Raw genomic sequence first — 49,289 nt, 5'->3', positions numbered from 1 at the left:
GTGTTCGGTGTTCGGTGTTCGGTGTTCGGTGTTCGGTGTTCGGTGTTCGGTGTTCGGTGTTCGGTGTTCGGTGTTCGGTGTTCGGTGTTCGGTGTTCGGTGTTGCAAGCCTTTTATTGTATCCGGCTCCGTGCGAGAGGACGACCAACTTCCCCTGGAAAACGGAGAGTTCACCGCCGAAGCTGGCTGACAGGGCGAGGTCGACGGGTGTCTGCTTGGCCTGCTCCCACGGAAGTACCGGAACCCCGAGGGAGCTCAGCAGCTCGGCGACTCCTGCGCTGAAGGGGGACGATCCCGTACAGGCGGCCAGCAGCTGGATCCTGAGGTCGTCGCGGAACAGCGGAACGACGTCCAGGAGACGGGTCGCGGAGGTCACGTTGTGGACGACGAGGAGAACCCGGCGGCAGCCACCGCGGGTGGTCCACCTCGAAGCGTCCTCGCCCACCGGAACCCGGATCCAGTCGGTCACCAGCCCTGCCAACCCGCCGCTCCTTCGATGCTCGCCGCCTCCCCTCGCGAGGTCCGTCCATTGTTCCACGGCGTGGATGTCGAGGTTCGGCCTCGGTCGGGACCGGTCGGTTCGGCCGGACCCGACGCGCGGTCAGGGTCTTCGCCCGGCGGCGGGTTGGGGAGTGGGGGTGATTACAGGTGTTCGAGGCGGATGGCCGCGGCCGGGCAGACCGCGGCGGCGTCCTGGACGGCCTGGTGGAGGTCGGCGGGGGGTGCGGCGTCGAGGAGGATGACGATGCCGTCCTCCTCGCGCTGGTCGAAGACCTCGGGGGCGGCCAGTACACAGTGGCCGGCGCCGCAGCACTTTTCCTGGTCGATGTGGATGAGCATGGCTTTCCTTTCGGAGGATCGGTTCGGACGCGGGGGGCCGCTACCAGGCGAGGGGGAGCTCGTGGACGCCGTAGATGAGCATGTCGCCCCGGAAGCGGATCTCCTCGAACGGTACGGCCAGGCGCAGTTCGGGCAGTCGCTGCAGGATGGAGTTCAGCGCGATCTGCAGTTCCAGCCGGGCCAGGGGCTGTCCGAGGCACTGGTGGACGCCGAAGCCGAAGGCCAGGTGGAGGCGCGCGTCGCGGGAGAGGTCGAGCTCGTCGCCGTCGGGGAACTTCTGCTCGTCCCGGTTCGCGGTGCTGATCATGCAGATCACGCCCTCGCCCGCTCGGATCCGGACGCCGCCGACGGTGACGTCCTCGGTGGCGACCCGGGTCAGGCCGGAGTGCGCGATGGTGAGGTAGCGCAGCAGTTCCTCGACGGCGCCGGCGACCGACTCCGGGTGCTCGCGCAGGTGGGCGAGCTGGGTGGGGTTCTGCAGCAGGGCCAGGATGGAGAGCGCGGTCATGTTCGCCGTGGTCTCGTGTCCGGCGACCAGCAGCAGCCGGCCCATGGCGCCGATCTCCTCGGTGCTCAGTTCGCCGCGGGCGACCAGGCGGCTGAGGATGCCGTCGTCGGGCTCGGTGCGCTTGGAGTCGGTGAGCTTGACCAGGTAGTCGACCAGGTTCTTCTGGGCGATCTGCACCTCTTCGGCCGAGGAGTCGCGGCGCAGCAGGACCCGGCTGCACTCCTGGAAGAAGTCGTGGTCCTGGTAGGGGACGCCGAGCAGCAGGCAGATGACCAGGGACGGCAGCGGCAGCGCGAACTCGTGGACCAGGTCGCCGGAGTTGCGGCCGGCGGTCAGCTCGTCGAGCAGTTCGTCGGCGATGCGCTGGACCTCGGGGCGCAGTGCCTCGACCTTCTTGATCATGAATTCGCTGGTGAGCATCCGGCGCAGGTGGGCGTGCTCCGGGTCGTCCATCCGGATGAAGGTCCGCTGGCCGGTGCTCAGCTGCCGGGCTCCGGCGCTGATGAACGGGAAGCCGGGCCGGGCGGCGTCCGAGCTGAAGCGGGCGTCGCTGAGCACGGCCTTGATGTCGTCGTGGCGGGTGACCAGCCAGCTGGGGGCGCCGTCCCAGAGGGTGATCCGGCTGATCGGTTCGTCCTGCTGGGCCTGCTGGTAGGCCGGCGGCGGGTCGAACGGGCAGCCGCCACGGGCGGCGGGGTGGGTGAACCGGGGGTTGTGAGCGGCGGTGGCCATCATGGGCTCCCTTCGCGGAGCGGATTTGCCGGTGGCGCCGAGCGGATGGGCCTGCGGTGCCGTGGGGTAGCGCCCGGGACCGTTGCATGCCCTAAGCAACTAACTCACCGTCACGCTAACTCGCGGTCAGTGGTGGCGAAAGGGCCCATCCGGTGGCGAACGAATCTGTCTGGAAACCGGTCAGTGGTCGAGAGGGGAGCCACTCCCCGAACGGGGTCGCTACAGTTCCCCCATGCCGGACGCAACAGACAATCCGACCGCCACCTCCGAACTGGAGGAGGTGCTGGCCTCGCTGGCCTACCTGCTGACCCGCTCGCAGGAGCACGAGCGCCAGACGGCGCGGGCCGGCATCACGGCGGCGCGCTCGGACGTCTACCTGCTGCGCGCGCTCGCCGAGGCCGAGGAGGTCAGCCGCGTGGGCGACCTGGCCGCCCGGCTGATGGTCAAGCCCTCCCACGTCACCCGGCAGATCGACCGGCTGCAGACCCAGCAACTGGTGGAACGCACTCCGGACGCGCTGGACCGCCGGGCCCGCCAGGTGGCGCTCACGGCCGAGGGGCGGGCGATGCTCAACCGTCTGAAACAGGCCAACATCGCCGGTCTGGCCAATGCGCTGGACGGCATTCCGGCGCCGGACGTCGCCGCCACGGTCAGCGTGCTGCGCCACTTGGTGGACCGGTATGTGCGGCAGGTCCGGATCAAGATGCTGTCCGAGGACGCCACGCCGGCGGACCGGGCGCCCGGGAGCGTCGGCATCGCCGACCCGGGCCCGAACCGCTGCCCCTGACGCGGGGCCCGGCAAGGAGGGGGCGCCGGAGCGGGCGCCCCCTCCGAGGTCAGGACCGTACGGCGATCGAAACCGTACGGTGATCAGGACCGTGCGGAGATCAGGGCGGCCAGTCCGTCCAGCCCGCGGTCGACGGTGTCCGGGTCGACCTGGCTGACGGAGAGCCGCAGTTGCCGCTCCCCGCCCGCGTCCGGGTAGAAGTGCGACATCGGGGTCCAGATCACCCCGTACTCCGAGGCCGAGAGTTCGAGCAGCGCGTCGTCCACCACGAACGGCACGGTGACCACCAAGAAGAACCCGCCGCGCGGCTCGTTCCAGCTCACCCCGCTGCCGGGCGGGAAGCGCCGGGCCAGGCCTGCCAGGACGAGCGCGAGGTTGCGCCGGTAGAGCGCGGCGACCTCGGTGTTGGCGGCCCGCAGGCTGTAGCCGTGTTCGAGCAGCGCCCCGCCGATCACGGCCTGGGCGATCGGTGAGGTGTTCACCGTGGTCATGCTCTTGATCATGCCGAGCAGGTCGGCCAGCAGGTCGGTGCCGCCCGCGCCGTCCGCCACCGGCTGGTCCGCCACCACGTACCCGACCCGGGCGCCCGGGAGGGCCGTCTTGGCGAAGGAGCCGAGGTGGACGACCCGCCGTTCGGTGTCCAGGGCCTTGAGCGAGGGCAGCCGCTCCTCGCCGGCGAAGACGCAGTACGGGTTGTCCTCCAGCAGGAGGAAGTCCTCCTCGGCGGCCAGGGCGAGCAGTTCCCGCCGCAGCTCCAACGGCAGGCTGGCCCCGCTCGGGTTGGCGACGTCCGGTACCAGGTAGAGGGCGCGCGGGCGCAGCCCCTCGGCCCGGGCGGCGGCCAGTTGGCGGCGCAGGTCGGCGAGGTCCACGCCGTCCGGGCCGTCGGCCACCGGCCGCACCGCCAGGTCGGCGAGCAGCGCCGCGCCGGTCAGCCCCACGTACGTGGGCGAGACGGCGAGCACCACGTCCTCGGGGCCGCGGCGCAGCGCCCGCAGCACCAGGAACATCGCCTCCTGGCAGCCCACCGTCACCACGATCGACTCGGCGGGCACCTCGATGCCCTCGTCCACCGCGAGGTGGGTGGCGATCAGCTCGTGGATGATCCCCTTGGTCCGCCCGTACTGGAGCACCTGTCGCCGGGCCGCCTCCTCGGAGAGCCCGCGCTCGGCGCGCAGGTGGGCGACGTAGCGGTCCAGGTGGCGGTGGACGGCGTCGAGTTCGAAGAACTGCTCCGCCGGGCGGCCCGCGGCGAAGGAGACCGCCTCCGGGTAGCGGATGGAGATCTCGTTGAGCAGGTTCATCGAGGTCATCGCCGGGTCGGCGAGGGAGGGGTGCAGGTCGGCCCGCAGCAGGCCGCGGGGTGGGGCGGTGGTGGTCACGGTGCACTCCAGGTGGGGCAGGGCATGGGGGTGGTGCGCAGCGCGGCGGCCGCGCTCAGGTCGGCGCAGCCCGCGAGGCCGAGCGCGTGCCGCAGCTCCGCGGCCAGCAGGTCGAGCACGTGGGCGCAGCCGGCCTCGCCCCGGGCCGCCAGGCCCCAGATCATCGGGCGTCCGAGCAACACCCCGGACGCCCCGAGGGCGAGGGCGGTGAGCACGTCCGATCCGCCGCGCACCCCGCTGTCCAGCAGCACCTGGCAGGCGCGGCCGGCCAGCGCCTCGGCGACGGCGGGCAGCGCGGTGATCGAGGGGACGGCCCGGTCGAGCTGGCGGCCGCCGTGGTTGGACACCACCACGGCTTCGGCGCCGAGTTCGGCGGCCCGCACCGCGTCCGCCGGGTCGAGCACCCCCTTGACCATCAGCGGCAGGCTGGTGTGCTCGCGCAGCCAGGCGAGATCCGCCCAGGTGACGGCGGGGGAGAGCAGCTCGGCGGTGTGCGCGGCCACGGCCGAGACGGCGGTGGTCGCCTGGTGGGCCCGCCCGGCGGCGCCGTCTTCGAGCAGGACCGCGCGGACGTCCGCGGGCAGCGCGAAGGCGTTCTTGGCGTCGCGCAGGCGGCGGCCCATGAATGGCACGTCGGCGGTGACGACCAGGCATTCGCTGCCTGCCGCCTCGGCCGCCGCGACCAGGTCGAGCAGCCGCCCCCGGTCGCGTAGCCAGTACAGCTGGAACCAGAGCGTGGCTCCCGTCGCGGCCAGCTCCTCGAAGCCGACGCTGCTGAGCGTGCCGACGGTGAACGGCACCCCCGCCGCGGCCGCCGCCCGGGCCGAGGCCAGCTCGCCCTCGGGGTGGAACAGCCGGTGGTACGCGACGGGCGCCACCGCCACCGGCAGGGTCGCGCGGCTGCGCACCAGGGTGGTGGCGGTGTCGCAGGCGGAGACGTCGGCCAGCACTCGGGGCACCAGGGCCAGCTGGTCGAAGGCCGCCCGGTTGCCGGCGAGGGTCCTCTCGCGCTCCGCGCCGCCCTCCAGCCAGTCCCAGACCTCGGGCGCGAGGACGGCCCGGGCGGGCTCCGCGTACTCGGCGACGGAGAGCGGCTGGGGGGAGGGTGACGGGGAGGAGGGCGACGGGGCGGGGGAGGGCTGGTGCCCGGTCAGGGCCGGCGCGCTCATCCGGCCACTTCGCTGGCGCTGCGCTGGAGTTCGACGGCCTCGTAGAGGGCGCGGACGTTGTTGCTGCCGAAGGTGCGGGCCCGGATGCGCTCGATCACCTCGAAGAAGAAGGTGCCGCGCGGGTGCTGGGAGCGGGTGAAGATCTGGAACAGCTGGCCGTCGTGGTCCTGGTCGACCAGCAGGTGCAGGGCGCGCAGCTGGTCGAGCGAGTGCCGCAGTGGCGTCAGACGGGCGGGCAGCGCGTCGAAGTACGCGCCCGGGGTGCGCAGGAACGGCACGCCGCGCTCCGCCATCGCGGAGACGGAGTGCACGGCGTCGGCGGAGGAGAAGGCCACGTGCTGCACCCCGGCGCCGCCGTGGTCGGCGAGGAAGGAGGCGATCTGGCCGCCCGCGTCCGGGCTGAGCGGCTCGATCAGGGTGAGCGTGACGCTGTGGTCGGCGCTCTGCACGACCGCCGAGTCCATGCCGAGCGCGCCGACCTCGATCCGCTCCTCGAAGATCATCCGGAAGCCGAAGACCTCGCAGTACCGGCGGACGGTCTCGCGCAGCTCGCCGGAGGGGACGCAGACCGCGAAGTGGTCGACGGAGCGCAGCCCCGTCGTGCCGGTGTCGGTGACCGGGGCGGCGTCCGGCAGGCCGGGGATCCGGTCGGCGGGGGCCTCGGGGCCGCGCTCGATCAGGGTGTGCACCACGTCGCCGAAGGCGCCGACCACCGCCGTGACGCAGCCGTGCGCGGCCTGCGGCGGGCGCAGGCCGTCGGCGCCCCGGCCGGTCAGCGTCCGGTAGGCGTCGGCGGCGTCCGGCACCCGCAGGGCCAGTGCGCCCACGCCGTCGCCGTGCCGGGCCAGGTAGTCGGTGGCCGGGTGGCCGCCGGCCAGCGGCTGGGTGAGCAGCAGCCGGATGGTGCCCTGCCCGACCAGCGCCGAGAGGCAGCGCTCGGCGGCCTCGCCGCGCTCGGTGGGCGGGACGAGCAGCTCGAAGCCGTACTCGCTGGTCAGCCGGGCGGTCTCGGCGGTGAGGTCGGACAGGTAGAACTCGACGTGGTCCAGTTCGACGGGGAGCGGGGCGGCGGTGGGCGAGGAGCGGTCGGTCATCTGAGGAGCTTTCTGGTGAGGAGGAGAGGAGGTGTCGAGGGTGATCGGGCGATCAGGTGCGCTGGAGGCCCGGGGCGCTCCCGGGCTCGGTGGGGCTCTCGGCGCCGGCCGGAGGCTCGGTGGGGCTCTCGGGCTCTTCGGGGGCCGCGGGCTCGGCGGAGGTCTCGGCGGAGGTCTCGGTGCCGGCGGGGGCCTCGGGCCCGGTCGGGGCCTCGGGCTTGCCGAGCAGGTGGGCGGCCGCGAGCAGGGCGCCGAGCACCATCACGGCCAGCACGACCCGGAAGTCCAGGGCGGCCACCAGTCCGGAGCCGACGCCGACCGCGAGGGCCTGCGGGGCGGTGAGTGAGAGGTTGACGGCCGCCTGGGCGCGGCCCATCAGCTGGGGCGGCGTGGCCGCCTGGGCGGCCGTGGCGAGGCCGACCATGGCGGCCGGGATGCCCGCCCCGGCGATCACCAGGCCGGCCGCCACCACGGGGAGGGACGGCGCGAGCAGCAGGACCGTGCCGAGGCCGAACACCACCGACCCCGCCATGACCGTCCGGCGCGGTCCGAGCCGGCCGATCAGCAGACCGCCGACCACCGAGCCGCCCAGCGCCCCGACCGCCTCGGTCGTCTCCAGCACGCCGAGGAACTGCGGCGGGCGGTGCAGCCCGTGCTGGGTCAGCGCGAACAGCACCGGCTGGAGCAGGCTCAGCACGAAGCCCGTGACGGCGGTGGCCGCCACCAGCGGGCGCAGCCCGGTCGCACCGCGCAGGTGGGCGAAGCCCGCCAGCACCTCGGTGCGCCACCGGAGGCCCGAGGGCTCCGGCCTGGGCTCGTCCGCCCGCAGGCCGAGGAAGGCCAGGGCCGCCAGCAGCAGCACGCCGAGGTCGGCCAGCGCCACGGCGTGCCCGCCCAGCCAGCTGTAGAGGCCCGAGCCGAGCAGCGGCGCGACCAGCGTGGTGCCGGCCCGGGCGCTCTGGGTGAACCCGGCTGCCGCGCCGAAGTCCTGACGATCCGTCAGGATCGTCCGCAGCAGGGCGCTCTGCGCCGGGGCCAGCACGGCCCCGGCGAGACCGCAGAGCGAGGCCGTGCAGTAGATGATCCAGACCCGGTCCGGACCGTCGACGAGCAGCAGGGGCGTCAACCCCACTGCCACCACCAGGTTGACGCCGACCAGCAGCGGTCTGCGCCGGACCCGGTCGGCGAGCAGGCCGCCCAGCGGCAGGAGCAGCAGCGGCGCGGCGAAGCAGAACAGCACCAGCCCGGCAGCGGAGTTGCTGCCGGTCAGCACCTTGGCCCAGATGCCGAGGGCGATGGAGAGGGCGCTGTCGCCGAGGACGGACAGGGTCTGCCCGGCGAGGTAGCGCCGGAACTCCGGGCGGGCCAACAGCGGGTGCATCGCGGTTCCTTCGCTGCGCCGACGGCGCTTCGGGTGCTGGGCGTGCCGGGCGTGCTGGGTTGCTGAGGGTGCTGGGCTGCTCGGCGCGTGGGGCGCGGACGGTGCGCCCTCACGCGCCGTGCGCGGGGACGTGCGGGGACGTGCTGGGACGTGCGGAGACGGCCGGGATGCGCGGGCGCGGGGTGCGGTCAGGGAGCGGCGGGCGCGGTGGCGGTGAAGCCCTCGATCACCGCGTCGTTGGCGTCCTTCTCACCGACGGCGATCCGGATGCCCTGGCCGGGGTAGTAGCGGACGGCCACCCCTCGGCGCTCCAGCTCCGCCCGCAGGGGGAGCTGGTCGCCCGGCGCGACGACCCAGAGGAAGTTGGTCAGGCTGGGCGCCACCGTCCAGCCCAGCCGCAGCAGTTCGGCCCGCAGGCGCTCCCGCTCGGCGGCGATCTCGGCGATCCGCCGGTCCACCTCGTCCTGGGCCGAGACGGCGGCCAGCAGGCCCGCCTCCTGGAGCCGGTTCACCGCGTACGGGACCTGGTGGTCCCGCACCCGCTGGGCCACGGACTCCTCCGCGAGCGCGTAGCCGATCCGCAGGGCGGCGATGCCGTGCGACTTGGAGAGGGTGCGCAGCACCACCAGGTTCGGCCACTCGGCGATCCGGTCCGGCACCGCCGGGGCCGCCCAGTCCCGGGCGAAGTCGACGTACGCCTCGTCCAGCAGGATCAGCGCCGTGGCCGGGACCAGGCGGAAGAAGTCCGTCAGCTCCGCCCAGGAGTAGACCGTGCCGGTCGGGTTGTGCGGGTTGCACAGCACGACGATCCGGGTGCGTTCGTCCAGCCGATCGGCCATCGCGGCCAGGTCGTGCCGGGCGTCGGGGTCGAGCGGGACGGCCCGGGCCTCGGCCCGGGCGATCTCGCAGAACAGCGGGTACGCGTCGAAGCAGGGCGCCGAGTGCACCACGTTGTCGCCGGGCCCGACGACGGCGTGGAAGAGGTCCAGCGCCACGCCCGCCGAGCCGTGGCCGACCACGACCTGAGGGGCCGGGACGCGCTGCCAGTCGGCGATGATCCCCTCGATCCGCTGCGGGCGGAAGTCCGGGTACCGGTGCAGGTCGCCGGCGGCCGCGGCCAGGGCGGCCACGACGGACGGCAGCGGCGGGCCCGGGTGCTCGTTCTGCGCCAGCAGGTGTCTGGCGGCGGCGGCCATCAGTCGGCCTGGAGGACGTAGAGCCAGGAGTGCGGGGTGGCCAGCGCCTCGACGCGGTCGATCCGCAGTCCGGCGTCGGTGAACAGTTCCTCGTACGTCTCCTTGGTGTGCAGCGGCACGCCCATCATCGCGTGCGCCAGCTCGAAGCCGACCGAGAAGACCGGCAGGGCGCTCTGGGACTCGCCCGGGCCGCGCAGCATGGTGTCGCCGAGCACGAAGGTGCGGGCCTTCGGGAAGGCCTCCCGCATCCGGGTGAAGATCGAGGAGCGGGTGGCCGGGTCGGCCAGCAGGTCGTGCAGCAGGAAGAAGCTCATCACGGTGTCGACCTCGGCCACCTCGGCGGCCTCGGCGTCGTTGTCGATCTGGGTGCCGAGCAGGCCCAGGACGTCGGCCCGGACGGCGGTGACGCGGTCCTGCATCCCGGCCGTGACGATGTCGCGGCGGGCGATGTCGGTGGCCGGGCGGCTGATGTCGATGCCCAGGCCCCGGGTGCCCTCGCGCTGCCCGACCACCCGGCGCACCCGGGCGGAGGTGCCGCTGCCCAGGTCGGCGATGGTGCGGAAGTCGATGCCGGAGAGCACGTCGGTCAGCTGCGCGGCGAACAGCGACTGGTCGCACTGGGCGGAGCCGAGGGCGACCATCGCCTCGTCGCGCAGGACGTCCTCGCTGTAGCGGTGCGTCCCCGCGCTCAGGTGCCCGGCGCGGCCGAACACGTCGTGGTACCCGCCGACGGCCCAGGTGAAGTAGCCGCGCGCGGCGGCGACTTCGAGGCCCACCTCGGTGGGCACGTAGGTGCCGCCGTCGGCCTTGACGTAGCCGCAGTCGGCGGCGGCGCGCAGGACGGCCTCGGTCCGGGCGGTGTCACCGCCCTGGGCGGTGGCCTCGACGGCCGAGAGCGGCTCGCCGCGCCCGAGCTTCTCCAGCACGCCGATCCGGTCCAGCGCGAAGATCACGTTGGCGGCGATGAAGCCGTTGTAGGCGTCGGTCGACGTGATCGGCGACGGGGTGACGCCGCGCCAGGTGTCGGGGATGGCGGCAGTGGTCATGGTGGTGTCCGTTTCTCGGTGGGCGGGCCGGGTGCGGCCCGCGCGGTGGGTGCAGGTCGGTGGCCTGCGGTCGGAAGGGATGCGAAAGCCGGCGGGTCAGGAGGCCGGTCGGCGGCCGGTCGGTCAGGCGGTCAGGTGGCCGGTCGGTCGGTCAGGCGGGCGGCGAGCACCGGGCCGATGACGGCGAGCGCCTCGGGGCCCGTCATGGCGCCGTGGGTGCTCGGCACCTCGTGGACGTCGATCCGGCCGCCCACGTGGGGGCGCCAGCCGTCCGGGTCGGGGGCGTCGGCCGGGCGGTCCTTGGCGGCGGTGAAGACCACCGCGTCGCCGTCGTAGCCGGGCAGCGGGAGCGCGTGCGCCAGCTCGGCGTTGGCCTGGAAGACCGCGACCACCCGGGCCACCGCGGCGCCGCTGAGGCCCGCGAGCGGGCCCTCGCCGTGCCGGACCAGCTCGGCGTAGCCGTCCTCGTCCTCGGGCCAGGCGCCGATCTCCCCGGCCGGGTGGCCGAGCGAGTCGAGGATCACTGCCAGTTGCTCCGGGTCGTCCCGCCACTGCTCGGGCCCGGCCTCGCCGGCGCCCGGATAGGCGTCCAGCAGGGCCAGCAGCCGGACCTCCTCGCCCTGGTCGCGCAGCAGTGCGGCGATCGCGTGGGCGACGGCCCCGCCGAAGGACCAGCCGAGCAGGGCGTACGGGCCCTCGGGGCGGACGGCGCGGATCTGCGCGAGGTAGTCGCGCGCCAACTCCGCGACGGAGGAGGGGCGGTGGCCCGGATCGGCCAGGCCCGGGGCCTGGAGGCCGTAGATCGGCTGCTCGGCGTCGAGGTGGCGCAGCAGCCCCGTGTACACCCAGCTGATGCCCGCGGCCGGGTGGACGCAGAACAGCGGCGGGCGCGAGCCCCGGGTGCGGATCGGCAGCAGGACGGGGAAGCTCTCGGCGCCCGGCCCCCGGGCGAGCCGCTCGGCGAGCCCGGCGACGGTCGGCGCCTCGAACACGGTGCGGACCCCGATCCCCTCGCCCGCGCCGACCAGCTCCCGCAGCCCCGCGACCAGCCGGGCGGCCAGCAGCGAGTGCCCGCCCAGCTCGAAGAAGTTGTCGTCCACACCGACCCGTTCGAGCCCGAGCACGTCGGCGAACAGCCCGCAGAGCACCTCCTCCTGCGGCGTGCCGGGCGCCCGCCCGGCGCCGGGCCAGGCGGCGTCGGGGGCGGGGAGGGCGCGGCGGTCGACCTTGCCGTTGGCGGTGAGGGGGAGGGCGTCCAGGGCCACGACGGCGGAGGGCACCATGTAGTCGGGCAGGGTCGCGCCGACGTGGGCCCGCAGGAGGGCCTGGTCGACCGTCTGCCCGGGCCGGGCCACGGCGTAGCCGACCAGGCGCCGGTCGCCGGGGCGGTCCTCGCGGACCAGGACGAAGGCCTGGGCGAGGGAGGGGTGGCGGACGAGGGCGGCCTCGATCTCGCCGGGTTCGATGCGGAACCCGCGGACCTTGACCTGGTGGTCGGTGCGGCCGAGGTACTCCAGGGAGCCGTCGGCCCGGCGGCGGGCGAGGTCACCGGTGCGGTACATCCGGCTGCCGGGGGCGCCGTACGGGTTGGCGACGAAGCGCTCGGCGGTCAGGCCGGGCCGGTTGAGGTAGCCCCTGGCCAGGCCGGCGCCCGCGAGGTAGAGCTCGCCGACGACCCCGGCGGGGACGGGCTGCAGGGCGGCGTCCAGGACGTGCAGCCGGGTGTTCAGGATGGGCCGGCCCAGCGGCGGTGCGATCCGGCCGGACAGCGGGGTGGTCATGCTGGCGCAGACGGTGGACTCCGTCGGCCCGTAGGCGTTGACCATCCGCAGGCGGGCGGACCAGTGCTCGACGAGGTCGGGCGGGCAGGCCTCCCCGGCGACGGCCAGGGTCTCGACGTGCGCGAGCGCGTCGGGGGGCAGGACGGCCAGGGCGGTCGGCGGCAGGGTGACGTGGGTGACGCCCTGCTCGGCGATCAGTTCGACCAGGGCGGGGCCGGGCAGCAGCTGGTCGGCGTCGGCGAGGACGGCGCGGGCGCCGGTGAGCAGGGCCAGGCTGAGCTCGGCGACGGCGGAGTCGAAGGAGGGGGAGGCGAACAGCAGGTAGCGGCTGTCCGGGGTCACGGCCAGGCTCCGGCGCTGGCTCTCGACCAGGGCGGCGAGGCCGGTGTGGGGGACGACGACGCCCTTGGGGCGGCCGGTGGAGCCGGAGGTGTAGATGACGTACGCGGCGGCGTCGGGGGTGGTGGCGGTGCCGGTTTCGGCGTCGGGTTCGGTGCCGGTTTCGGTGCCGGTTTCGGCGTCGGTGAGGTCGTGTGCCGGGTGGCCGGAGGTGTCGAGCTCCTCGACCAGCAGGCGCGGGACGGCGCTGTCGGCCGGCAGGCCGGCGGCCACCGTGCCGGTGGTGAGGACCAGGACGGGGGCGGCGTCGGCGAGCATGTAGGCGATGCGGTCGGCCGGGTAGCGCGGGTCGAGCGGGAGGAAGGCCGCGCCGGCCTTGAGGACGGCGAGCTGGGCGACGATGAGCTCGATCGAGCGCTCCAGGGCGATCGCGACGAACCGCTCGGGGCCCGCGCCGTGTGCGGTGAGCAGCCGGGCGAGGCGGTTGGCGCGTCCGTTCAGCTCGGCGTAGGTGAGCTGCTCGGCGCCGAAGGCGAGCGCGACGGCGTCGGGGCGGGCGGCGGCCTGGGCCTGGAAGAGCGCCGGGAAGGTGGCGGGGGCGACGGAGTGGTCGGTGTCGTTCCAGGCCGTGATCAGCTGCCGGCGCTCCTCCGGCGCCAGGATCTCCACCTGGCCCACCCGCTGGTCAGGGTCGGCCAGCACCGCGCGCAGGGCGCGCTCGAACCGCGCGGCCGTCGCCGCCGCCGTGGCCCGGTCGAACAGGTCGACGGCGTACTCGACCGTCAGCTCCAGTCCGGCGGGGGCGCCGTCGCGGTCGAAGGCCTCGCTGAAGGCGAAGGTCAGGTCGAACTTGGCGAGGTCCGAATCCAGCGCCTCGACCCGGCCCGGCAGGCCGCCGAGGCGGATCGTTCCGGCGTCGCCGCCGGAGGTCAGCATCACCTGGCAGAGCGGGTGCCGGGCCGTCGAGCGCGCCGGGTTGAGCAGCTCGACCAGGCGCTCGAAGGGCACGTCCTGGTGCCCGAAGGCGTCCAGGGTGCCGATCCGGACGCGCTCCAGCAGCTCCCGGAAGCTCGGGTCGCCGGACGTGTCGGTGCGCAGCACCAGGGTGTTGACGAAGAAGCCGACCAGGTCGTCGAGCGCTTCGTCGGTGCGCCCGGCGACGACGGTGCCGATCGGCAGGTCGGTGCCCGCGCCCAGGCGGCCCAGCGTGGTGGCGAGTGCCGCCTGCATCACCATGAACACGCTGGCTCGGCTCTGCTGCGCCAACTCGACCAGGGCGCCGTGGAGTTCGCCGTCCAGGTGCAGTTCCACCGCCGCACCCCGACGGGTCGGCGCGGTCGGGCGGGGGCGGTCGTAGGGGAGCGCCAGTTCCTCGGGGAGGCCGGACAGCACCTGCTGCCAGTGGGCGAGTTGTTCGGTGAGCAGGGTGGTGGGTTGTTGCGGGGTGCCGAGGAGTTCGTGTTGCCAGAGGGCGTAGTCGGCGTACTGCACCGGCAGCGGCTCCCACTGCGGTGCGGTGCCGGCGAGGCGGGCTTCGTAGGCGGTGGCGAGGTCCCGTAGGAGCGGGGCGACGGACCAGCCGTCGGTGGCGATGTGGTGCATGAGGACGAGCAGGACGTGTTCGTCGTGCGGGAGGGAGAACAGCGTGGCGCGGACGGGCAGGTCGTGGGCGAGGTCGAAGACCTCCCCGCCGGCCTCGGCCAGGGCGTCCTGGAGCGCTTCCTCGGTGGCCACCGACACGGTGTGCAGCGGGAGTTCGGGACGCTCGACGATCAGCTGGTGCGGCTGGCCGTCGGTGGTCGGGTAGACGGTGCGTAGCACCTCGTGGCGGTCGAGGACGTCCGTCAGCGCCGCCTGGAGGGCGGGGGCGTCGACCCGGCCGGTCAGGCGCACCGCGCACGGGGTGTTGTAGAGCGCGTTGGGGCCCTCGAACTGGTCGATGAACCACAGGCGTTGCTGTGCCGGGGAGAGCGGGATGCGCTCGGGCCGGTCGATGGGCCGCAGGGCCGGACGGGCCGTGCCGGAGGCGGGCAGGACGGCGGCCAGGGCGGCGACGGTCGGGGCGTCGAACAGGGCACGGATGGGAAGTTCGGTGCTGAGGGCGGTGCGGATGCGGCTGACCAGTTTGGTGGCGAGGAGGGAGTGGCCGCCGAGGTCGAAGAAGCGGTCGTCGATGGTGACGGTGGTGAGTCCGAGGACGTCGGCGAAGAGTGTGCAGAGGGTTTGTTCGGTGGTGTTGCGGGGGGCGCGGCCTTCGGTGGTGCTGGTGTAGTCGGGGGCGGGGAGGGCGCGGCGGTCGATTTTGCCGTTGGCGGTGACGGGGAGGGTGTGGAGGATGACGACGGCGGCGGGGAGCATGTAGCTGGGGAGGGTGTCGGTGACGGCGGCGCGCAGTTCGCCGGGGGTGACGTTGCCGGTGACGTTGCCGGTGGAGGCGGTGGTGGTGAGGGTGGTGTAGACGACGAGGCGTTTGTCGCCGGGTTGGTCTTCGCGGACGTGGGCGAGGGCTTGGCCGACGGCGGGGTGGGCGGTGAACGCGGTTTCGACTTCGCCGAGTTCGATGCGGAAGCCGCGGATCTTGACCTGGTCGTCGGCGCGGCCGAGGAATTCCAGGACGCCGTCGGTGGTCCAGCGGGCGAGGTCGCCGGTGCGGTACATCCGTTCACCGGGCGGGCCGTAGGGGCAGGCGACGAAGCGTTCGGCGGTGAGGGAGGGGCGGCCGGTGTAGCCGCGGGCGAGTCCGGCGCCGGCGATGTAGAGCTCGCCTGCCACGCCGGCGGGTACGGGCTGTAGTGCGGTGTCGAGGACGTACGTCCGGGTGTTGGCCAGCGGGCGGCCGATCGGCACCACGTTCGGGACCGCCGAGGCGGGGGTCATGGTGAAGGTGGTCTTGATGGCCGTCGTCTCGGTGGGCGCGTAGACCGCGACGACGGAGGTGTCCGGGCACGCCTGGAAGAGCCGGCGGACGGCCTCGGGCGGGACGACGTCGCCGCCGGTCCACACCTGCCGGACGGCCCGGAAGGCCTCCGGCGTCTCCTCGGCCATCAGCCGCAGCAGGCCCGAGGGCGCCTGGACCAGGGTCACCCGGTGGGTGGTGATGGTCTCGGCGAGGCGCCGGATGTCCAGCTCGCCGGGCTCGGCCAGCACGATCGCCCCGCCGGTGACGAGCGGCGCCCAGATCTCGGTGGTGGAGGCGTCGAAGGCGGTGGGCGAGTGCAGCAGGACACGCTGGTGGTGGCCCGCGCGGAAGTGCTGGTTGCCCAGCAGGTCCACCACGTTGCGGTGGGTGACGGCGACGCCCTTGGGCAGGCCGGTCGAGCCCGAGGTGTACATCACGTAGACCAGCTGGCCGGGGTGCACGGGCACGGCCGGGTCGCCCGCCTCGGGGGCCGTGGCGAGCAGGGCGTCGGTGACCTCGACGGTGGCGAAGCCGCCGGTGGCGAGGACCGGATGCCCGTGGTGGGCCGGGTCGGTGAGCAGCAGGCCGGTGCGGGTGTCGGTGAGGATGTGCTGGAGCCGGTCCAGCGGGTAGCGGTCGTCCAGCGGGACGTACGTGCCGCCCGCCTTGGCGATCGCGAGGACGGCCGTGAGCAGCCCGGCGGAGCGCTCCATCAGCACCGCCACCGGCTGTTCGGTGGTCAGGCCGCGCGCCAGCAGCAGGGCGGCGAGGCGGTTGGCGCGGCCGTTCAGTTCGGCGTAGCTGAGCTGTTCGGCGTCGGTGATCAGGGCGGGGGCGTCGGGGGTGGCGGCGGCCTGGGCCTCGAACAGCCGGGGCAGGCTGGTGTCGGGCACCGGTGCGGTCGGTCCGTTCCAGCCGGTGAGCAGGTGCTCGCGTTCGGCGGGGTCGAGGATCTCGATGCTGCCGATCGGGGTGTCCGGGTCGGCCGCGACGGCGCGCAGGACGCGCAGCAGCCGCTCGGCGAGGGCGGTGGCGGTGGCGTGGTCGAAGAGGTCGGCCGCGTAGTCGACGGCGCCGCGGACACCGAGGCAGTCGCCGTCCTCCGTGAGGTGCTCGACGAAGTTGAAGTTCAGGTCGAACTGGGCCTGGGCCTCGCCGGCCTCGACCGGCCGGGCCGAGGCCGGGCCGAAGGCGAGGTCGCCGGCCCGCTCGGTGTTCAGGGTGACGAGCGACTGGAAGAGGGGGTGGCCGGCGGTGCGGGTGGGGTTGAGGTGTTCGACCAGGCGCTCGAAGGGGATGTCCTGGTGGTCGTAGGCGTCGAGGTCGGTGCGGCGGACGCGGTCCAGCAACTCGCGGAAGCTCGGGTCGCCGGACGTGTCGGTGCGCAGCAGCAGGGTGTTGACGAAGAAGCCGACCAGGTCGTCGAGGGCTTCGTCGGTGCGTCCGGCGACGACGGTGCCGATCGGCAGGTCGGTGCCCGTACCGAGGCGGGTGTAGAGGGTGGCGACGGCGGCTTGCAGGGCCATGAAGAGGCTGGCGTTCTGCGTGCCGGCCAACTCGGCCAGGGCGGTGTGCAGTTCGACGTCGAGTTCCAACTCGGCGGCGCCGCCCCGGCGGGTGGGCGCGGCCGGGCGCGGCCGGTCGTACGGGAGTGCCAGCTCCTCCGGGAGGCCGGACAACGCCTGCTGCCAGTAGGCGAGTTGAAGGGAGACGACGCTCTCGGGGTCGTCCTCCTCGCCGAGCAGCTCGCGCTGCCAGAGGGTGTAGTCGGCGTACTGCACCGGCAGCGGCTCCCACTGCGGCTCGGTGCCGGCGAGCCGGGCCTCGTACGCGGTGGCGAGGTCGCGGAAGAGCGGGGCGACGGACCAGCCGTCGCTGGCGATGTGGTGCGTCAGCAGCAGCAGGACGTGCTCGCCCGGCGAGGGGAGGGCGTACAGCCAGGCGCGGACGGGGAGGTCGGCGGCGAGGTCGAAGACCTGCCCGGCGTCCTCGCGCAGCCGCTCGGACAGTTCGGCCTCGTCGGCCACCGGCACCCGGTGCAGCGGCGGGCGCCCCTGGTCGAGGATGTGCTGGTGGGGCTGGCCGTCGGTGGTCGGGAAGACGGTGCGCAGCACCTCGTGCCGGGCCACCACGTCCCACAGCGCGCCTTCGAGGGCGGCGGCGTCGAGCTCGCCGGTCAGCCGGAGGGCGAACGGCGTGTTGTAGAGGGCGCTCGGGCCCTCGAACTGCTCGATGAACCAGAGCCGCTGCTGGGCGAACGACAACGGGATCAAGGTCTGCCTCCGACTGGCGACTTACGGCTGCTGTGGCTGCTGGGGCTGGTAGGGCTGGTGGGGTTCGGCGGTCGCGGGACGCGGCGGGCCGCGCCGCCGGCCGGGCCGGCGGCGGGCGCGCATCCTGTGGTGGACGGGGCCGCGAGGTGGGCGGCAGGTCAGGCCGGGCCGCCCGGGCGGCGCATCGGCCGCAGGGCCGGGCGGGCCTTCTTCGGCGCGGCTGTCTGCTCGCGCCCGGGCAGGACGGCGGCCAGGGCGGCGACCGTGGGAGCGTCGAACAGGGTGCGGATCGGCAGCTCCGTCCCGAGGGCGGTGCGGATGCGGCTGACCAGCCTGGTGGCGAGCAGCGAATGGCCGCCGAGGTCGAAGAAGCGGTCGTCGATGGTGACGGTGGTGAGTCCGAGGACGTCGGCGAAGAGTGTGCAGAGGGTTTGTTCGGTGGTGTTGCGGGGGGCGCGGCCTTCGGTGGTGCCGGTGTAGTCGGGGGCGGGGAGGGCGCGGCGGTCGATTTTGCCGTTGGCGGTGACGGGGAGGGTGTCGAGGATGACGACGGCGGCGGGGAGCATGTAGCTGGGGAGGGTGTCGGTGACGGCGGCGCGCAGTTCGCCGGGGGTGACGTTGCCGGTGACGTTGCCGGTGGAGGCGGTGGTGGTGAGGGTGGTGTAGACGACGAGGCGTTTGTCGCCGGGTTGGTCTTCGCGGACGTGGGCGAGGGCTTGGCCGACGGCGGGGTGGGCGGTGAACGCGGTTTCGACTTCGCCGAGTTCGATGCGGAAGCCGCGGATCTTGACCTGGTCGTCGGCGCGGCCGAGGAATTCCAGGACGCCGTCGGTGGTCCAGCGGGCGAGGTCGCCGGTGCGGTACATCCGCTCACCGGGCGGGCCGTAGGGGCAGGCGACGAAGCGTTCGGCGGTGAGGGAGGGGCGGCCGGTGTAGCCGCGGGCGAGTCCGGCGCCGGCGATGTAGAGCTCGCCTGCCACGCCGGCGGGTACGGGCTGCAAGGCGGTGTCGAGGACGTACGTCCGGGTGTTGGCCAGCGGGCGGCCGATCGGCACCACGTTCGGGACCGCCGAGGCTGTCGGCATCGGGAACTGGGTCGCGCACAGTGTTGTCTCGGTCGGCCCGTACAGTGCCCGCACCGCGATGCCCGGGACGGCCTCCAGCACCCGGCGGACGGCCGGGGCGGAGACGACGTCCCCACCGGTCAGCACCTCGCGCACACCGGTGAAGATGCCCGGGTCCTCCTCCGCGATGACGCGGAACAGCCCGGCGGTGACGTGCACGTGGGTGAGCCCGTGGGCCCGGACCAGCTCGCGGATGGCGGAGGCGTCCAGGTCGCCCTGCGGTGCGACGACCACCTGGCCGCCGGAGAGCAGCGGCGCCCACAGTTCGTAGGTCGAGGCGTCGAAGGCGTGCGGCGCGTGGAAGAGCACCCGCAGTCCGTCGGGGTGGTGCCAGCACGGGTCCGTCGCGAGCTGCACCACGTCCCGGTGGGTGATGGCGATGCCCTTGGGCACCCCGGTGGATCCGGAGGTGAACATCACGTACGCGAGCTGCTCCGGGTGGAGCCCGGCGGGCTGGGTGCGCCGCCTGCGCGGGCCGTCGAACCAGCCCTCGGTGAGCGGCAGGACGGGGCAGGGGGCGTCGGCGGCCAGCGGGTGGCCCTGGTGCGCGGGATCGACCAGGACGAGCGCCGCCCGCGTCTCGGCGGTGATCTGCCGCAGCCGCTCGGCCGGGTGCCGGTCGTCCAGCGGGACGTAGGTGCCGCCGGCCTTGGCCACCGCCAGGATCGCCGTCACCAGGTCGGCGGAGCGGTCCATCAGGAGGACCACCGGGCTGTCGGCGCCGACGCCCGACTCGGCGAGGTGGGCGGCCAAGTGTTCCGCCCGGGAGTCGAGTTCGGCGTAGCTGAGCTGTTCGGTGCCGGTGATCAGGGCGGGGGCGTCGGGGGTGGCGGCGGCCTGGGCCTCGAACAGCTGCGGCAGGGTGGCCTCGGGCACCGGTGTCGTCGGTCCGTTCCAGCCGGTGAGCAGGTGCTCGCGTTCGGCGGGGTCGAGGATCTCGATGCTGCCGAGCGGGATGTCGGGGTCGGCCGCGGCGGCACGCAGGACGCGCAGCAGCCGCTCGGCGAGGGCGGTGGTGGTGGCGTGGTCGAAGAGGTCGGCCGCGTACTCGACCGCCACCGACAGGCCCGCCTGGGAGCCCTGTTCGGTGAAGCGGAAGGACAGGTCGAACTTGGCCACGTCCAGCTCGAAGGGGTGGTCCGCGCAGGCCAGGTCGCCGAAGGCGGCGGGCACCGCCGGGCCGCTCTCCAGGGCGACGAGCGACTGGAAGAGGGGATGGCGGGTGGTGCGCGGGGGGTTGAGGTGTTCGACCAGGCGCTCGAAGGGGATGTCCTGGTGGTCGTAGGCGTCGAGGTCGGTGCGGCGGACGCGGTCCAGCAACTCGCGGAAGGTGGGGTCGCCGGACGTGTCGGTGCGCAGCAGCAGGGTGTTGACGAAGAAGCCGACCAGGTCGTCGAGGGCTTCGTCGGTGCGTCCGGCGACGGGGGTGCCGAGCGGGAGGTCGGTGCCCGCGCCGAGGCGGGTGTAGAGGGTGGCGACGGCGGCTTGCAGGGCCATGAAGAGGCTGGCGTTCTGCGTGCCTGCCAACTCGGCCAGGGCGGTGTGCAGTTCGGCGTCGACCTCGAACTCGGCGGAGCCGCCCCGGTGGCTGGGAGCGGTCGGGCGCGGCCGGTCGTAGGGGAGCGCCAGTTCCTCGGGGAGGCCGGACAGCACCTGCTGCCAGTGGGCGAGTTGTTCGGTGAGCAGGGTGGTGGGTTGTTGCGGGGTGCCGAGGAGTTCGTGTTGCCAGAGGGCGTAGTCGGCGTACTGCACCGGCAGCGGCTCCCACTGCGGCTCGGTGCCGGCGAGGCGGGCTTCGTAGGCGGTGGCGAGGTCGTGCAGGAGCGGGGCGACGGACCAGCCGTCGGTGGCGATGTGGTGCATGAGGACGAGCAGGACGTGTTCGTCGTGCGGGAGGGAGAACAGCGTGGCGCGGACGGGCAGGTCGTGGGCGAGGTCGAAGACCTCCCCGCCGGCCTCGGCCAGGGCGGCCCGGAGCGCCTCCTCGGTGGCCACGGGTATGGTCCGAAGGATCGACTCGGGGGCCTCGGCGACCAGTTGGTGCGGTTGGCCGTCGGTGGTCGGGAAGACGGTGCGCAGCACTTCGTGCCGGGCCACCACGTCCCGCAGCGCGCCTTCCAGCGCGGGGCGGTCGAGGGTGCCGGTCAGCCGGAGGGCGACGGGGGTGTTGTAGAGCGCGCTCGGGCCCTCGAACTGCTCGATGAACCACAGGCGTTGCTGCGCGGAGGACAGCGGGACGCGCTCCGGTCGGGTGGCGGGCCGCAGGGACGGGCGGGCCGCGCCGGAGGCGGGCAGGGCGGCGGCCAGGGCGGCCACCGTCGGGTGGTCGAAGAGCGCGCGGATCGGCAGCTCCGTGCCGAGGGCGGTGCGGACGCGGCTGACCAGCTTGGTGGCGAGCAGCGAGTGGCCGCCCAGGTCGAAGAAGCTGTCGTCGATGCCGACCGAGGCCAGTCCGAGGACCTCGGCGAAGAGCGTGCAGAGCGCCTGCTCGGTGCCGGTGCGCGGGGCCCGGCCGGCGGCGGCGCCGCTGTAGTCGGGGGCGGGCAGGGCGCGGCGGTCGACCTTGCCGTTGGGGGTGACGGGCAGCGCGTCGAGGGCGACGATCGCGGCGGGCACCATGTAGCCGGGCAGGCGGTCGGTGGCGAAGGCGCGCAGTTCGTCGGGCCGGACGGGGCCCGTGACGTAGGCGACCAGGCGCTTGTCGCCCGGCTGGTCCTGGCGGACCATGGCGACGGCCTGGCCGACGGCCGGGTGGGCGGTGAACGCGGCCTCCACCTCGCCGAGTTCGATCCGGAAGCCGCGCAGCTTGACCTGGTCGTCGGCGCGGCCGACGAACTCCAGTTCGCCCGTGGTGGTCCAGCGCACCACGTCGCCGGTGCGGTACATCCGGCCGCCGGGCTCGCCGAAGGGGCAGGCCACGAAGCGCTCGGCGGTCAGGCCGGCGCGGCCGACGTAGCCCCGGGCCAGCCCGGCGCCCGCGACGTACAGCTCACCGGCGACGCCGACGGGGACCGGGCGCAGTCCGGCGTCCAGCGCGTACACCCGGGTGTTGGGCAGTGGCCGCCCGATCGGTACGGCGGCCGGCACCTCGGCGGCGGCGGCCATCGGGTGGCGGGTCGCGAAGGTGGTCGTCTCCGTCGGCCCGTAGCCGTTCACCACCCGCAGGCCGGGGCAGTGCTCCAGCACCCGCCGGATGGCGGCCGGCGAGACGATGTCCCCGCCCGTCCACACCTCGCGCAGCCCGGCGAAGGTCTCCGGGGCCTCGGCGGCCAGCACGTTGAAGAGCCCGACCGTCATCCAGGCGGCGCCGACCCGCCCCCGGCCGATCGCGGTCGCCAGCTCGGCGACGCCGAGCCGCCCGGCCGGGGCGACCACCACGCGGCCGCCCGAGAGCAGCGGCACCCAGAGCTCGTAGGTGGAGGCGTCGAAGGCGACGGGGGAGTGCAGCAGGACGCGCTCGTGGCCGCCGCCCGCGAACGCCCCGCCGAGCGCGAGGTCGACCACGGACCGGTGGGTGACGCCGATGCCCTTGGGCACGCCGGTCGAGCCGGAGGTGTGCATCACGTACGCCAACTGGTCGGCTCTCAAGGGGAGTCCGAGGTTCCCGGCGGTCTCGTAACCCTCGGGGTCGAGTACGTCCGAGGGGTCGAGCACGTCCAGCCCGGCCAGCGCGGGGTGCGCCCGGTGGGCGGTGTCGGCCAGAGCCAGCCGGGCCCCGGAGTCCGCGAGGACGGCCCGCAGGCGCTCGGCCGGCTGCGCGCCGTCCAGCGGCACGAAGGCGCCGCCGGCCTTGAGCACGGCCAGGATCGCCACCACCAGGGCGGCCGAGCGCTCCATCAGCAGTGCGACGGGGGTCTCCGGGCGGACCCCGGCCTCGACCAGCCGCACCGCCAACCCGTTGGCCCGTGCGTTGAGTTCGGCGTAGGTCAGCTCGACGTCGCCGGCCGTGAGCGCGACCGCGTCGGGCGCCGCGGCGGCCCGCGCCTCGAACAGCTCGGGCAGCGCGGCCTCCGGCAGCGGCGCGGTGGCGCCGGTCCCGCCGGTCAGCAGCCGTTCGCGCTCTTCCTCGGTCAACACCGGGACGGTGCCGACGAGTTCGGCCGGGTCGGCGACGATCCGGTCGAGCAGGGCGAGGAAGCGGTCCAGCAGGGTGCGCGCCTCGGCGGGGGTGAAGGCGTCGGGCCGGTGGTCCAGGCGCAGTTGGAGGCCGTCGCCCGGGGTGAGGGCCAGCAGCAGCGGGTAGTGCGCGCTGTCGACGTCCTCGACCAGGGTGACGTGGGTGGCGCCGCTCGGGTCGGCCTCGTCCAGGGCGGACGGGTCCGGGTAGTTGCCGTACACCGTGACGGTGTCGAACAGGCTTCCCATTCCGGCGAGTTGCTGGATCTCGGTGAGGCTGAGGTGCTGGTGGTCCAGCAGCGCGGACTGCTCGTGCTGGAGGCGCAGCAGCAGCTGCCCCCAGCTCTCGGCCGGGTCGAGGGTGACGCGCACCGGCACGGTGTTGATGAGCAGGCCCACCATCCGCTCCACGCCCGGCAGGTCGTGCGGCCGGCCGGAGACGGTGGTGCCGAAGAGCACGTCCTCGCGCCCGGTGAGCCGGGCCAGCAGCACGCCCCAGGCGGCCTGGACGAGGGTGTTGAGGGTGACGCCGTAGCGGCGGGCGGTGCGGGCCAGCGCCTCGGTGGCCGCCGGGGTGAGGCCGGTGTGCAGGCGCAGCGGCAGCTGCGGGGCGGCGGCGGAGCGGCCGGGGGCCAGCAGGGTGGGCTCGTCGGCGCCCGCCAGGGCCTGGGCCCAGGCGGCGCGGGCGGCGGCGCCGTCGCGCCGGGTGAGCCAGCGCAGGTACTCGCGGTAGGGGGCGGCCGGGGGCATCGGCTGCTGGAAGTACAGGCCCCACAGCTCCTCGGCGAACAGCGGGGTGGACCAGCCGTCGAGCAGGATGTGGTGCGCGGCGGCGATCAGCTGGTGGCGCCCGGGGGCGAGGGTGAGCAGGGTGTAGCGCAGCAGCGGCGGCCGGGCGAGGTCGAAGCGGCGGCCGTACTCGGCGGCGGCGATCCGCGCGGCCTCGGCCTGCGGGTCGGCGTGCGCCGTCAGGTCGAGGACGGTGAAGGGCAGTTCGATGCCGTCCGGCACGGCCTGCACGGGCGGGCCGTCGGGGCGCTGGTGGAAGCCCGCCTTGAGGTTCGGGTGGCGCAGCAGCAGCGCCTCGGCGGCGGCGCGCAGCCGGTCGGCGTCCACCGGGCCGGTGAGGTCGAAGGTGCAGACGGAGGTGTAGACGTCGGCGCCGTCGGCGTCGTACGCCGCGTGGAAGGCCATGCCCTGCTGGAGCGGCGAGGTGGGCCAGACGTCCACCAGGCGGGCGGGGGCGTGGTGTTCGGCGAGCCGGTCCACCTCGGACTGGCCGAGCGTGACGAGCGGGAAGTCGGAGGGGGTGTGTCCGCCCGCGTCCGGCCGGTCGGCGTGCTCGGCGAGCGCGCGCAGCGCGGTGAACCACGCCTCGGCGAGCGCGGCCACGCGCTCCTCGGCGAGCAGCCCGGTGGCGTAGGACCACTGGGCGACCAGCAGCGGGCCCTGCGGGGTGTCGACGGTGGTGGCGTCCAGGCCGAGCACCCGGCCGAGCGCGAGGCCGGTCGCGGCACCCTCGCTCATCGCCTCGGTGCCGGCGAGCACGTCCTCGGCGGTGACGCCCTCCGGCGCGAAGCGGCCCAGGTAGTTGAACTCGACCTGCGGGTCGGCGTACCCCTCCAGCACGGCGGCGGTGGCCGGGTTGAGGTGGCGCAGCAGGCCGTAGCCGATGCCGTTGTCCGGGACGGCGCGCAGCTGCTCCTTGACCCGGCCGAGGGCCCGGCCGAGCCCGGGGCCGGCCGCGGTGACCTCGGACCAGGGCAGCGCCCCGGGGGCGAGCCGGACGGGGTAGAGGGAGGTGAACCAGCCGGCGGTGCGGTGCAGGTCGACACCGTCGACGATCTCCTCGCGGCCGTGGCCCTCCGCGGTCACCAGTACGGCGCCGTCCGGACCGGTGGTCGCCTCGCCGCGCCAGTGGCCGAGGGCGAGCGCCAGCGCGGTGAGCAGCACGTCGTTGACCTGCGCGTGGTAGGCGGCCGTGACCCGGGTCAGCAGCGCCTGGGTGGTCTCGGCGGGCAGCACGAGCCGCAGGACGCCCTCGGTGGCGTAGGTGTCCCGGGCCGGGTCGAGCGGGCGCGCGCCGAGCAGCGGGTCCGGGGTGGCCAGGGCGGCCTCCCAGAGCGGGAGTTCGGCGGCCCGGCGGTCGGTCCCGGCCTCGGCGGTGAGCCGCTGGGCCCAGCGGCGGAAGGAGGTGGGCACCGGCGCCAGCGCCACGGCCCGGCCCTCGCGGACGGCGGCGAGCGCGGCGAGCAGGTCCTCCTCGACGATGCGCCAGGTGACGCCGTCCACCGCCAGGTGGTGGATCACGAGCAGGAGCTGCGGGGGCAGGCCCGGCCCGGCCTCGAACCGGACGGCCTGGAGCATCCGGCCGTCCTCGGGCGAGAGGCGCTCGCGGGCGGCCTCGGTCTCGGCGCGCAGCGCCTCCTCGGTGGCCGGGCCCGCGACGTGCCGCAGCGCGGCCTCGGCGGGGACGGCGCCGGGGGCGGGGACGTGCAGCGTCCAGGGGCGCTCGGCGAGCGGGGAGGTGCGGGCGCGGAAGACGTCGTGGTGGTCGAGCAGCGCCTGGAGGGCCGTGGCCACGTGCTCGGGCCCGCTCCCGGCGGGGAGGGTGAGCAGGGTGGACTGGTAGAAGCTCTCGACGGCGCCGTGCTGCGCGGCCAGCCAGTGCACGATGGGCGTCGGCGGCACCTCGCCGAGGCCGGCCCCGGCGGGTTCGGCGACGACCGGCCCCTCCAGCGGTCGGGCGATCCGGGCCAGTGCCTCGACGGTCGGCGAGAGGAACACCTCGCGGGGGGTGAGCTGCAGCCCGGCGTGCCGGGCCCGGGAGACGAGCCGGATGGCCACGATGGAGTCCCCGCCGAGCTCGAAGAAGGAGTCCGTGACGCCCACCGCGGGCAGGCCCAGCACCTCGGCGAAGAGGCGGGCGAGGGCGTGCTCCAGCTCCCCGGCGGGGGCCCGGCCGCCCTCCTCGGCGGCGGCGAAGACCGGCGCGGGCAGGGCGCGCTTGTCCACCTTGCCGTTGGGCGTGAGCGGCAGCCGGTCGAGCACCACGACGGTGGGCACCATGTGGTCGGGCAGCCGCTCGGCGCAGTACGCGCGCAGCTCGGCCGGGTCGGCGGCGCCGACGGTGTAGCCGACCAGGCGGCGCTCGCCCGGGCGGTCCTCGCGGACCAGCACCACGGCCTGGCGCACCTCGGGGTGGGCGGAGAGGGCCTGCTCGACCTCGCCGAGCTCCACCCGGAAGCCGCGGATCTTCACCTGGTCGTCGGCCCGGCCGACGAAGTCCAGCTGTCCGTCCGGCCGGTGGCTGCCGAGGTCGCCGGTGCGGTACATCCGGTCGCCGGGCTCGCCGAAGGGGCAGGAGACGAAGCGCTCGGCGGTCAGGCCGGGGCGCCCGAGGTAGCCCCGGGCCAGGTGCGGGCCGGAGACGTACAGCTCGCCCACGGTGCCCGGCTCGACCGGGCGCAGCCGCTCGTCCAGTACGTGGATGCGCACGTCCTGGCAGGGGTGGCCGATCGGGGGCTGCTCCTCGCCGGTGAGCGGCTCGCTCATGGTGACGATGACGGTGGTCTCGGTCGGCCCGTAGCTGTTGAGCATCAGGCGGTCGCGGCCGCAGCGGGCGGCCAGTTCGCGCGGGATGGCCTCGCCGCCGCCGATCAGGGTGCGCAGGGAGGGCAGTGGCACGTCCGGCAGGGTGGCCGCCATCGCGGTGGCGATGTCGGCGTGGGTGACGCCGTACTGCTCGATCAGCGCGGCCAGCGGCTCGCCGACCAGCTGGCTCTGCTCGCGGGGGAGCACCAGGGCGGCGCCGGTGGAGAGCGCCACGGCCAGGTCGGAGACGGAGACGTCGAAGCTGAGCGAGGCGGCCTGGAGCACCCGGCTGCCGGGGCCGACCCCGGTGGCGGCGACCTGCGTGTCGATCATGCTGGGCAGCCCGGTGTGGGTGACGGCCACGCCCTTGGGCACTCCGGTGGAGCCGGAGGTGTAGATCACGTACGCGGTGTTCCCGGCGCTCAGCGGCCGTACCCGCTCGGCGGCGGTGAAGGGGGTGCCGGGCCGGGTGGCCAGCTCGGCGAGGTGCCCGGGGGAGTCGAGCAGCAGCCGGGGGGCGCCGGTCTCGGGCAGCTGGGCGGCGGCCTCGGCGGTGGTGAGCACCAGGGCGGCGCGGGAGTCGGTCAGCATGTGGCGCAGCCGCTCGGCGGGGTAGGCCGGGTCGGCAGGCAGCCAGGCGGCGCCGGTCTTGGCCACGGCGAGGATCGCGGCGACGGCCTCGGGGGACTTCGGCAGGGCGAGCGCGACGATGTCCTCGGTGCCCAGGCCGCGGGCCGTGAGCACCCGGGCCAGCCGGTTGGCGCGGGCGTCCAGCTCGGCGTACGTGAGGGTGGTGCCCTCGGCGTACAGGGCGGGGGCCTGCGGGGTGCGGGACGTCTGGGCGTCGACCAGCGCGGTCAGGGTCGGCCGCCGGTCGGCTCTGTGCGTCTGCTGGACCCCGGACATGTGACTCTCTCCCTCGTGCGGCTGGCCCCCGCGGTGGCGGGAACGGCTTGCTCGGCGACCTTCGGGGCGGTCGGCCCGGGCGGTCGATGGAGCGGCGGTGCGGTGGCGTGGTGGCGCGGTTCTGGTGGTGGCGTGGTGGCGTGGTGGCGCGGTTCTGGCAGTTCCGGCTGTTCTGGTGGTGCGGCTTCAGCGCTGGGCTGTCGCGGTCAGTGGCCGGACTGCTGGGCGAGCAGGCTCTTCGGCCGCAGGTCCTGCCAGTGCTGTTCGACGTAGTCGAGGCAGTCCTGCCGGCCGGCGGCGCCGAAGACCTGCTGCCAGCCGTCGGGCACCGGGCTGAAGACCGGCCACAGCGAGTGCTGGCCCTCGTCGTTCACCAGGACGAGGTAGCTGGCGTCGGGGTCCTCGAACGGGTTCGCCATCGTCGGTTTCCTCTTTGTTCGGAGAAATTTCGGGGAGGGGGGAATTACGCCGGAGCGCGGCTCACGGACCCCAGCCGGAGTCGGCGTTGGGCGCCGAGACGGGGGTGGCGGCGGCCAGGGGCGAGTACGGGTCGGCGCTGCTCTGGACGCCCAGTCCGGCGACCAGCAGAACGGCGAGAATCCCGAGCATATGGTGAATGCGAACGGCAAGATTCTTCATCGTTAATTCCTTTTCCCGAGGGGGCGGTCGGCCCTCTTCGCTCGGAAATTCATCCTGCCGAGGCTCAAACGGGGGTGGAAGCTCTGGCCATGATCGGGAACACGCATTGCGGGAACCGGAAGCTCGAACAGATCATGTCAAAAACAGACAGATCTGATCCAAAGAGTGCCTGGCACTGTCAGATCAGTGGTGGGAACAGGTCACTGGCGAGGGTTTCGGTCAACCGCCCGCCCGCCCGGCGCGTCGGCGAGGGCGGCCCCGGCCCCCGGAAGCCGCCGGAGCTGCCGCGGGGGCGAGGGTTGCGGAGCGTCAGAAAAAGGGTTAACGGATCGTCAGAAGTGGGAGCCCCGGCGCAGTTCCTCGCGGACGGCGGGCCAGTCACCGGTCCACGTCCGCCCCGCAGAGGCGGGTGACTCCAGGGCGATCGTCGCCAGGTAGGCGCGCTTGAGCGCGGCCCGCTCGTCCTGCACCCGGCCCGAGGCCTGCTCGATCCGGCGCAGCCGGGCGTGCAGCCGCTCCAGCGCGCCCCCGCCCGCGAGCAGACGCCGCGCCTCGGGGCCGAAGCGGAAGCCGGCGGCGAGCAGCGGCCAGGCCGACCGCCACACCCGGAACACCTCGCGGTGGCCCGGACCCCACTCCCGCTCGGCCCGGGACAGCCGCGCCATCGCCGCCCGCTCGGTGGGCGCGGCACAGATCTCGCGCAGCGTCCGTGCGAGCGCACCCCAGTCCTCGCCGGGCGCGTGCCGCAGCGCGGCGGGCAGCAGGTGCGCCATCGAGCCGTGCACCAGGGTGCGCGGCCACCGCGCCGCCACCGCCTCGGCCAGGCCCCCGCCGGTGTCGCCGACCAGCACCCAGACCTCGCGCACCCCGCGCTCGGTGAGCTCGGCCAGCACCTGCGGCCAGTGCTCCCCGTCCGTGGCCGGCCACAGGCCCAGGACCTCGCGCCCGCCGTCGGCGGAGATCCCGAGCGCCAGGTGCACCAGCGGGCCGCCCGAGCGGCCGCTGCGCACCGCGTCGAGGAAGACCACCGGGTAGACGGGGTCGAGCGGGCACCGGCGCCGCTCGTCGAGCTCGTCGAGCACCTGGTCGGTGATGGCGGAGACGGTCTCCCGGCTGAGTTCCACGCCGTACACCTCGGCCAGGTGCGCCACCAGCTCGCCGGAGCTGAGGCCGCGCGCGGTGAGCGAGATGACCAGTCGGTCGAGGCCGGGCAGCCGGCGGGCCCGGGGGCGGACGGCCCGGGGGGTGAAGCTGCCCTGGCGGTCCCGGGGCACCCGCACCTCGACCGGGCCGACCTCGGTGAGCAGCCGTCTGGCCCGGGCGCCGTTGCGGACGTTGGCGCCGGGTTCGGCCCCACGCAGGTGCTCCTGGAGTTCGAGCTCCAGGGCGTGCTCGATCAGCTGCTTGGCGAGCGTCTGGAACAGCCCGCCGTCGCCCAGCAGCCGGATCGCGCCGGAGCCGACCTGCTCGGCGGCGGCCTCCGCCAACTGCCGTACCAGCCGCTGGTCCACCAGCTCGGCCAGGTCCACGGGCGGGACCGCCGGGCCGGGATCAGCTCGCAACAAGGGGTGCCCTCCGTCTGTCGGCCGTTCGTCCGTCGGCCGTCCGCCCCGGCCGCCCTGACGGGGCGACAGTCACGAGACGGCGGCCGTCCGCCTGTCACCGCGGCCGGGTGCGCTCGGGTCCGCCACTGCCGCGGTCGGCTCCCCCGCCTCCGGGCGCGCTCGGCTTCGCCGTCGACCGCTGATTTCCGCGCCACTTGGGCGTACACTCACGGCAGTCAGAGCCCGGGGGGACGGCTTCCGAACGACAGGTGATTTCCATCCTGCCATTTCAGATGCCTTGCGGTGGCCGGTACGGGCATTCGTGAAACCGCAATGCCGAAGCCGGAAGGATGCCCAGATGTGCCTATCCCAGGACAACAGCGCGGGAATGGGGACACCGCAGCTCTGTGACCGGGGGATCGAGTTCTACCGGGTGGCGCTGGCCGAGGGCTGCGCCACCGGAGACGCCCCCGAGTGCCTGCTCGCGATGGGCCTGCTGCGCTCCGTACCCGGCTCCGGCGAGCGGCTGACCCCCGTCCCGCCCGACATCGCGGCCACCGGCCTGACCCGGCCGCTCGAACTCGCCGTGCTGGGCCACCAGGAGCGGCTCGCCGAGCTGCGCACCGCCTTCACCGCCGCCGACCGCGCCTACCAGGACGTCATGCGCCGGGCCCAGCTGCCGGTCCGCCTCCTGACGGGCGAGGAGATCAACCCCGCGCTGGAGAAGGCCGTCGCCGCCTGCACCGAGGAACTGCGCACCGCCCAGCCCGGCGGCGGCCGCAGTCCCGAGCACCTCGCGGACGCCCTCCCGCGCGACCTCGCCCTCGCCGGGCGCGGCGTGCGCCAGCGCACCCTCTACCAGCACACCGTGCGCTCGCACGGCCCGACGCTCGCCTACATCGAGCAGGTCACGGCCCAGGGCGCCCGGATACGCACCCTGAACGAGGTGTTCGACCGGGTGATCATCTGCGACCGCTCCACGGCCTTCGTCCCGGCCGCGGCCGACCGCGAGGCCGCCGCGATGCTCATCCAGTTCCCACCGCTGGTCGAGTACCTGCTCAAGATCTACGAGTTGATGTGGGAACGCGCCGAGCCGGTCACCTACCTGGAGGGCCGGCACCGCCCCCAGCTGCTCACCGACCGCACCCGCCAGAACGTCCTGCGCCTGATGGTCAACGGCTACACCGACGAGGCCATCGCCTCCCGCCTCGGCATGAGCACCCGTACGGTCTCCAGCCACATCCAGAAGGCCAGCGAACTCCTCGGCAGCCGCAGCCGCGGCCACCTCGGCTACATCATTGCCCGCGAGGGCGTCCTGGACGAACCCCTCGACGACCTGTGACCGGCACCGGCACCGGGGGCCGTCGCCGTCGCTCGGCGGGACGGCCCCCGGCGGCCGGTGCTACTCGTAGCGCAGTTCGGCCGGCCGCATCAGGCGCAGGAGCTGCGGCAGGCCGAGCGCGGTCGTGAGGAGGACGGCGCCGGCGGCGATCGCGGACATGGCCAGCATGGAGCCCCAGTCGAGGGCGAAGGGCAGGCCCGCCGTGTACTGGAGGACGGCTCCCATCAGCAGGCCGCCGACGGCGGCCAGCAGCATGCCCAGGGCCATCGGGACGAGGGTCTGCCACAGCACCGACAGGCCCAGGATCCGGCGGCGGGTGCCGACGGCGTTCAGCACGCCGAGGATGCGGCGCTGCTCCCGGAAGCGCTCCAGCTGGCCGACCAGCAGGCTGAGGGCGACCAGCAGCAGGGTGACGGCGGAGCCGGCGGTGAGCAGGCGTTTGACGGCGAGGTAGGTCGGGTCGACGGCGCGGTCGAGCGGGGACCCGGCGAGGCCCTGCGGGTCGATCGCCATGACGTCGGTCGCGAGTTGCTCCTTCGGGTCCGGCAGCCCGGGGGCCATCGCGACCAGGACGGTCGCGGGCTGGCCGCGCAGTGCGGCGGCCGGGACGGCGCCCGGGGTGAGGAGCAGCAGGCCGGAGCCGATCCGCCCGTTGGGGTCGGCGCCTTCGACGGGCTCGACGGTGGCCGTCACGGCGGGCAGCGGCCAGGACGGCGGCTCGCCGTCACCGCGGAAGAAGGCGGCGTGGACGGTCGTGCCGGGCTTGGCCGTGGCGGCGGCGTCCGCGCCGGTGTTCGGACCGGTGTTCGTGCCGGCGTTCGTGCCGACGTCCGTGCCCGCGCTCGTGCCGCCGCTCGTGCCGACGTCCGTGCCGGCGTCCGGTCGGGTGGTCCGGCCCTGGACGGCGAAGGCGTCACCGTCCTTGCAGTCGGGCAGGGTCGCGAAGCCGCGCAGCACGGCGCAGTCGGCGATCCGGACGGCGGGCAGGTCCCAGAGCTTGGCGGTGGGGGTCTCCAGGGCGAACTCGGTGTAGGCGGCGGTGGCCCGCACCCCGGGAGAGCGCGCCAGCGAGTCGGCGAGCCGGTCGGCCTGCGGGCCGCCGCCGGGGAAGGACACCGACTGCTGGTACGGCCCGACCGCGGCGCGGGGGCCGGGGCGGTCCTCGTAGCTCGCGCTGACACCGAGGAAGAGCGTCTGCAGGGCGATCGCCCCGGCGACGGCGACGACCACGCCGCTGACCGCGGCCGAGGCGGGGCCCGAGCTCAACTGGAGCCTTCGGATGGCGAGTTGCCAGGACACGCCGCCGCCGGAGCGCCGGGTGGCGGCCTCCACCAGCCAGGGCAGCAGGGTGCAGACGCCCACCAGTATCAGCAGCACGCCGAACGCGACCAGAAGCGAACCACGGGTGTCCTGAACGGAGTTGAAGACGGCGGTGCGCCCCATCCCGGACGGGTTGTACTGCGTGGGCAGTGCCAGCGCGAGCGCCGTCAGGGCGAGGCCGGCCAGCGGCAGCGCCAGCCGCCATCCGATCCGGCGCCGGCCGGGGCCGGAGCGGCGGACCACGCCGAGCGGGTCGACGGTGACCCGGCGCATCGCGAGCAGGGTCACGCCGACGCCGAGGAGCGGCACGACCACGGCGATCGCGGCGGCGATGGCGGGGTGCGGCGCGATGTCCTCGGGGTAGAAGCTGAAGCCCGCGAGCCGCAGGTGGCCGGTCAGCCGCCGGCCGAGCAGGAACAGCGCCGCGCCCGCGACCAGGCCCAGCACCGCGCCGACCAGGGACTCCCCGGCGGCGAGCCGGGCGGTCATCCGGCGGTCCGCGCCGACCAGGCGCAGCGCGGCGAGCCTGCGGTCGCGCCGTTCGCCGCCGAAGCGGGCGGCGGCGGCGAGGAAGACGCCGACCGGGGCGAGCATCACGGTCAGGCCGACCGCGTTGAGCAGGATCAGCCGGGGGTCCATCGGCTTGGGCGGCGAGAAGTGGCCGTACGAGGTGATGCGGGCGGCTCCGGCGTCCCGCGAGAGCCGGTCGCTGCCGAGCAGGTAGCCGGCCTGGCCGGGGCCGAGCAGGCCGTCCGGGCCGATGCCGCCGACCACCGGGTAGGGGAGGCGGTCGCGCAGCAGCTGGTTGGCCGGGTCCTTCAGGAGCTCGGCCAGGGCGGGCGAGACGACCATCCGCCCCGGCGGCGGGTACGCGGCCACTCCGGGCGGGAGCGCCGCGTCCGGGCCCTCGGGCTGGACGACCCGTCCGCGGATCGCGGTGCCCCGGAAGGTGGTGTCGGCGGTGGCGATGAGGACCGTCCGGTCGCCGGGGGTGGGCAGGTCCTCGTCGCGGAAGGTGTCGTTCTGCACGTACAGGCGCTCGTTGCGGTGCTGGACGATGCCGGGGAAGGAGGCGGTGAACAGCAGCAGTGCCACCCCCAGGCCGACGCCGCAGGCGGTGAGCAGCAGGCGCCCCCAGCCGTCCCGTCCGTTGGTGAGGGCCAGGCGCACGCCGAGGCCGAGCTGGTCCAGGAACGGCGAGCGCACCCGGTCGGCGGCGGGGTCGCTCGTGGCGGGGCTGCTCACGCTGGGGCTACTGGTGTCGGGGCTGCTCACGCCGGGGCCGCTCACGCCGGTGCTGCTCATATCGCGCCCGCCAGGTCGCGGGTGCGGCCGTCGCGGACGACGATCTCGCGGTCGGCGTAGGCGGCGACCCTGACCTCGTGGGTGACCAGGACGACGGCGGCCCCGCTCTCCCGGGCGGCCTGGGTGAGCAGCTTCATCACCCGCTCGCCGTTGAGGGAGTCGAGCGCGCCGGTCGGCTCGTCGGCGAAGACCGCCTTGGGCCCGGTGATCAGGGCCCGGGCGGCGCCGACCCGCTGCCCCTGGCCGCCGGAGACCTCGCCGGGGCGCTTGGCGGCCACGTCGTCGACCTCCAGGCGCTCCAACCATTCGCGGGCCCGGGCCTCGGCGGCCCGGCGGCGCAGTCCGTTGAGGCGCAGCGGGAGCGCGACGTTCTCCAGGCAGGAGAGTTCCGGGACGAGCTGGCCGAACTGGAACAGGAAGCCGAACTCGGTGCGCCGCAGGGCGCTCAGCTCGGCGTCGGAACAGGCGGTGAGGTCGCGATCCCGGTAGCGGAGGCGACCGCTGTCGGGTCGGGTGATCCCGGCGAGGCAGTGCAGCAGGGTGGACTTGCCGGAGCCCGACGGGCCCATCACGGCGACGAGTTCGCCGGCTGCGACGGTGAGCGAGGCCCCACCGAGCGCCGGGGTGAGCCCGAAGTTCTTGTGCAGGTCGTGGGCGGCGAGCAGGGGTTCGGACATGGTCAACGCTGGGACTCCGTGATGCGGGCGGCGAGTTCGTCCAGGCGGGCGGCGGTGAGCTCCAGCCAGCGCAGGTCGGCTTCCAGGTGGAACAGGGCGTGGTCGCAGATCAGCTGGTCGGTGAGGTCACCGGTGAGCTTGCGGCGGGTCAGCTCCCGCATCTCCTTGAGGTGTTCGGCCCGCTGCGCGTCCAGGACGTCGGCGCCGGAGCGGCCGGTCAGGAGGGCGAGCACGACCTTCTGGTAGAGCGTGCTCTGCAGGTACGGCTGCGGGCTCTCCGGGTGCGCGAGCCAGTTGGCGAGGTCGGTGACCCCGGCGTCGGTGATCGCGTACCGCTTGCGCTCCGGGCCGTCGCCGGCCTCGACGCCGTCGACCACCACCAGCCCGTTCTTCAGCAGCCGGGAGAGCGTCGCGTACACCTGCCCGTAGTGCAGGCCGCGGTCGCGCCCGAAGTGCTCGTCATGGAGGCGTTTGATGTCGTATCCGTGGCGGGGCTGGGTCTCCAGCAGGCCGAGGAACAGCTGTCCGAGTGACATGCTCCGGGACTATACAGGCCATGTATACACACAGGTGTATAGCGGGCCCCCTCGGGTCCGGCCGCCGGCGCCGACACGGCTCCGGCCTCCCCGAGCAGGACTCGGGGAGGCCGGAGAGGTTCGGTGCCCGGGTCAGTTCAGACCGTGGGCCCGGCGGTCAGGACGCCTGGGCGCGCACCAGCCAACGCTGGTTGGCATTGGCGGTGCAGGACCAGACCCCGAGCGCGGTGCCGTTCGCGTCGGCCCAACCGGGCAGTTCGAGGCACTTGTCGGAGATCGGGTTGTAGAGCGTGCCGTCGTAGCGACGGACCCAGGTCTGCGCGTCATCGGCGGCGCAGGTCTGGAAGGACACCTTGGTGCCGTTGCCGGCCGGCTTGTCGTTGGTGGTGATGCACCGGTCGGTGCCGGAGACCTTGAACTTGTTGTCGGTGGTCAGGGTGAAGTGCTGGGCGTTGCCGTTGTAGCAGTTGTAGAAGGCGACCGCCGTGCCGACGGAACCGCCCCAACTGTCGATGCACCTGCCGGGGTTGTAGGCGCTCTGGATCTGGACGCTGGAGCCGGCCGTGGCGAGCGAGTTGGCCTGCTGGTCGGTGAACGCGTACGGGTAGATCCGGACGTCGCTGACCGCGCCGTTCACGCGGCCGTCAGGCCCGGGGTACCGGGCGGTGGTCTCCCCGCCGATGTTCAGACTGCCGTTGGCCTTCCAGCCCGCAGGGACCTTCGCGCTTCCGGCCGCTCGGCCGTTGACGTACAGCGTCGCGGTCTGGGTGTCCGAGTTGAACGTCCCGGCGAGGTGGGTCCAGACGCCGATCTGGGGTTGCTCGGAGTCGACGGCCGCGTAGTACGTGGTGGGGCGGAGCTGGTCCGACGAGGGCAGGTTGAAGGCCCACTTGCCGTACGTCGCCGAGTACTGCAGGTAGAACGGACTGCGCTCGTTGCCGGTCAGGGAGACGGCGGTCTGGTAACCGTTGGTGTTGTTGACCTTGACCCAGGCGGCGACGGTGTAGCTCTGGCCGGTGTCGATGTTGGCCTGGTTGGTGCTGCGGTAGAGGGTGTTGCCGTCGAGGACGGTCGCCTTGCCCGCGGCGCCGTTGTGGTCGGTGGTGCGGGCGAACGTGCTCGGGTAGAGCGCGTTGGCGGCGTTGCTGTCGACGGCGGAGGTGCCGTCGAGTGCCCACCAGAGCGGGTTCACGGAGGTGTCCGCGGCCTGGGTCGGTCCGGCCTGCCAGGTGAAGGCGGCGTTGGGGCTGCCGGGGTTGGTGGGCGCGCCCCACCAGATGTCGATCTGGCCGTTGCCGCGCTTGCCCCAGAGACCGGCCGCGCCGTTGCCGGTGAGGTCCCCGTCCGAGCCGAGCGTCGGCCAGGTGTCCGGGGAGACGGAGCCGATCGTGACCGGGCTGGAGATCTGGGTCAGCGTCGGGACGGTGGCGGTGTTCCCGCTGCTGTCCAGTACGGGCCTGCCGTTGCGGTCGGTGGACACCACTGTCCCGGTGGTGAAGGTGTAGGCGAGCAGAGTGCCCTTGCCGCCGTCTGCGGCTGCCTCCAGGTTCCGGGCCCACAGGCCTGGGTGGCCCTGCTTGGCCCAGTCGCCGGGGGCGATGAGCTCCTTGTCCTTCCACCCGGAGGCGGCGAGCCGGACGGGCTTGCCGAGGGTCTGGAGCCTGGTCGCGGGGTAGTACCAGAGGGCGGCGTCGGCGCCGTTGGCGGTGCTCTCGACGGTGAGCAGGCCGCTCTTGTTCTTGAACTGCAGCTTGTAGTCGAGGTCCGTGTTCGCCGGGTCGCCGAGTGCGGCCACGCGGAGGGTGTTGGACCAGTCGGTGGCGTTGTATCCGGTGGCGGTGAGCCAGGAGCAGTCCTCGCTGGCCGTCGTGACGCACTTCGGCTTCGGGAGGACCGACCTCGCGTCGACCCGGCCGTAGTAGCCGGTGTTGCCCGGATTCCCGTAGAGGTAGAGGTCCTTGTCACCGGGGGCGTGGGCGACGATGTCGTCGATGTTGTTGCCGCCGGTCAGCGTGCCGCGGTGGGCGAACTGGATGTCGGCCCAGCCCCGTCCGGTGGGTGAGTCGTCGCGCTTGGCGACGAGGGAGACGGCAGGGCTCTTGGCGAGCGGGTTGCCGGCCACGGCGTAGGCGCGCAGGTCGCCCGACTGGTCGGGGGTGACGATGTCGGGCGCACCGTCACCGGTGACGTCGCCGAAGACCGGCGGCGGGCCGTCCGGGTTCCACGGGACGTAGAACGCGTACTGGGCCACCGGCGAGACGTTGCGGGCGTTGTCCATCACCTGGAGGTACACGATGTTGGTGCCCCAGCGGCCCGGCAGGACGCTGACGCCGCCCTGCGGGAGGGCGGATCCGCACTGCCACTGGGCGCCGGAGAGCTGCGGGTCCCAGGACCACCGGGCGCACGTGACACCCGACGGCGTGCCGCCGTTGGGGGCGGTGTCGGCGGCGGTGAAGGGGACGATGCCCCACTCCCAGGCCTTCTTCCTGGTCACCTGTCCGTTGCCGGACGGCGGGAAGTGGTCGGCGAGCGAGCTCTCGGGAAGAGCGGTGTAGACGTCGGGGACGGACAGGCTCGGGGGAGTCAGGTCGACCCCGAAGCGGCATGCGGGGGCGTATCCCGACGAGGTGAAGTCGTCGGTGGCGAAGGAGCCCCAGCCGTAGACGTGCCCGTCCTTGATCACGTCGGAGCGCACCTGGAAGGCGGCGTTGCCTCCGTTGCCGACCAGACCCGATTTCCCGGAGTCGACCTCGGGCGCGCCCGGGAGGTTGTAGTCCCAGATCTTCGACCACGAGTAGAGCGAGTTCTGGACCGGGCTGTGCACGGTGGCGTTCAGGGACACCGCGCCGTTGAAGTTGCTGCCCGCGCCGAGCCAGCCGACCGAGGAACCGTCGCAGCCCTGGTTCTCGGCCCACGGCGACGCCGTGCCCGGCGGCGGCCAGACGTAGGTGTTGGTCGGGGTGTCCGGTGCGCGGTCGTACTCGACGACCACCACCGGGTTGTACGTCAGGCGCTTGAAGGCCATCTTGTTGGACTCGTCGCCGGCGAACACGCCGAAGGTCAGGTTGTCGTGGGTGGCGGCGCGTTCCCGGTAGACGGAGGTGACGTCGTACTGGAACTCGCGGTTGTCGTAGCAGCCGCTGCCGCCGGAGCCGGCGACGTCGGCGCGGCCGAGTCGGCCGCCCACCACGGCGGGCGGGTTGTTCCAGGTGGTCTGGTTGTCGATCGGCCCGGTGAAGTAGAGGTCCACCGGATAGGTGTTGGTGCAGGAGAAGTCCGAGGACTCGTACTCCCAGACCGACATGGTGGCCTTGTTGATGACCGTGCCGCCGAATCCGCGGGTGTCGATCTGGAAGTAGGACCGCTCGATTCCCTTGTCGACCTGGTATCCCTGGTACCCGACGCCGGGACGGGCGTACTGGCCGTCGGAGGCGGTGGTCTGCCCGTAGCGGGGCGTCTTCGGGTACGCCTGCTGGGTCCAGGTCCAGGCGTTGCCGCTGCGGGAGTCGTAGATCCACCCGGGATCGATGAACCAGGGGCCCTGACCCTTGCCGAGCACCGAGGCGTCGGTGGTCAGCTCGACGGCGTCGCCGGAGGCCGTGGTGGGCATGGTCGCGACCCTGGCGCCCGTGCCGGGCCCGTCCGCGCTACTGGGCTTGTCCGACTTGGCGGGAACACCGGCCTGGGCCGCGCCGTCGCCGTCGGCCGGGGCGGCCTGCGCGGCCGCGGCGGCCTTGCCGGCAGTGGCTGCGGGGACGGTGCCGGCCGCGCCGCCTGAGCTGTCCCACATCCGAGGGGCTGGGGCGTGCCAGCGGACCTTGCCGTCCTTGCCGGTGGCGGTGAGGTTGTTGGACCCGTCGTCCTTGACGGTGACGCCCTGACCGGTGGTACCGAAGCGGATCTTCTTCAGCTGCGGGTTGTTGGCGGCTTCGGCGGTCTTGACGATCAGGACGGTGCTGAGGCCGCCGAACTTGTCGGCGGTGGCCTTCAGGTCGATGCCGGGGGCGACGTCGGGGTAGACCAGGCCGTCGCCGTCGTCGTCGAGGGCCGGCTTGGTCAGCGGGAACGGCGAGTCGATGACGAGCTTCTCGCCGTCCGGGCTGGTCAGCGTGCCGAGGGGGCCGCTGCCGCCACCGGACAGGTGGACTCCGGAGGAGGCGGTCCGAGGGCGGTAGCCGCCCGCCGGGTCGGCGACGAGCTTGGCGTCCAGCGCGGCCCAGACGCCGTCCTGCCGCCTGACGCGTTGCTGGTCGGCGTGCTGGGAACGGGAGAGGTGGCCCGCGGGAGTGGCGACCGTTTCGCTGTACTCGTCCGTCAGTTCGGGTACGGGGACGGGCTTGCCGGTGGACTTGGCCTGGGCGATCGCCCGGTCGGCGGCCGCAGCCGGAGGCTTCTCCTTGGTCTGCCTGGCGTCTGCGGCGGCCATGGCCGTCAGCACGTCCGGGGGAAGCGTTCCGGGTGTGGTGGTGGGCGTGGTGGGCACCGGGGCGGCGAACGCGACGGGTGCCACCGAGGTCAGGGCCAGGACGAGGCCCACGGCCGCGGCGGATGCGCGCGCGGACGGGGTCCGTGGACGAAGGCGTGTGCAGGAGCGGGCGCCGGGCGGAGCAGCGGGCATGTGGTGAGGTTCCCCCCTCGGTACGACAATCGGGTCCGCCCCCTGGCCGATGGGTAAAGGCGCGGGCAGGGGGCGCCAGCAAGATCGCGCAATGGCAAACTGATGGTCAACTCATTTAGGTGTTCGACTGTCTGGTTTGGGGGTGGGCGAACCGCTTTGGTTCCCCTGTGACATGAATCACCACACGTCTTGATCGGTCGACTCCTCGACCCGGGGCCGCATTACCCCCTACTGTCCGCCACAGTCGTCTGTCCACGCCCTAGCTGAGGCGTGGCTACCTATGGGGGGTAACGGTGTCTGTTCGTCGTGTCCGTTTGCCGTGGTCGGCGGGGAGGGGAGCGCCGCCACCAGGGCGGCGTCGAAGCTCTCGTGTCGCTTTTGTGAGCGCTTTGACCGTGCTGAGTGCTCTTGTGTCACCTGTCGTCCCGGCGTTGGCTGCGCCGGTGGCGGACAAGGACAAGATCTGGTCGCCGCCGGGTACTCCGCTGCCGAAGACGGCTTCCGTACCGGGCTCACCAGAGCAGCCGAAGTCGGTGTCGGCGAAGAAGGGCTCACCGGACTGGGTGCCGCCGAAGGGCGCTCCGAAGAGTGCCTCGGGCTCGGCCGTCGCCCTGCTGGATCCCGCGCCGGCGCCCGGTGCGAAGGCCGTTCGCAAGGGTCCGGACGGCGCCGAGGTGTGGGAGCCGGCGGCCGGCGCCTCGAAGCGGGCCGGTGAACTGCCGGTGTGGCTGGCGCCCGTCGCGCCGGATACCGCGTCGAAGGCCTCGGGTGCTGCGCCGGGCGCGGACGCCGGTCCGGCCAACCCGCCGGTCAAGGTGAGTGTCGCCGACGCGAAGGCCACCGGTGCCGCCGGTGTGCAGGGAGCCCTGGTCACGCTGGAGCGCGCCGAGCAGACGGACGCGACGAAGGTGCGGCTGGGTCTGGACCTGTCCGGTGCCGGATTCGGTGGTGGCTTCGCCGAGCGGGCACAGCTGGTGTCGCTGCCCGCGTGTTCGCTGACCACGCCCGAGGTGGCCGGCTGCCTGGCGCGCACGCCGGTGCCCTCGCACTACGACGCGGAGGCGAAGAAGCTCGTCGCCGACATCGACCTGCCCGCCGTCGAAGCCGCTCTGACGAAGGGACAGCGAGCCGAGTCGAAGTCCGGGGACCAGGCGCCGTCCTCCGGCCCTGTGCCCGCAGCCCCGGCGCGGATGGTGCTGGCGGCCGAGGGTACCCCGTCCAGCGGCCTCGGCACCTACAGCGCGACCTCGCTCTCCCCGAGCCAGGCGTGGACGGCCGGCAGCTCGTCGGGCTCGTTCACGTACAGCTACCCGGTCCAGTCCCCGCCGTCGCTCGGCGGCACGGCGCCCCAGGTGGCACTGGGATACGACTCGGCGGCGGTCGACGGGAGGACCTCGTCGACCAACTCCCAGGCGTCCTGGATCGGTGACGGCTGGGACTTCAGCTCGGGCTTCGTCGAGCGCTCCTACAAGGCGTGCGACAAGGCCGGGATTGCCGGATCCGGCGACCAGTGCTGGGGCGGGGCGAACCTGACCCTGTCGTTGGGCGGCCACTCGGGCGAACTCGTGCCCAACGACCCCTGCGCGTCCGGTGACGCCAAGTCCGAGCAGTCCACGTGCACCTGGCGGTTGAGGAACGACGACGGGACCAAGGTCGAGTTCCTCACCGGCGCCGACAACGGCACCTGGAACGGGTCGTACCTCAAGGTCACCGACAGCTCCGGCACGGTCTACTACTTCGGCCTCAACCACCTGCCCTCCGCGTCCGGTGCGCCGACCAGCACCGGCCCGGAGAGCAAGTCGGCCTGGACGGTGCCGGTGTACTCGCCGAACGCGGGTGACCCGTGCTACGACGCGGCCAAGGGCAAGGGCTCCTGGTGCCAGACGGCATGGCGCTGGAACCTCGACTACGTCGTCGACGCCCACAACAACCTGACCACCTACACCTACGCGCCGGAGGCCAACTGGTACGCCCGCGGTGGCGGCCAGAACCGCGGCAGTGGTGTGAACTCCTCGTACACCCGCGGCGGCACGCTCGCCTCGATCGGCTACGGGCAGCTGCTCTCCGACCAGCTCGGTGCGAACGGCGCGCACCAGCCCGCCGCGAAGATCGACTTCGAGACGGACGAGCGCTGCGTCTCGGGCGCGGCGGCCTGCGACCCCGCGCAGCGGACCTCGGCCAACGCGGCCAACTGGCCGGACGTGCCGCTCGACAAGCAGTGCGCCGAGCAGGGCACCTGCTCCAGCTACGGGCCGACCTACTGGTCGACCAGGTGGCTGAACGCCGTCACCACCTCGATCCGCTCCGGCGGCTCGTACCGCCCGGTGGACCGCTACGAGCTCACGCACACGTTCAAGAAACCGGCCAACTCCGATGAGAACACGCAGATCCCGTGGCTCCAGGCGGTCAAGCGGATCGGCAAGGACACCTTCAACGGGCAGACCGACCAGGCCTTGCCGGAGGTCACCTTCGCGGACCTGATGCTGCCCAACCGGGTGGACGGCCTCGTCCCGGCCCGCCCCCGCTACTATCGGCCGCGGATCGAGGTGATCACCCTTGAGACCGGCGGCACGATCGCGGTGGACTACAACCGCGAATCGTGCATGCGCACCACGGGCAAGATGCCGTCCTCGGCGGACGGCAACACCATGAGCTGCTACAACGTGAAGTGGTACGACACGGGTGTGGCCGCGATGGTGGACGACTGGTTCCTGCGCTACCCGGTCGCCTCGGTGACCGTCGACCCGAACTCCAACCTCGTCGCCGGCTCGGTCACCAAGGTCACCGCCTACGAGTACGGGCCGGCCGCCTGGCACCGCAACGACGGCGCCCTGGTGGACGACAAGTCCCGCACCTGGGACCAGTTCCGCGGCTACGCCAAGGTGACCGCCGTGACTGGCTCGGGCAAGGACGGCGCGAAGTCCAAGACGTCGACCAGCTACCACCAGGGAATGGACGGTGACCTGAAGGCGGACGGATCGGCCCGGTCGGCGACGGTGTCCGGGCCGACGAGCGGCGCCCGCCGCGACGACGACTGGCTGTCCGGCCGGGTGCTGGAGAGCGACGTCTACGTCGATGCCGACGCGGCCGCACCCGAGGCGTCCACCGTGAACACCAGCAGTGGCCCGGTGACCACCGCGACCCACAAGCGGCCCGGTCTGCCGGACCTCGTCGCCCGGTACGCGGCCACCACCTCGACCAGCACCTCGACCAGCCGGACCACCACCGGAACCCGGGCCACCTCGACGGTGACCGCCAGTGACCCGGCGAACGGCAACCGGATCAAGACCAGCCTCAGCACCGCCGACGGCACACTCGACGTCTGTGTCCGCAACTCCTACGCCACCGGCGCGAATCCGAGCATGACCGGGCTGGTGTCCGAGGCGCTGACCGTCTCCGGCGCGAACGCCTGCACGGCGACGCCGACCGCAGCGAACACCGTCTCCGGCGCCCGCACCCTGTACGACGGTGCGGCGTTCGGCTCTGCGGGCGCCAAGGGGGAACCGACCGGTGCGCAGGTGCTGGACCGCTACGACGGTTCCGGCGCAGCTCAGTTCGTGACCACCGGCACCTCCGCCTACGACGTCTACGGCCGCGCCACCAGCGCCACCGACGTGACGGCCACCGACAGCGCCAATCCGAACGGCGCCACCGTGACCACGACTTACGGCTCGGCGAACCCGGGCGAGCTGCCCAACCGGACCGTGACCGGCACCCCGGCCCCGGCGGGAGCGTCCGACGCCGGAGCCAAGCGCAACACCACCACCACGCTGAACCCGGCCCGTGTGCTGCCGATCACCACCACCGACCCCAACGCCCGTACCGTCACCCAGTCGTACGACTCCCTCGGTCGACTCAAGGCGGTCTGGACCCCGGGCCGGGCGACCAGCGCGAGAGCCAACTTCACCTTCGACTACACGGTGGACGGCACAGCCCGGCCGTCCACCGTCACCAGCCGGACGCTGCGCTCCAACGAGAGCTACGCGGTCTCCACCCAGATCGTGGACGGCCTGGCCCGGACCATCCAGACCCAGACCAACCCGGCCATCTCCGCCTACCACGGCCGACTGCTGACGGACACCTTCTACGACTCGCAGGGCCGCACCAACCGGACCTTCAACACCCACTACGACGACACCGCCGGTCCGAACACGGTCCGATTCAACGCGATCCCCGCCGAGGTCCCCGGCCAGACCTCCACCGCCTTCGACGGCATGGGCCGACCGGTGAGCACGCAGTTCATCGCCCTCGGCGTGCTGCAGAACACCACGACCACCGCCTACCCGGGCGCCGACCGGGTCGACGTGTCGCCGCCGGCCGGTGCCACCGCGACCAGCACCCTTTCCGACGCCCGCGGCCGCACCAGCCAGCTGTGGCAGTACAGGACGCCGTCCGCTACCGGCAAGCAGGCCGACGCCGACGTCACCACGTACACCTACACCCCGAGCGGCCAGCCCGCGACGCGAGTCGACGCCGCCGGGAACAGCTGGAGCTACGGCTACGACCAGCGCGGCCGTCAGGTGAAGGCCGACGACCCGGACACCGGCGTCTCGATCCGCACCTACGACAGTGCGGGCCGCCTGGCCACCACCACGGACGCGCGCGGTCAGTCGATGGCGCTCACCTACGACCTGCTCGGCCGCAAGACCGGCACCTACAACGGCACGGTCAACCCGGCCAACCAGCTCACCGGCTACACCTACGACACCGTCGCCAAGGGCCAGGCCGCCAGCTCCACCCGGTACGTCGGGGGCGCCGGCGGAGCGGCCTACACCAAGGCCGTCACAGAGCTGGACCCGGCATACCGGCCGACCAAGTCCACCGTGTCGATCCCCGGCAGCGAGATCGGCAAGACCGGGCAGGCGACCTACGAGTACGAGACCGTCTACGACCCGATCACCGGCGCCGTGACCACCGAGTACCGGGCCGCCGTCGGCAACCTCGCCTACGAGTCGATCGGCTACAACTACGAGATCTACGGCCTGCTGCACGACATGGGCGGGGCCGACGACACCTACCTCCGTCAGTCCGACTGGGACGCCTACGGGCGCAACATCCGCTCCACCGTCAACCCGTTCGGCTGGCAGATCGTCGCCACCAACACCTACGACGTGTCCACCGGGCGTCCGCTGACGCAGTACGTCGACAAGCAGACCTCCACCGACGGCACGGTCCAGAACACGACCTACGCCTACAACCAGGCCGGCCGGATCACGGCGATCCGGAGCATCCCGAACAACACCCCGGCCGCCACCGACCTGCAGTGCTTCTCCTACGACTACCTGGGCCGGCTCACCACCGCGTGGAGCGACACCGGGCGGCTCGACCAGCCCACCCCGTCCCTGGCAGGCCAGGGGGCGTGCGCCAACTCCACTCCCACCAGCGGGGCTTCGGCGCCTTCGAAGACGACGGTGGGCGGCAACGCCGCCTACTGGCAGGACTACACCTACGACCTGACCGGCAACCGCACCAAGCTCGTCGACCACAACCCGGCCGGTGACCAGTCCAAGGACGTGAAGGTCGACCAGACCTTCCCGACCCCCGGCACCCGCAACACGCCGACCACCGCGGCCGGCACGGGCGGCGGCACCGGCGGCCCGCACGCACTCGCCGGCGGCACGTACACCTACGGCTCGGCCACCGCCCCCCAGGGCACCGACGAGTACGACGCGGCCGGCAACACCACGAAGATCAACAACCCCAACGGCATCAAGATCCTCAACGCCGGGTCCGTCCTCAAGTCCGGTGAGAGCGTGCGCTCCAACAGCGTCCGACTCGCCATGCAGGACGACGGCAACCTGGTGCTCAGCTCGCTGCGCACCGGTCAGGTCCTCTGGTCCACCAACACCCAGAACCACCCGGGAGCCTGGGCCACCATGCAGGACGACGGCAACTTCGTCGTCTACGACTCCCAGCGCGTCGCGCTCTGGTCCTCGCAGACCTGGGCGGGTAACGCCAGCGGCTACTTCGCGACCGTCCAGGACGACGGCAAGTTCATCGTCTACGCGCCCGGTTGGAATTCCAAGTGGGGCACCTCGACCTGGAACGCCGCTGGCTCGGCCAATGCCTCCACGCTGACCTGGGACGTCGAGGGCAAGCTCGCCTCACTCGCCCAGGGTTCGGCCGTCACGACGTACGTCTACGACGCCGACGGCAACCAGCTGATCCGCCGCAACCCCGGCAAGGTCACCGTCAACCTCGGCGGCGGCGACGAACTCACCTACGACACCGGTACCAAGACCAGCACCGGTACCCGCTACTACAGCATCCCCGGCGGCATCACCCTGGTCCGCGAGAGCCCGACCAAGCTCACGTACCAGTTCGCCGACCACCACGGCACCAACACCCTGTCCATCGGCCGCGACAGCCTCGTCGAGACCCGCCGCCCCACCGACCCCTTCGGCGCCCCCCGCGGCACCACCTCCAGCACCACCGCCTGGGCCGGCGACAAGGGCTACGTGGGAGGCCTCAAGGACGACGCCACCGGCTTCACCAACCTCGGCGCACGCCAATACCAGCCCAGCACCGGCCGCTTCCTCAGCCCGGACCCGCTGCTCCTGCCCAACGACCCGCAGCAGTGGAACGCCTACTCCTACAGCCACAACAACCCGGTCAACAGGTCGGATCCGTCCGGACTCTATGATCCGGATGTCAGGGCCGCGGTGCTGCAGGAGCGGAAGGAGCAGGAGGACGCTGCGCGCAACTGCGGAGGGAACGGGGTCACCGGTCCGGCAGTCTGCTCGGACGGAAGCAGTTGGGAGGACAACCGTCCGACCAAGAACCAGCTGAACGTCCTGAAGTATCGGATGCAGATGAAGGGGCTCATCTCGGACAGCGGCGACGACTACTCGGACACGGAGGACAGGGTGTTCAACAAGCACGCACCCGGTCCGCATGATCTGAAGGTCAAGAACTGGCTTTACCAGGTCGTTTCCGGGCTGAACGTGAACGGCATGAAGGGTGCCAACTCATTCAACGTGGCATCCAAGCTGCTGCAGCACTACTTGGATGCGAGCGGCACACCGGTCGAGCTCCATCCCGACAGCATGATCAACGAGATCCCTAACTTCAAGAAAAGTGTCAATAAGTATCTGACTGGTAACGCCGCGGGGAAGGGGAAGTTCGACTCCGGCTGGCAGCAAACCCGTGCGGATGAGAATGATGGGGATACGAGTATCGGATGGTTCTACGCCTTGAACAACTTCCAGTGGAGGGTGTCGGGTGTGAACCAGAAGGCAGGCGGCCCGGAGTACAAGCTGGAGATCCGGAAACGGTACGACTGGGGAACACCCAGTGAGGCCCGAGACCGGCTGCACAAGTTTCACATCGAAATAACCCAGCCGGAGATCGCGCATCTCAATACGGTTGGACTGGCCAGGGACTTCGATGTGTTCGGTTCGGCCATGATGCAAGGGGTGCCTGAATGAGAGTTGCTGTGAAGCTGATCCGAGCGGGCCTGGTCGGAGCTTCGCTGCTGGCCGTCGCCGCCTGCGGCAGCGGGTCGGGTGGCGCTGGAGCCGCGATGACGGCCACGCCTGCCGGTTCCGCTGCTTCGGCACCTGCTGCCTCGTCTCGTGAGTCGTCAGTGACACTGTCGAAAGCTCCGAGCACCGAGTTGCAGCACCAGTACGGGACGCTGGTCCCCAAGGGGGCGACCGATGTTTCTCACGGATACCGCCAGTCCGGCGGTGGCGGAGAGCTGTGGGTGGCCTTCAGGGTCGGGAAGGACGGCCTCACGGCCTTCCTGTCCAGCCTCGGGATCAGCGAGTCACAGCTGGACCCCGGCGTCATCGAGTTCACGACGACCGACCTTGAACTCACCGGCTGGTCGATCGACCCTACACACGAAGTGAAAGGCATCATGGCGCCCGCCAAGGATGAGGACATGAAGAGCCCGAGCCAGAAGATCACGGTGGACTACACTAGTTCCGGAGGGGTCATGGTTTACGTTCTGGCGGGCAAGCCCTAATGCTCCACCGGCCTGCTCCAGGAGTCACGCTGCATCTCAGGCCTTGGATTTTGAGGTGACGTACGGCGAACGCTCTACTCCTTCGCCGTATGGGGGTTTTTGGACAATTGGAATCCTTTCCCTATTTGCTGGGGAGTGGTTCTCAACCGGGTCCGACCTCCAGGCGTGAGTGCGGGATGTTCTTTCAGTAGCGGCAGGACGGGGACTGGCTGACGATGACTGGCGTGGACGCTGGTCAAGAGTCGTTCGCCCGACAGTAGTCCGTCGGCTGTGGATAGCCAGTAGGTCTGTGCCATGAGCGCCCCATCCGGTTGCCGGATGGGGCGCTCAGCTGTTGAGGGGTTAGCTCGTGGAGCTGTTGCGTGGAGGATAATAAATGGACGGGGAAGGCTTTCGTTGCAGGGCAGGGTGGCCGGGATCCAGAATGAACTGATGGATTGTCAGTTCTGGCTGGGCGGTGCTACCGTATGCGGTCCTTGTCCTGTGAGGTCGGGAGCTTTGATGGTTGTCCTTGGAATGCTGATACCGGTTGTCCTGGGATTAGCCTTGGTCGCAAATTTTCGTGGAATCCGCGACTTCTTCGTGGAGGGCGCTGAGAAGAAGTCGATCCCGGTGATCGCGTTGATTGTCGGCTGGTTCTTCATTGTGGTTCCTGGGGTGGCTGTCCTCGGCATGGCCGTCAAGGCGATCCTGCGCTGACCTGTTCGGACTGTCGCAGGTGGTGGCGCGTGACTTCTGAGGCGGTGGGGCGGTCTTCGGGACGGCCTCGCCGCCAGATCCTTTGATGGAGGGTGCGTGAAGGGGCGGCGAATTGTCCTGTGGAGTGTGGTCGGCGGGTTGCTGGGTGTCCTCGGGTTGGGCTGGGCCGTGTGGATGACGGTCCGACCTTCCGCGCCTGAGGTGCCTGATCCGGTCGGACGGTGGGCCGGAGGAGCGGCGGCTGTCGAGCTTCTTCCGGAAGGGCAGATCGGATCGGCACAAGTGCCGGCCCGCGTGTGCAGCGCTGCCTCGGTGTACCGGGAACAGCCGACGGAGATCGAGGGGCGCTGGAAGAAGTCGGTTCTCGATGACGTGGGGCCGGGGGTCTACGTGGACGCGACCCGGAAGGACGGGAGCGGTAGTTGTCGGTTCTGGCTGACGGCCGAGGAGAACGGGAAGGACCTGTGGGTGCTGGTCAGTCAGGGGTTCGTCATGAAGAAGGACTGAGATGTCGCGGTGGATTCGATTCCTGGTGATATGGAACGGGGTGGGAGTGATCGGGATGCAGAGGCCGAGCCGGGTGCGTGGACGTGGGAGGCTGCCTGTTCTGGCTGTCTGTGTGGCATCGGCTCTGCCGCTGGCGGCTTCGTGCACGGTGGCGAAGGATCCTGTCCCGGCTGTCATCGGGTCCTGGAAGGCGCCCGTCGCTTCGATTCAGTTCTTGGAGGGCGGCAAGCTTGGCGAGGTGAGCCTGCTCCCGGCCATGTGTCGTGGAAGGAAGTCCTCGACCGTGGTGAAGTTCACCGGCACCTGGAAGTACGGGACGCTTTCCGACGCCGGACCTGGCGCGGTCGCCCAATTGGTCTCCGTCGATGGTGATCTGAGGTGCGAGGGGTTCTTTCAGTACGGCAAGGACCAAGGTGAGGAGTGGTTGCAACTGACCGATGCGGACGACGGTGGCGTGCCGTTCGCCGCGTTCGTTCGGCAGTAGGTCCGTTTCGAGAGCCGCCCCATCCGATGTGTCGGATGGGGTGGCTCTCGAAACGGAGCGTGGGCGACGCGGGGTCCGGGGGTGTCAGGGGGGCGTCAGGAGTGGGGCGGTGATCGTTGGGATGTCGTCAAGAGGGGGTGGGGCTGGGGGTGGGATCGGGTGAGGTGGGTGGGTGCCGACTCCTCCGTTGCCTGATGTGCCTGGTCCCACTGGTGGTTACCGCAATGCGCCTACCGGGGTGCCGCCGTACGGCGGGCCGGCGGTGCCGACGCTGCCGGCTCTGGACGGGACGCTGGTGGTCGACTTCGCGCTGGTCGGCAAGGCCGGGGCGGATGCGGGCAAGGCGGCCGAGGGCATGGCTGCCGCCTGGACGGCGCTCAGTTCGGCAGCCTTGTTCGGTGCGGCGCCTTGGGGGGATGATCCGGCGCTCGGGCAGGGCTTCGACCAGGTCTTCGCCCAGCCGCGGGACGATCTGCTGAAGGC

Annotated in this window: 25 protein-coding genes and 1 pseudogene (1 of these 26 running past the window's edge); 8 read left to right on the top strand and 18 right to left on the bottom strand. The window is 72.6% G+C overall.

The window, feature by feature from the left end; translation table 11 throughout:
* From AC07BF_RS02065 to AC07BF_RS02055, 3 genes and pseudogenes are all read right to left on the bottom strand, one after another.
* A pseudogene (locus AC07BF_RS02065) lies at positions 1–480 on the bottom strand (hypothetical protein); the annotation flags it as partial.
* 161 nt (positions 481–641) lie between these two features.
* On the bottom strand, positions 642–839 hold the full coding sequence (locus AC07BF_RS02060; RefSeq protein ID WP_363586152.1) for a ferredoxin: 198 nt from the start codon (positions 837–839) through the stop codon (positions 642–644).
* Positions 840–879: 40 nt separating this feature from the next.
* Positions 880–2,079, bottom strand: a complete 1,200-nt coding sequence (locus AC07BF_RS02055) for a cytochrome P450 (protein ID WP_478332788.1) — start codon at positions 2,077–2,079, stop codon at positions 880–882.
* 232 nt (positions 2,080–2,311) lie between these two features.
* Here AC07BF_RS02055 and AC07BF_RS02050 point away from each other — a divergent pair, with 232 nt between their 5' ends.
* Positions 2,312–2,866 carry a MarR family winged helix-turn-helix transcriptional regulator gene (locus AC07BF_RS02050; RefSeq protein ID WP_363633372.1) on the top strand — a complete coding sequence of 185 codons (555 nt, stop codon included), beginning with the start codon at positions 2,312–2,314 and terminating at the stop codon, positions 2,864–2,866.
* 83 nt (positions 2,867–2,949) lie between these two features.
* Here AC07BF_RS02050 and AC07BF_RS02045 read toward each other — a convergent pair whose 3' ends face one another.
* The 11 genes from AC07BF_RS02045 to AC07BF_RS01995 form a co-directional block, all read right to left on the bottom strand.
* Positions 2,950–4,179 (bottom strand): aminotransferase-like domain-containing protein, encoded by a 1,230-nt coding sequence (locus AC07BF_RS02045; RefSeq protein ID WP_478332801.1) that lies wholly within the window; start codon positions 4,177–4,179, stop codon positions 2,950–2,952.
* Between the two features lie 65 nt (positions 4,180–4,244).
* The gene (locus tag AC07BF_RS02040; RefSeq protein ID WP_478332787.1) at positions 4,245–5,417 is read right to left on the bottom strand and encodes an alpha-hydroxy acid oxidase; all 1,173 of its coding nucleotides are present in this window, start codon (positions 5,415–5,417) and stop codon (positions 4,245–4,247) included.
* Entirely contained in the window at positions 5,414–6,511 is a 1,098-nt protein-coding gene (hppD, locus tag AC07BF_RS02035; RefSeq protein ID WP_478332786.1) for a 4-hydroxyphenylpyruvate dioxygenase, read from the bottom strand. Before hppD ends, AC07BF_RS02040 begins: the two co-directional genes overlap by 4 nt.
* Before the next feature lie 52 nt (positions 6,512–6,563).
* Positions 6,564–7,892 carry an MFS transporter gene (locus AC07BF_RS02030; RefSeq protein WP_478332785.1) on the bottom strand — a complete coding sequence of 443 codons (1,329 nt, stop codon included), beginning with the start codon at positions 7,890–7,892 and terminating at the stop codon, positions 6,564–6,566.
* Between the two features lie 188 nt (positions 7,893–8,080).
* Complete coding sequence (locus AC07BF_RS02025; RefSeq protein WP_478332784.1) at positions 8,081–9,088, bottom strand: pyridoxal phosphate-dependent aminotransferase; 1,008 nt, start codon at positions 9,086–9,088, stop codon at positions 8,081–8,083.
* Entirely contained in the window at positions 9,088–10,134 is a 1,047-nt protein-coding gene (locus AC07BF_RS02020; protein WP_363586159.1) for a class I SAM-dependent methyltransferase, read from the bottom strand. Before AC07BF_RS02020 ends, AC07BF_RS02025 begins: the two co-directional genes overlap by 1 nt.
* A 131-nt stretch (positions 10,135–10,265) precedes the next feature.
* Positions 10,266–17,426: an amino acid adenylation domain-containing protein gene (locus AC07BF_RS02015; RefSeq protein ID WP_478332783.1), complete on the bottom strand. Its 7,161-nt coding sequence runs from the start codon at positions 17,424–17,426 to the stop codon at positions 10,266–10,268.
* A gap of 158 nt (positions 17,427–17,584) precedes the next feature.
* Entirely contained in the window at positions 17,585–27,166 is a 9,582-nt protein-coding gene (locus AC07BF_RS02010) for an amino acid adenylation domain-containing protein (RefSeq protein WP_478332782.1), read from the bottom strand.
* A gap of 206 nt (positions 27,167–27,372) precedes the next feature.
* A complete protein-coding gene (locus AC07BF_RS02005; RefSeq protein WP_363585184.1) occupies positions 27,373–27,585 on the bottom strand; it encodes an MbtH family protein in 213 nt (70 codons plus the stop codon).
* A 61-nt stretch (positions 27,586–27,646) separates the two neighbouring features.
* On the bottom strand, positions 27,647–27,775 hold the full coding sequence (locus tag AC07BF_RS02000; RefSeq protein WP_363585182.1) for a hypothetical protein: 129 nt from the start codon (positions 27,773–27,775) through the stop codon (positions 27,647–27,649).
* 362 nt (positions 27,776–28,137) lie between these two features.
* A complete protein-coding gene (locus tag AC07BF_RS01995) occupies positions 28,138–29,334 on the bottom strand; it encodes an IS256 family transposase (RefSeq protein ID WP_478317199.1) in 1,197 nt (398 codons plus the stop codon).
* 373 nt (positions 29,335–29,707) lie between these two features.
* Here AC07BF_RS01995 and AC07BF_RS01990 point away from each other — a divergent pair, with 373 nt between their 5' ends.
* Positions 29,708–30,691, top strand: a complete 984-nt coding sequence (locus tag AC07BF_RS01990; protein ID WP_363630386.1) for a helix-turn-helix transcriptional regulator — start codon at positions 29,708–29,710, stop codon at positions 30,689–30,691.
* Positions 30,692–30,751: 60 nt separating this feature from the next.
* Here the strand turns inward: AC07BF_RS01990 and AC07BF_RS01985 are convergent, their stop codons facing one another.
* The 4 genes from AC07BF_RS01985 to AC07BF_RS01970 form a co-directional block, all read right to left on the bottom strand.
* Positions 30,752–33,256, bottom strand: a complete 2,505-nt coding sequence (locus AC07BF_RS01985; RefSeq protein WP_478332781.1) for an ABC transporter permease — start codon at positions 33,254–33,256, stop codon at positions 30,752–30,754.
* A gap of 56 nt (positions 33,257–33,312) precedes the next feature.
* On the bottom strand, positions 33,313–33,993 hold the full coding sequence (locus tag AC07BF_RS01980) for an ABC transporter ATP-binding protein (RefSeq protein WP_363585174.1): 681 nt from the start codon (positions 33,991–33,993) through the stop codon (positions 33,313–33,315).
* 2 nt (positions 33,994–33,995) lie between these two features.
* Positions 33,996–34,529, bottom strand: coding sequence for a PadR family transcriptional regulator (locus AC07BF_RS01975; protein WP_363374032.1), 534 nt, complete (start codon positions 34,527–34,529; stop codon positions 33,996–33,998).
* Positions 34,530–34,686: 157 nt separating this feature from the next.
* Positions 34,687–39,066: a LamG-like jellyroll fold domain-containing protein gene (locus tag AC07BF_RS01970; protein ID WP_400810103.1), complete on the bottom strand. Its 4,380-nt coding sequence runs from the start codon at positions 39,064–39,066 to the stop codon at positions 34,687–34,689.
* 524 nt (positions 39,067–39,590) lie between these two features.
* On the opposite strand from AC07BF_RS01970, the gene AC07BF_RS01965 reads away from it, so the two are divergent.
* From AC07BF_RS01965 to AC07BF_RS01940, 6 genes are all read left to right on the top strand, one after another.
* On the top strand, positions 39,591–46,574 hold the full coding sequence (locus AC07BF_RS01965; RefSeq protein WP_478332780.1) for an RHS repeat domain-containing protein: 6,984 nt from the start codon (positions 39,591–39,593) through the stop codon (positions 46,572–46,574).
* Positions 46,575–46,582: 8 nt separating this feature from the next.
* Positions 46,583–47,116 carry a hypothetical protein gene (locus AC07BF_RS01960; protein WP_478332779.1) on the top strand — a complete coding sequence of 178 codons (534 nt, stop codon included), beginning with the start codon at positions 46,583–46,585 and terminating at the stop codon, positions 47,114–47,116.
* 501 nt (positions 47,117–47,617) lie between these two features.
* On the top strand, positions 47,618–47,815 hold the full coding sequence (locus AC07BF_RS01955; protein ID WP_363375533.1) for a hypothetical protein: 198 nt from the start codon (positions 47,618–47,620) through the stop codon (positions 47,813–47,815).
* 96 nt (positions 47,816–47,911) lie between these two features.
* Positions 47,912–48,322 (top strand): hypothetical protein, encoded by a 411-nt coding sequence (locus AC07BF_RS01950; protein WP_478332778.1) that lies wholly within the window; start codon positions 47,912–47,914, stop codon positions 48,320–48,322.
* 283 nt (positions 48,323–48,605) lie between these two features.
* Positions 48,606–48,806, top strand: coding sequence for a hypothetical protein (locus AC07BF_RS01945; RefSeq protein ID WP_478332777.1), 201 nt, complete (start codon positions 48,606–48,608; stop codon positions 48,804–48,806).
* Positions 48,807–49,002: 196 nt separating this feature from the next.
* A protein-coding gene (locus AC07BF_RS01940) for a hypothetical protein (protein WP_478317179.1) crosses the window boundary here: on the top strand, positions 49,003–49,289 show its 5' portion. Its footprint extends 136 nt past the window's final position; the window shows 287 of its 423 coding nt (coding positions 1–287); it begins with the start codon at positions 49,003–49,005; the stop codon falls past the right edge of the window.

Source organism: Kitasatospora sp. NPDC043950, from assembly GCF_056435345.1.
The sequence above is the reverse complement of the archived record's forward strand: the minus strand, read 5'-3'. Positions and strand labels throughout refer to the sequence as shown.

Coding starts and splice junctions, on each gene's coding strand:
- AC07BF_RS02060 (WP_363586152.1), bottom strand. CDS start 839: ATGCTCATCCACATCGACCAGGAAAAGTGCTGCGGCGCCGGCCACTGT.
- AC07BF_RS02055 (WP_478332788.1), bottom strand. CDS start 2,079: ATGGCCACCGCCGCTCACAACCCCCGGTTCACCCACCCCGCCGCCCGT.
- AC07BF_RS02050 (WP_363633372.1), top strand. CDS start 2,312: ATGCCGGACGCAACAGACAATCCGACCGCCACCTCCGAACTGGAGGAG.
- AC07BF_RS02045 (WP_478332801.1), bottom strand. CDS start 4,179: ATGACCTCGATGAACCTGCTCAACGAGATCTCCATCCGCTACCCGGAG.
- AC07BF_RS02040 (WP_478332787.1), bottom strand. CDS start 5,417: ATGAGCGCGCCGGCCCTGACCGGGCACCAGCCCTCCCCCGCCCCGTCG.
- hppD (WP_478332786.1), bottom strand. CDS start 6,511: ATGACCGACCGCTCCTCGCCCACCGCCGCCCCGCTCCCCGTCGAACTG.
- AC07BF_RS02030 (WP_478332785.1), bottom strand. CDS start 7,892: ATGCACCCGCTGTTGGCCCGCCCGGAGTTCCGGCGCTACCTCGCCGGG.
- AC07BF_RS02025 (WP_478332784.1), bottom strand. CDS start 9,088: ATGGCCGCCGCCGCCAGACACCTGCTGGCGCAGAACGAGCACCCGGGC.
- AC07BF_RS02020 (WP_363586159.1), bottom strand. CDS start 10,134: ATGACCACTGCCGCCATCCCCGACACCTGGCGCGGCGTCACCCCGTCG.
- AC07BF_RS02010 (WP_478332782.1), bottom strand. CDS start 27,166: ATGTCCGGGGTCCAGCAGACGCACAGAGCCGACCGGCGGCCGACCCTG.
- AC07BF_RS02005 (WP_363585184.1), bottom strand. CDS start 27,585: ATGGCGAACCCGTTCGAGGACCCCGACGCCAGCTACCTCGTCCTGGTG.
- AC07BF_RS02000 (WP_363585182.1), bottom strand. CDS start 27,775: ATGCTCGGGATTCTCGCCGTTCTGCTGGTCGCCGGACTGGGCGTCCAG.
- AC07BF_RS01990 (WP_363630386.1), top strand. CDS start 29,708: ATGTGCCTATCCCAGGACAACAGCGCGGGAATGGGGACACCGCAGCTC.
- AC07BF_RS01980 (WP_363585174.1), bottom strand. CDS start 33,993: ATGTCCGAACCCCTGCTCGCCGCCCACGACCTGCACAAGAACTTCGGG.
- AC07BF_RS01975 (WP_363374032.1), bottom strand. CDS start 34,529: ATGTCACTCGGACAGCTGTTCCTCGGCCTGCTGGAGACCCAGCCCCGC.
- AC07BF_RS01955 (WP_363375533.1), top strand. CDS start 47,618: ATGGTTGTCCTTGGAATGCTGATACCGGTTGTCCTGGGATTAGCCTTG.